This window comes from Ramlibacter aurantiacus (assembly GCF_016722895.1).
GTDB lineage: Bacteria > Pseudomonadota > Gammaproteobacteria > Burkholderiales > Burkholderiaceae_C > Ramlibacter > Ramlibacter aurantiacus.
Genome location: NZ_JAEQNA010000011.1, coordinates 48,991 through 106,661, shown reverse-complemented (window position 1 = coordinate 106,661; position 57,671 = coordinate 48,991). Strand labels below are relative to the sequence as shown.

The following is a 57,671-nucleotide window of genomic DNA, read 5'->3' as shown; positions in this document are numbered from 1 at the left end:
ATGGAAAGCCGACCATGCACCTGCCGCTGATGCGCCGCAAGGACCTGCTGCGGGAGCTGATCGCACTGATCGATGACCCCAAGCCAGCGCTGCTGTTCGTCCAGGACCTGCCTGCGGACGCCGGGCTCTTCCGTTCCTGGGTTCTCCCCCAGGACCAGGGCGGCGCCGGCCCCCGGATCGAAGGCGTCATGGCCAAGCGGCGTGACAGTTTCTACCGCCCGGGCGTGCGCTCCGACGACTGGCGCAAGATCAAGCGCCCGGGCTGGCAGGACGGTCGGCTCTGGTGCCCGTGATCATGGCGAAGATCGCGCATCACCGTGGCGTCACCCTGGCGGCCCTCATGCTGGTGCTCGGTTCGGGCGCGCGGGCCGGATCGCCGCCGCCCCCGCCATTCGAGCAGGCGTACCGTGCATGGGAGATCGTGACCGACCTCGCACGGCGCAACGGCGACCCCGGCATCAGCGGCGAATGCGGCAAGACCTTCCAGGCCGCGGTCGTCCCCGCGCTGCGCAGGCAGACCCGGCAGGAACAGGACCGGGCCGCGGCGGCCTGCGTCGCGGCGGCCCGAGCCGCCTGCGCCAACGGGCAGCTGAAGACGACGCCCGAGACCGCGCGCAACTGCCAGGCCTTCCGATAGCCGCCGGTGCGGCTGCCCCAGCGCTCATGGGCGCATGCAGCCCGTGCTCCAGAAACAGAAACGGCCGCTCGCGGCGGCCGTCTGGTCGTCAGCGCCCGGAACTCAGAGCGCGGCGTCCTTCAGCTTCTTGAGCGGGCGCACCTTGAGCTTGACCGTGGCCGGCTTGGCCTTGAAGACGGTCTCCTCCTTGGTGAAGGGGTTGATGCCCTTGCGCGCCTTCTTGGCCGGCACCGAGACGGCCGTCACCTTCAGCAGGCCAGGCAGCACGAACGCGCCAGCGCCCTTCTTGTTGATGGAGGCGAGCACGGTCCCTTCCAGGGCCGACATCACCGCCTTCACCGACTTCGGCTCCACGCCCGACGCCTGCGCCAGGTGGTTCACCAGGCCGGTCTTGTTCAGGGATTCCTTGATCGGCTTCATCGTCCCGGCCGCGGGCTTCGCGGCGGGCTTCGCGGCAGCCTTGGGTGCTTTCGCGCTGGTGGCCTTGGTCGTCTTCTTCGGGGCGGCCGCCTTGGCCTTCTTTGCTGTTGCCATGTCTTCAGTCGTGGGTTGGATGCCCCGGATAACCCCAGGGTGCCGGCATTCTAGAGAGTCGGCCCTCGCATCCGCCCCCGCGCAGGCTGGGCAAGGCGATCGACCGGCCGTCGTCCGTTGCCACGCGCGAAGCTAGACCGCCCCACCGGGGTGCGTGGGATCGACCCACAGCACGGTCTGCGGCTTTTCCACCGGCTCGATGTCCAAATTCACGGCCACGGCCTCGCCGTCACTGCGGCACAGCACGCATTCGAGCACCTCGTCGGCACTGGCGTTGATCTCCTGGTGCGGCACCCAAGGCGGCACGTAGATGAAGTCGCCGGGACCGGCTTCGGCCGTGTACTCCAGGTGCTCCCCCCAGCGCATGCGGGCACGGCCGCGGATCACGTAGATCACGCTTTCCAGGTGGCCGTGGTGGTGCGCGCCGGTCTTCGCGTCGGGGTGGATGGTGACGGTGCCCGCCCACAGCTTTCGCGCCCCCACCCGGGCGAAGGTGATGGCGGCCTTGCGGTCCATGCCTGGCGTGGACGGCACATTGGGATCGAGCTGGTCACCGGGGATCACGCGCACGCCGTCGTGCTTCCAGCGCCCGTCGGGTTCCGCGGGGCGGCCAGGCCCGTCCGGGTGCTCATGCTCGTGGTCGTGATGGCTGTCGGCGGTCATGCGAAACCCTAGCAGCGATCGAGCTCCCGGGGGCTCATCGGCAGCGCGATCCGGCGATCGCCTCAAGCCAGCCGCTGCAGCCACGCGAGGCCGGTGCCGACCCAGTCCACCAGCACGTGGACGGTGGCCCCGGCGAAGCCGACCGCGCCGGTGCCGACCACGGCCGAGGACAGCAGGGCGATGCCGTCGCGGAACATCCATCCCAGGCTGAGAAGGATCAGGCTGAGGCTGGGAAGCACATTGCCGAATGGCAGCGGCAGCAGGATCAGCACCCCCATCAGGCCGATCCACAGGCCCCAACCCCAGTGCGTGCGGGGATGGCACAGCAGGGTCCAGCGAGCGCGCAGCACGCGGGCCGAGGTGCCATAGAGCCAGCACAGCGCATGCAGGCAGCGGCGCGACCAGGCGTCGCTCAGCGCCAGCCGTTCCAGGCGTTCGGGCAGGCGGGGCGCGACGTCCGGGCCGCGGTGCCAACGCCAGGCCAGCGCCAGGATGATGAAGGCGAGCACCGTGCCGGCGCCGGCGATGGGCATGCCGCTGAACAAGGCCAGCAGCAGCAGCAGGACGGCCGCCGAATCGCTGCCATGCAGGTGCAGCAGGCCCGGCAGGGTGAGCTGCAGCCCGGCCGCTTGCGGGCTCGCGTGTTCCCGTGCCGCCCGCCGCATCGTCGCGGCCAATCGTTTGGACATGGGTGGCGATCAGTGCGGGCGAACGCGACCGCGCAGGCGGCGCAGGACCAGATGGCTGCCGCCCGCCGCCACCAGCAGCGCGACGAGGCCGACGGCCCACAGGACCCAGACCAGGGCGACCAGCCAGCCGGCGGCCGAACCGAGCATCGGCACGGCCTCGCGGGCCGCATCGAGCGTCCACAGCACCACGGACTGGGCCGCCTGCACCAGGGCGGGATCGACCCACAGCGCGATCCACTGCGGCACCGGGAGCGTCGCCAGGCCCCGGGCCGTGTCGACGGCACCGCCGGATGCCAGCGCCTGCGCACCCCATTGCACCAGCTCGGCAAATGCGAACGCGCCGCCGGTCCACAGCAGGGCCAGCAGACCGAACAGGAGCCCACTCAGGATCACCATGCGAGGGCCCTCGTGCGTTCGAGGGTGCGGCCGGTGCGCCGCGGCAGGACAGGACACATCATGGGCGGCGACTTTAGTGGCCCGCGGTGATCCGAAAAACCAGAGATTCACTGAACCGCACGAAGCTTTTTACGAAGCTCATCTGCCTTCCCCAAGCCGGAACTCCACGCTCCGGATCGGCCCGTCAGTGGGCCACCCGAGGCACGTCGTCGAGATCAGCCCTTTCCCAAGGGCGGCCGCCCGAACAGGGTCGACGCGCTGCTGATCGGCCCCAGTTCAGCCGCCGCTTCCAGCAGGGCAGGCGCCAGCTGGTGCATCCGGCTCGTGGTCAGCCGCGCACGAGGGCCGGCGATGCTGATGACGCCGATGCATTCCTTGCGCCGCAGGACGGGGGCGGCCATGGCGGTCATTCCCGGGGCGAACACCTCGTCGATGAGGGCGTAGCCGCGCACGCGGGCGGCATGCAGGAAACCCAGCAAGGCCTTGATGGTGGTCGGCGCCTTGGGGCCGTATTCGGCGGGCGTGCCGAATCCCTGCCGCGAAACGAGCTCCAGCGCCCGCTCGTCGGACAGCGACATCAGCCACCCGTGTCCGGACGCCGTGCATGACAGGCGCGCTTCCATGCCCATGTCGGGGTCGTAGCGCAGCCCCAGTTGCCGCGTGCCCTGGGAGCGCGCCACCCAGGTGAGCCGGCTGTCGTCCACGATCGACAGGCGGACCAGTTCTCCGGAGGCCTGGGCCAGGCGCTCCAGCAGCGGCTGCGCCACTTCGACGATGCCGGCGCTGCTCAGGAACCCGAGCCCGAGGGACACGACCTTGGTCGTGAGCACGTAGTCCCCCTGGCTGCGCGCCTGGCGCACATAGCCGCGCCGCTGCAAGTCCGCCAGCACCCGATGGCAGGCGCTCAAGGGGATGTCGAGTTCCGAAGCCAGCAAGGACATGGGCAGCCCCTCCGGAAAGCGGGCGAGGTGCTCCAGCACCGAGAGGCCACGGTCGAGCGCAATGTTCATCTTGTATGGTGAAAAAGGTTTCCAGACCGGAAAGTCTTTCTGATGGCAGCCCAAGAATCTTCCCATCGACGAGCCAGCAGCTCAATACGCCACAGGAAAACAGCCCATGTTCGCGCAAGCCCTTTCTCCGGATCGCCAGCAGCAGGCCACCGGGACCTTGTACGTCCTGAACGGCCCCAACCTCAACCTGCTGGGCGTGCGCGAGCCGCACCTGTACGGCAGCACGACGCTCGCGCAAGTGGAGGCCTCGTGCCGCAAGCTGGCCGCGGACCTGGGCCTGGCCTGCGAATTCCGGCAGACCAACCACGAGGGCGTGCTGGTGGATTGGGTGCAGGAGGCGCGCGAGCGGGCCGCCGCGATCGTCATCAACCCCGCGGGACTGTCGTTCCGCTCGATCCCCCTGCTGGACGCGCTCAAGACGGTGGACCAGCCCATCGCCGAGGTCCACCTCACCAACATCCACCGGCGCGATCCGCTCTACCAGCACTCGCTGATGTCGCTGGCGGCCACCGGCGTCATCTGCGGCTTCGGGGCCATGGGCTACGAACTGGCGATCCGCGCGGTGGCCCAGCGCATCGCGGCCGCAGCGGCCTGATCATTCCGACGACCACCCCAAGGAGACGACCATGCACCATCCCATCGACCGGCGTACGCTTCTCGGCGCGGGCATCGCCCTGTCCGCCGGCACCCTGCTGCCGGCCCACGCGCAGTCGCAGCCCACGCTGCGATTCGCCGCCGTGTTCTCGGACAAGGACATCCGCGCGGACATGATGAAGATGCTCGCCAAGGACATCGAGTCCGACTACAAGCTGGAGACGCACCTGAACTCCACGCTGTTCCGGCAGGGCACCGAACTGGTGGCCCTGCAGCGCGACAACCTGGAGATGGGCAACATCGCGCCGCAGGACTTCGCCAAGCAGGTGCCGGCCTGGTCGCTGCTGACTGCCGCCTACGTCTTCCGCGATGCCGACCACCTCAACGCCTTCTTCGCGAGCGACCTGGGCGCGCAGATGAAGAAGATGGTGGAGGACCAGGTCAAGGTGAAGATCCTCGGCCCCACCTTCTTCGGCACCCGGCACGTCGGCCTCAAGCCGAAGAAGAAGGTCAACGTGCCGGCCGACCTGGCCGGCGTGAAGCTGCGCATGCCGCCGGGCGACGCATGGCAGCTGCTGGGGCGCTCCATCGGGGCCAATCCCACGCCGATGGCCTATGCGGAGACGTACACGGGCCTGCAGACCGGCGCGGTCGACGGCCAGGACAACCCGCTGCCGAACGTGCAGAACATGAAGTTCCACGAGGTCATGTCGCAGATCGTGCTGACTTCGCACCTGGTGGCCTTCGACCTGCTCACCATCAACATGAAGACCTGGAACGCGATGGCCCCCGCGAAGCAGCGCGCCTTCCAGGCGGCGGCCGACAAGGCCATCGCCTGGAGCACGGCGGAACACCAGAAGCGCGAGGCGGAACTGGCGGACACCTTCCGCAAGGCCGGCCTGGACGTCTACGTGCCCAACCTCAACGCCTTCCGCGAGCACGCGCAGAAGGTGTACCTGGCATCGGACGAGGCCAGGCACTGGCCGGCCGGCATGCTCGGCAAGATCAACGCCATGAAGTGAGCGGCCGGGCCATGCTGGGCCGCGCGCTGGCGCCGCTGCACCGCTTCGCCGAGGCGGTGGCGGCGCTCCTGCTGGCGGTGATCTTCATCGCCTTCATCGTGCAGATCGTCCTGCGCTACGTGTTCAACTGGCCCGTGGGCTGGACCACGGAGCTGTCGCTGGCCGCCTGGCTGTGGCTGGTGCTGTGGGGCGCGGCCTTCGTGCTCAAGGACGACGAAGAGATCCGCATCGAACTGATCGCCGATCGCGCCGGGCCGGCGCGCCGGCGTGTCATGACCGCCGTGGGCGCCCTGGGCGTCCTGGTGCTGTTCGGCATGTCGCTGCCCGCCGCCTACGACTACGTGACGTTCATGAAGGTCGAGAAGAGTTCGTACCTCGGCGTGCGCATGGACATCACCTACTCCATCTACATCGTCTTCGTGGTGGCGGTGCTCGTGCGCTCCTTGCGCCGGCTGGTCCGCGCGGTCCGCGGCACGCTGCCGGCACCGGGCACGCCGGGCGTCACTTCGTCCAGCCCGTGAACCTGACCAGCCCCTTCCCCCTCGCACTCGGCGCGATCGTCGGCCTGAGCCTGCTCGGCGTGCCGATCGGCCACGCCATGATCGGCGGCTCCGTCCTGTACCTGTACCTGCGGGGGATGGACATGGGCGCCGCGGCGGAGCAGCTGCTCAACGGCACCTACTCCAGCTTCCTGCTGCTGGCGATCCCGCTGTTCATCCTGGCGGCGGCCATCATGAGCAGCGGCAGCATCCTCGATCGACTGCTTCGCTTCTGCAATGCGATCGTCGGCCGCTTTCCCGGCGGGCTGGCGCAGGTCAACGTGCTGCAGAGCGTGGTGTTCGCCAGCATGTCCGGCAGCGCGCTGGCCGACGCGGCCGGCTCGGGCAAGCTGATGCAGGAGATGATGACCCGCGGCAAGCGCTACACGCCCGAGTTCGCCGCCGCCCTCAGCGCGGTCTCCTCGGTGATCGGCCCGATCCTGCCGCCCTCCATCCCGCTGGTGCTGTATGCGCTGGTGTCCGGCACCTCCATCGGCTACCTGTTCATCGCCGGCGTGCTGCCGGGCCTGCTGCTCGGCGCCGTGCAGATGGTCCTGATCTGGTGGCTGGCCAAGCGTCGCAACTTCCCGCTCGAGCCGAAGGTGCCGCTGCGCGACATGCCGCGCGTCACCCGCCAGGCGTTCCCGGCCCTGATGCTGCCGGTGGTCCTGCTCGGATGCCTGTATTCCGGCGTCACCACGCCGACCGAGGCCGCCGGCGTGGCGGCCGCCTATGCGCTCGTGATCTCGGTGCTGCTCTACAAGCTGCGCTGGAGCGACTTCTACGATTGCCTGCTCGATAGCGCCCGCATGAGTGTCTCCATCGGCATGCTGATCGCCGGGGCGCTGGTCTTCAACTACGTGATCACCTCGGAGAACATCCCGGCCAGCCTGAGCCGCGTGCTGAGCGGGCTCGACCTGTCGCCGCTCGGTTTCCTGCTCCTGGTCAACCTGCTGCTGCTCGTCCTCGGTGCGTTCCTCGAAGGCTCGACCATCATCCTGGTCATCCTGCCCGTGCTGCTGCCCACGGCCAAGGCGCTGGGCATCGACCCGGTGCACTTCGGCGTGATCGCGGTGCTCAACATCATGATCGGGCTGGTCACGCCGCCCTACGGGCTGCTCCTGTTCATGATGATGAAGGTCGCCAACGTGCCGATGGCCGCGCTGCTGCGCGAGACTTGGCCCTTCCTGGCGGTGATGGCCGGTGCGCTCGCGCTGGTCGTGGCCTGGCCCGACTTCGTTCTGCTGCTGCCGCGCCTGGCGGGCTACACCGGGTAAACCGTGGCCGCCGACAAGTTCCTGTGCGGCCTGGTCGGCGCCGGCATCCAGCAGTCGCTCACGCCGGCGATGCAGGAGGAGGAGGCGCGACAGCAGGGACTGCGGCTGCACTACCAGCTGATCGACCTGGACCGCACGCCCGGCTCGCTGGCGCAGCTGCCCATGCTGCTGGAGGCCGCGCGCACCATCGGCTTCGACGGCCTGAACGTCACGTTTCCGTGCAAGCAGGCGGTGGTGCCGCTGCTCGACGAACTCTCAGCCCCGGCGCGGGAAATGGGCGCCGTCAACACCGTGGTGCTGCACGACGGCCGGCTCGTCGGACACAACACCGACGGGTCGGGCTGGGCCTGGGGCCTGCGCCGCGCACTGCCGGGCGCGGATCTCGGCCGGGTCGTCCTGCTGGGCGCCGGTGGAGCCGGCTGCGCGATCGCCGACGCCCTGTGCCGGATGGGCGTGGGCGAATTGCGGATCGTCGATGCGGACGCGGCGCGCGCGCAGGCGCTGGCCCAGGCGCTGCTCGATCGCTTCGGGCCCCGGGCCGTCGCGCTGGCCGATGCGGCGCAGGCCCTGCATGGCGCCACGGGCCTTGTCCACGCCACGCCGACCGGCATGGCCAAGCTGCCTGGCCTGGCCATTCCTGCAAGTCTGCTGCGGCCGTCGATGTGGGTGTCGGAGATCGTGTACTTCCCGATCGAGACCGATCTGCTGCGTACCGCGCGCGCCCTCGGCTGCCGCGTCATGGACGGTGGCGCGATGGCCGTGGGCCAGGCCGTGGGCGCGTTCGAGCTGTTCACGGGGCGGCAGGCCGACGCGGCGCGTGTCGAGCGCCATTTCCGCAGCCTGGTGCCAAGCCGCTGATCGCGCCCCGGACCGCGGCAAGGTCCAGGCCCTCACCCCACGTCGACGGTCACCTTCAGGAAGTTGGCCGCCACCAGCGTGGTGTGGGGGTACTGGCTCTGGTTCTGCGCCTCGAACAGCGTCACCAGCTCGCTGCGCAGGGCCTGCTCGCGGCCGTCCCGCGCCGCCGCCTCGAAGGCGTTCATCGTGGGTCCGTAGAACGAGCGGAACAGATCCACGAACGCCTCGGGCGATCCCTTGAAGTCGAAGATGAAAGGCTCGCGCGTCCACGCGATCGCCTCCGATGCGACGCCGGCCGCACCGAAACGCTCGATCACCTGCGGCGTCGATCCCCAGGTCATGGGGCTGATGAAGCCTTCGGGCGGCGGCGGCGCGTAGGCGCTGCTGATCCTGAGGATCTGCGCCACCAGTGTCGGATCGTTGGGGATCCAGTTGCCCATCACGATGCGCCCGCCGTGGCGCGTCACGCGCACCATCTCACGGGCGACGTCGAACGGCCGCGGCGCGAACATCGCCCCGAAGATGCTGATCACCAGGTCGAAGCTCTGGTTCTCGATGAACGACAGGTCGCACGCGTCGCCTTCGATGAAGGTGCAGTGGTCGGCCACGCCGGCCTGCGCGGCGCGCTGGTTGCCGGCGGCCACCAGGTTGCGCGCGATGTCCACCCCGGTCACCCGCGCCCCCAGCCGGGCCGCCGGGATGGCCGTGGTGCCGTCCCCGCAACCCAGGTCCAGCACCTGCATGCCGGGGGTGATGCCGGCCTGCCGCACCAGGGCCTCGCCGCTGTCGCGCATGGTCTGCGCGATGCGGGTGAAGTCCCCCTTCTCCCACAGAGCCTGGTTCGGGTTCATGCGCCCACCTTCGCTTTCATGTGGTCGATGACGTGCAGGTGCTCGTGTTGCGGGCTGAACATGACGAAGTCCGCGTCTTCCTCGACCGCGACGTTGTGCCCAGGCGGCCAGTAGAACAGGTCGCCGGTCTTGACGGTCTCGCGCTCGCCCGCCTCGTTGGTGGTGGTGATGCGGCCGTTGAGCACGTAGCCCCAGTGCGGGCACTGGCACGCGTTGCCCTGCAGCCCGACGAAGATCGGCGTGGTGTCCACGCCCGCGGCCAGGCTGAAGTATTCGGCGCTGATGCGCCCGTAACCGGCGACGTCGCCGAAGTCGGTCTGCAGGCGCGCGGTGGCACCGGGGATCTGCAGCTTGACGTCGACGTTTTCCTTGGCGATGTGCATGGTGGGAGCCTCCTGATGGGTTCGGTGGATGCGCGGTTTCGGGACCGCCTTGCATCCGGAAGGGTTTGGCGGCCTGGTGGTCATCGTGCGCACCCGGCGTTCCCGAAACGTTCCTGGGCGCGAAGCCGTCCCGCTAATCAGGTGGAGCAGAAATTCCCGCTCCCGTTCGGGCTGAGCCCGTCGAACGAACAGCCCTCGCGCGCACCACACATCCCGTTCTGGCTGAGCCCGTCGAAGCCCCGCGCGCCCTTCGACGGGCTCAGGGTGAACGGGTCGGTAGGAACCTCAACGAACAGCCCTCGCGCGCACCACAAATCCCGTTCTGGCTGAGCCCGTCGAAGCCCTCGCGCGCCCTTCGACGGGCTCAGGGTGAACGGGTCGGTTGGAACCTCAACAAACAGCCCTCGCGCGCACCACAAATCCCGTTCTGGCTGAGCCCGTCGAAGCCCTCGCGCGCCCTTCGACGGGCTCAGGGTGAACGGGTCGGTAGGAACCTCAACGAACAGCCCTCGCGCGCACCACAAATCCCGTTCTGGCTGAGCCCGTCGAAGCCCCGCGCGCCCTTCGACGGGCTCAGGGTGAACGGGTGGGCAGGAACGCCACCTGGTGGTTTCGGGAACGGAATCCCGCGCGGTCACCTTCGAGCCCGAGGCCGTCCAGGGCCTCGCAAGCCGCCGCACCCAGCGCCGCCCGACCCCGGGCCGGCCGCAGGAAGATCGCCTCCAGCCGGCCGGGGAAGGGGAACTCGCGCATCAGGGCGCGCAGGTCGTTCATGCCCGGGGGCTTCCCCGCGGCGAGGCGTCCACCGGAGCCACCGAGATGCCGTAGAGCGCCAGCATCCCGACCACGTGGCCGATCGCCACGCCGGGCTCGCCGCGCTCGATGCGGCCGATCGTCTGGACATGGACCCCCAGCCGGGCGGCGGCGGCAGCCTGCCCCTCGCCGGCCGCCAGTCGGGCCTCGCGGGCCGCTGCCGCCAGGGCCTCGATGGCCGCGAGGGCGGCCGGGGAGATGTCGACCGAGATGCGCTTTCCTTGTGCCATGGCGCGATTGTCGGGGGCGGTGCCCGTCACCTGCACCACGGCTGGCGCGGCGCTGCCCCAGCGAATCGCTGGCGCGTCAATCCCGGGGAGTGACGAGCACTTCGTGCCGCGCGCCATCGTCCACCAGACGCAGCGTCGGCTCCTGCAGCAGCCGGCCATCCAGCCTGATCTGTGCCCCGCGCTGGCGCAACTGCCCCGGCTGTCGAACCTCGATCGCGTAGACGGCGGCGCCGAAGCCATACTCGATGGAGAACTCCGGCCACTCGGCAGGCACATGGGGTTCGATGCGCAGCGTGTCTGCGCGCTTGGTGAAGCCGAGGATGGCCTCGAGGCCCACGCGGTACATCCAGCTGGCGGACCCGGTGTACCAGGTCCACCCTCCCCTGCCCAAGTGACCTGGCGCGGTGTAGACGTCGGCGGCCACCACGTAGGGCTCCACCTTGTAGGTGTCGACCTCGGCGGCGCTTCGCGCATGCAGGAGCGGGTTGATCATCTGGAACCACTCGAAGGCCCGCGAGCCGTCGCCCTGCATGGCGGCGGCCAGCACCGCCCACATCGCGGCATGGGTGTACTGCGCGCCGTTCTCGCGCACGCCGGGCAGGTAGCCCTTGATGTAGCCCGGGTCCTGGGCGGACTTGTCGAACGGGGGCGTCAACAGCACGAGCAGCCGCTCGTCCGGGCGAACCAGGTGTTCTTCCAGGGCGCGCAGCGCACGTGCCTGTCGCTCGGGCGGGGCCGCACCCGAGATCACGCTCCAGCTCTGCGCGATGGAGTCGATGCGGCACTCCGCGTTCGCGGCGGTCCCCAGCGGCGTGCCATCGTCGAAGTACGCACGGCGGTACCACTGGCCGTCCCATCCGTGCGCCTCCACCGCCGCCGCGTAGGCATCGGCACGCGCGCGGAAGTCCGACGCCACCTCGGCATCGCCGCGCGCCTGCACATGTTCCGAAAACCCGCGCAAGGTGGCCACCAGGAACCAGGCCAGCCAGACGCTCTCGCCGCGCCCCTCGGCCCCGACGCGGTTCATGCCGTCGTTCCAGTCCCCAATGCCGATCAGGGGCAGGCCATGCGGCCCGGTGGTGCACGCCTTGCGCAAGGCCCGCAGGCAATGCTCGTACACGCTGGCGTGCTCGTCGGTGACCTGCGGCAGGTCATAGACCTCGTGCTCGTGCGGCTCCAGGGGACGCATGGCCAGGAACGGGACGTACTCGTCGAGCACCGACGCGTCGCCCGTCACCCGGACGTACTGGTCGACCACGTAGGGAAGCCACGCCAGGTCGTCGGAGAAGCGCGTGCGAACACCGCGCCCGCTCTGCGGGTGCCACCAGTGCTGCACGTCCCCCTCCAGGAACTGGCGCGCCGCCGCCCGCAGGATGTGCTCGCGCGCGATGCCGGGCTCGGCATAGACGAAGGCCAGCACGTCCTGGAGCTGGTCGCGAAAGCCGTACGCGCCGCCGCTCTGGTACACGGCCGAACGTGCCCACATCCGGCAGGAGAGCGCCTGGTAGAGGGTCCACCGGTTGATCATCGCGTCGAACGATGGCTCAGGCGTGCGCACACGGACCACCGACAGACGCTTCGCCCACAGCGCCCTGCTCCGGGTACTCGCTGCCGCGACGGCCCCCGGCACGAGATACCGGGTCACGACTTGGCGCGCCTCGTCCTCGGTGGCGGCCGCCCCCAGCACCACGGAGAGCTCCCGGGTTTCACCCGGGGCCAGCTCCAGCACGCACTGCATCGCGGCGCAGGGGTCGAAGCCATGGCCGGTGGTCCTGGCGAGCGGCCCCTGGCGCAAGGCGGCAGGACTCTCAAGGGTTCCATTGCGGCCCAGAAACTCGCGCCGGTCGGCCGTGTGCCCGGTGACCGGTTCGCTCAGCCCGCAGATCGCCACCCAGTCCGCGAACTGGGGGTCGAACCGGTTGCTGGCGAGCATGGCGCGCAGTTCAGGCTCGAACCGCGTGCGCACCTGGTGCTGCGTGTGTTCGCGATTGACGCCGAGCGACCACTCCACGTAGGCGGTGACGCAGATGCGGCGCGGGCGCTCGCCCCGGTTGGTCAGCTCGAGCACCGAGAGCTTGACCGCTTCGCCGTCCGCCAGGCTCATGGTGAGGCGGCTGGCGATCCCGCCGTGCACGGCCTCGAACACCGAAGCGCCGGCGCCGTGCCGCACGGTGTACGTGGCATCGCGCCCGGCCGGCGCCGGCGTGGCGCTCCACAGCCGGCCCGTCTCCTCGTCATGCAGGTAGAGCACCTCGGTGGCGGGGTCGCTCACCGGATCGTTGTGCCAGGGCGTGAGCCGATAGAAGTAGCTGTTCTCAGCCCAGGTGAAACCGGTCCCCCGCTCACTCACCACGAAGCCGCCGTGCGGGTTGGCGATCACGTTGGACCAGGGCGCGGGCGGCACCCGATCGCCGCGGATGCGCATCTCGTACTCGCCGGCCGCATTCAACCCGCCGATGCCGTTGTCGAACAGCAGCTCGCCGGACCCGGCCTCGGGCCTCGACACGGCTCCCAGCCCACGCGCGTCGCGCAGCACGGGCGGCAGGACGGCCCCCGGATCGGAACTGCTCGTGTCACCCAGGCGCGCGCGGACGCTGCTCGCGGTCGCCGGGACAACCGCACCCTGCTTGTCGCTGCGGCGCGGCTGCGATTCGAGCGGAGGCGCTTCCCCTGTCCTGGTCTCGCCCCGGACCCCCCCGATGACCGACTCGACGAGGGAGCGTGCGCCGCAGCGCAGGCTCAGGCTTGCGGTGGCCACGAGCATCTGCAGCGCGTCCGCACCGATTTGGTCGCGCCGCCGGATGAACACGCCGCCTGGCCGGTCCATCTCGGTATCGCCCGACGTGAACATCACTTCGAGGATCCTGTTGTGGAGCTCCTGGAGGTACGAGGCCGGCTGCGTGTTGAGCACCACCACGTCCACCATCATTCCGCGACGGCGCCAGTAGTGGTGGGCGGCGAACAGCTGCCGCAGGGTGGGCAGGCCGTCCGGCGAGTCGATGGACGCCAGCACCACCGGCCAGTCGCCCGACACGCCCAGCTCCCATAGCAGCGGTTGCGAACCGCGGTTGCGCAGCAGCTCGTCCTGCGGCGCCCGCAGTTCCGGGCGTGGGAAGAACAGGTAGCCGGCGAGTTCCTGGAAGTCGGCGACATGGGCCGGCGTCAAACCGAGCTCGCGCAGCTCCAGCTGCTGGGAGGTCCACGCCAGGTCGAGCGCGCGCTCCGACGCCGACGGATGGTGGTAGCGGTCGGCCAGCTCGAAGGCACGCGCCCGGCTGGTGGCCACCAGGGTGGTGAAGGTGACGCATGCCATCTGGCCGGGCGCCAGCCGCACCCGGGTGCGCAGCGAGAAGATCGGGTCGAGCACCGCGCCGGTGCTGCCCGACAGCGGCCCATCGCCGGACAGGGCGACCGGGTCCCGGGTGCTGAGTCCCCGCCCGATGAAGCGTGCGCGATCCGTCTCGTAGCTCACGGCGCCCACCTGATCGGGACAGCTGCTGACCACGTGCACGCACCACAGCGGCTCCTCCTTGCCGGTGCGCGGCCGCCGCGTGGCAGTGAGCGCCGTGCACCACTCGTGCCACTCCGTCTCCACGAACAGCTTGGCGAAGGCCGGGTGGGCGCGATCGGCCTCGATGCCGCCCAGCACCACCTCGCCATAGCTGGTCAGTTCGATCTCCACTGCCTTTTCGCCGTGGTTGCGAACGGTGACCCGGCGGACCTCCGCCGCGTCCTCGGGAACGACCACGATGTCGGTGCGGGTCTCGATCGCCCCGTCTGAGCGTTCGAAGGTGACCCGGTCGGTGGCCAGCAGCGCCCGGTACGAATCGGCCGGCGCGCAGGTGGGCTGGTGCGCCACGGACCACACACGCCCATGGCCAAGCTCCTTGACGTAGCAGAACTGCCCGGTGGTGTCGGTGGTCGCGTCGGCGCGCCAGCGCGTGACGGCCACATCGTTGTAGCGGCTGTAGCCCGACCCGCAGTGACTCACCATCAGCTTGTAGGGCAGGCGCCCCAGCATGGCGATGTGCGGGTGGGGCGTGTCCGGCTGGTCGAATTCGCGCACCACGGGGTTTTCCAGCTCGGGAGCGGGGAGACCCTCGTCGGGGTCGCTCGCCTGCGGCTTGTCATAGACCAGCCGCCGCGGGATGCGCTCGTGCAGGAGCAGCTCCACGGACCGCACCAGCGGGTCGGCATGGAAGCGCTCCTGCCACACCTGGTCGCTCAACAGGTTGGTGAACGCCGCGAGGGACATGCCGATGTGGTGCGCCATGTAGTTCTCGACCAGCGCGAAAGGCTTGCCTGGAAGCGGCCGGGTGTAGTCGAGCGCGTCGCGGAATCCGTACGGCCCCAGCGCGCCCAGTTGTTCAAGCGTGGCGAGGTTGCTCAACGCACTCGAAGGGTTCACCTGCAGGGCGAGCACCGCCGCGTAGGGCGCGATCACCACATCGCGGCCGAGGCCGCGCTTGAGGGCGAGGTCGGGCACGCCGAAGGCCCGGTACTGGTAGGTGAGATGGCGGTCACGCAGGTTGTAGGCGCTTTCGCTCACGCCCCAGGGCACGCCGAGCTGCGTGCCGTAAGCCATCTGTCGCCGCACGGCCCCCTGGTACGTCTGGTCGAGCAGCGTGAAGGGGTAGGCGCGCATCACCAGGGCCGGCATCAGGTACTCGAACATGCTCCCGCTCCACGAGATCAACGCCGGGTTGCCGCCGGCATGGGTGAGCGTGCGGCCCAGCCGGAACCAGTGATCGACGAGGACGTCGTCCTTGGCGATGGCGATGAAGCTGGCCAGCCGCGCTTCGGAGGCGAACAGGTCGTAGTACGACGGATCGAGGGTTTGCGTCGCGTGCTGGTAGCCGATGGAGAACAGCTCGCGCTCCCGGTCGAACAGGAACCCGAACTGCATGCCGGTCGCGACGCCGTGAGCCCGCTCGGCGAGCGCCTCCAGACGCGCGCTCAGGCCAGCCGCCGCGTCGGTCGCCCTGCGTTCGTCGAAATGCTGCTCGATCCGACGCAGGCTCCAGTCGATCCACTCCTGCAGCGGCTCCTCCGATGGCTGCGGCAGCTTCACCTGCTCCAGCGGGCCAGCGGATTGGCGCAGCAGCGTGGCGATCGCCACGAGGTCCTCGACCCCGCAACCCGCCGCGCCCGTCGCGGCAAGGCGTTCCCGCGCCGCCAGCACATGACGCTGGGCCGCGCCAAGTGCCAGGCTGGCGCCTGGCGACGCCTGCGACAGGGCGGGTGCGGCCTGGTGCAGCCGCTCCTCCGCGAGCGCGAGCGCGGTCCGCAGCGCCGGCCGCACGAGCGGGTCGGTCGGCTGCTCCTGCGCGACCGCCAGGCACGCCTGCCTCACCGCCAGCAGGTGCCCGGCCAGGTTCCCGCTGTCCACCGTCGATACGTAGGCCGGCTCCAGCACCCGCAGCTCATGCAGGTCGTACCAGTTGAAGAAATGGCCCTTGAAGCGGCTCAGGCGCTCCATCGAGCCGAAGGCGAGTTCCAGGCGCCGCGTCATGTCGGCGGTGGTGATGAACCCCAGGTCCCGCGCGCTGACGATCGCCAGCAGTTGCAGGCCGATGTTGGTGGGCGACGTGCGCATCGCCAGCACCGGCGTCGGGTCCTGCTGGAAGTTGTCGGGCACGAGCCAGTGGGTATCGGCACCGGTGAAGCGCTCGTAGAAGTGCCAGTGCAGCAGTGCCAGCCGCTCGACGCGGGCCCGATCGGCCGCCGGCAGCTGCCGCCGCGGCCGCACCGGCGGCGCGCTGAGCGCGTGTGCGATGGCCGGAGAGACCCCCCACAGCAACAGCAGCGGCGCGGCCGCGAGCAACAGATGCCAAAGCGGCGAAGGCCCCGCCCCGCCTGCCGCCAGGCCAACCAGCCCGAGCCCGGTGCCTGCCGCGATCGCCACGGCCGCCCCCATGGCCCACCACACGCCGACTGCCTCGCCCGACACACTGCGCTCGCTGCTCGATGCGGTCTTCCATTCGAGCAGGTGGCGCCTGGACACGAACAGGCGCCAGAGCGTGCGCACGATCGCGTCGACCGAGAGCCACGACTGGTGCGCCAGGAACGTGACGGCAAGCGCGACCTGCTGCGCCGCGGTGACGGCATCGCGCGCCATGCCGGCGTAGTAGGCACGCCAGGATCGGTCCACCGGCGGCCTCAGCGCGCCGAGCGCGAGCGCGACGATCCACGGGCCGGCGATCGCCGCCAGGCCCAGCGCCGTCCAGCGCAGGGGCGAGCCGGGCAGGATGGTCCACCCGGCGAGCAAAAAGCCCAGTTGCCCGGCCTCTACCGTGCTGCGCCTGAGGTTGTCGATGATCTTCCAGCGTGACAGGACACCGAGCCGGTTCGGCTCCGCTCCGAACGGCCCGGGAACCCGGGGTGTGAGCCAGCGCAGCAACTGCCAGTCGCCACGGATCCAGCGGTGCTTGCGCCGTGCGTGGACCAGGTAACGCGACGGATAGTCGTCGTAGACCATCACCTCCGTCATCAGGCCGGCGCGGGCATAGCTGCCCTCGACGAGGTCATGCGACAACAAGGTGTTCTCCGGAAACCGCCCATGCGTGGCCTGCTCGAAGGCATCGACCTCGTAGATCCCCTTGCCGGTGTAACTGCCCTCCCCGTACAGGTCCTGGTAGACGTCCGAGACGGCGGTGGTGTACGGGTCCACGCCGGGATGCCCCGAGTGGATGGCGGCGAACCGGGTGCGGTGCGCGCTGGGCAGCGACACGCCCACCCGGGGCTGCAGGATTCCGTAGCCGCGCACGACGCGCCCCGAGGCCTCGTCGTAGACCGCGCGGTTGAGCGGGTGAGCCAGCGCGCCAATGAGATCGGGAGCGGCGTCCGGCGGCAGCACGGTGTCGGCGTCCAGCGTGATGACGTAGCGAACCGACCGCAGCGGCTCCACCGCGCCCACGATCACGCTGAAGGCATCACCTGCGTCGCCGCGCAGGAAGCGGTTGAACTGCGCCAGCTTGCCCCGCTTGCGCTCCCACCCCATGAAGACGCCCTCGCGCGGGTTCCAGCGGCGCGGCCGGTGGAAGAAATAGAAGGCGTCGCCCGTCGCGTGCGCATAGCGGGCATTGAGCGCCTGCACGCCCTGCACGCCCGCCGCGACGATGGCCACGTCGCCTTCGACCGTCTCGGTGGGTGCATCGGTGAAGTCGCTCAGCAGGGCGAAATGGAGGTGCGCGCCGCGATTGGCGAGGAATTGCACCTCGAGGTTCGCCAGGGCCTCCTGCACGGCCTCCACGCTGTCGAACAGCGTCGGCGCCACCACCGCGGTGCGGAACTCCGCGGGTACGCCTTCCTTGCCGTGCAAGTCGAGCTTGGGCAGGGTCCGCGGCGGCAGCCATGCCGTGATGACCTGGTTCACCGTGCTGATCGCCAGGTCGGCGGCGGGAATCAGCGCCAGCAGCAGCACCAGCCCCCAGGCGGGCTGCGCAGCCGGCCCGGCGAGCCAGAACAACGCGCCGAGGGCCGCACCGGTGCCGGCGACGATGCCGCCCCCGAACACGAGGTTGGGGTGCCGCAGCAACCAGCGATGAACGGTCTCGCCGGGAAACTGGCGGTACCCGGTGGCCGCTTCCAGCCGGGGCAGCCCTTGGTCAACCAGGTAATAGCCGACGTGCGCATGCAGCGACGGCTCGGGGCCGTCGGTCACCCCCTCCCGCGCGAGGTCCACGGCGGCGCGGGCCACCGCTTCTTCCCTGAGCCCGGTGCGGCGGGCGATGCGCTCGACCACGTGCCGGTACCGGTCGCGCGTGTCGAAGGTCGACCTCGCATAAAACCCGGCGGGGTCCTCCCGCAGCACCGGCTCCATGGCGCTCTGCCCGTCGACGAAGGCGGGCCAGTCCAGGTGCGCGATGGTGCGCAGGCTGGTGATGCTGTGCGCCATGATCATCTGCGTCAGCGCCAGGTGCTGCGTGGCACGCGCGATCGCATCCTCGCCTCCCAGCGAGCGGTCCGAGATCCACTGCTCGATATGGGCGAGGATCGGGTACGACCCGACGATCAACCGGAGCTGATGCATCAGGCGCGAGACGAACGCCGGGGTCAGTTGCGGGCTGGACCGCACGAACACGTCCAGGACGCTGCCGAGCGAGCCCTCGCCTTCATCGGCCGCGGCGGCGATGCGGGCCGCCCAGGCGTCGGCCTGCTCGATGTGGTCCATCCGCTGCACGGTGCGCAGCGTCATGCGCCGCACGCTCTCGATCAGCCCCAGGCGGAGCATGGCCGACACGGCCCACAGCTCGCCGATCCTCAGGGGAGTGACCGACTGGTAGGCCCGCACGAACCCGTCGAGGTTTTGCCGATCCACCCGCCCCTCGGTGTGGGAGATCATGGTGATCGTCAGTTCATAGACACGCGGGTACCCCGCGAGCGCGCCACGGGTCAACTCTGGCAGCTCGCGGTAATAGCCACGCGGCAGGCTCTCGTGGATCTCGCGGATGTGCTCGCGCACCACGTGGAAGTTGTCGAGCAGCCACTCGCCGGCGGGCCCGACGTCCACGCCCCGCGCCGCGCCCGCTGCCAGCTTCTCGTGCGCCTCGTCCAGGATCTTTCGACTTTGCTCGAGGCGGGTGAGCAGGGGCGCCTGCCTCCACGCGGTGGCCTTCGCGCTCGATCGCTGCTCGCGCGCGAGTGCGCGCGCCCTCTCCGCGAGCTGGTCAGGGCCCAGCAGGTCGCCCCGCAATGGCCCCGACAGCAGCTCCTCGCGCCCGGATGCGGGCCTCGCCGAAAACCATCGGGCGAACAATCGGTGTGGCGCTATCGCGCGGGGCTCATCGCTCAAGATCGGTTCCTCGGGGGAGACTCGATGAACAGGACACGCCAGCCCGGCATGCCCCTGGGGAGGTTCTTCGATGAGTTGACAGGCCAGGAAGCCGCAGTATGGACGGTCTTCGCGAAGTTGCTCGTGGGCCCAGGACGCGAATCCGGCTGTGCCGGGATATCACCCCCCCTCGGCGCGCCGCAGCGCCACCGCAACCTCAACCCGCGCGGGCTTCGCCGCGGTGGCGACGGAAGCAATCGCTACAGTTTTTCCCGGGTGGCGACGCAGCGAACGCAGTTCTCATGGCGGCGCGCGCGCATACTGCGGGTTGAGGTACACCACGATGGCACACATGGCGCGAGCAGGTCGACAAAGCGGGCTCCGGCGTTTGAAGCCGTGCCTTTGACCGCGCCAAGCCCTGGCTTGACCATCGTGGCCCTCGGCGCATCGGCCGGCGGACTGGAGGCGCTGCAGGGTTTCTTCGGCTCCATGCCCGCCGACTCGCGACTGGCGTTCGTGGTGATCAGCCACCTGGCGCCGCACCACGACAGCATGATGGCCGAGCTGCTCGGCCGGGCCAGCACCATGCCGGTGACCGAGGCGAAGGACGGCGAGGCGGTTGAACCGGGCCGCATCTATGTGATCCCCCCCGGGTGTCTGATGGACATACGCGGTGGGTCGCTCCGGCTGGGGCCGGCGGCCCCGCGGCCATCCATCCTGCGCTCGATCGACCACTTCATGTGCTCGCTGGCCGCGGACCAGCAGGAGCGCTCCGCGGGAATCGTCCTGAGCGGTGCGGATCACGATGGCACCGCGGGCCTGAAGGAAATCAAGGCCGCCGGCGGGCTGACCCTGGTCCAGGACCCCGAGACGGCGAAGTTCCCCAGCATGCCTCGCGCTGCGATCGAGGCGGGCGTTCCGGACCGCGTCCTGCCGGTCCAACGCATGGGACAGGCGCTGATCGACTACCTGACGCACGCGCCGACCGTCACCCTGCCCGACGAGTCCCCGGCGCTGGCGAACCCCGCACCCGACGACCTTCCTGGCATGAAGGCGCGGCTGCAAGACATCCTCGACCTCGTACAGGCGCGCACGGGCCACGACTTCCGCTGGTACCGGTCGGCCATGCTCCTGCGCCGCCTGCGCCGCCTGCGCCGGCGCATGGGTCTGAACCGCGTCGGCGATGTCTCGGCCTATCTCGATCTGCTACAGCAGTCGGACGAGGAACTCACGGCCCTCGTCAAGGACTTCCTGATCAGCGTGACGGACTTCTTCCGCGAGCCGCAAGCCTGGCAGGTGCTGGAGGAAAACGTGGTGCCCGACCTGATCCGCAACGCGGCCGCCGACGCGTCGATCCGGGTATGGACGCCCGGCTGCGCCACCGGGGAGGAGAGCTATTCCATCGCCATGGTGCTGCTCGAGCACCTCGGCGCACGTGGACGCGCCGGAAGCGTGTGTGTCTTTGCCAGCGACCTCGATAGCGACGCCCTGACCATCGCGCGCGCTGGCGTCTATCCGGAGACGATCTGCGACAAAGTTTCGGCAGCGCGGCTGGCTCGCTTTTTCGAGAAGCAGGGCCAGGGGTATGCGGTGAACAAGCTGCTGCGCGAATCGGTGGTGTTCGCCCCGCAGAACCTGGTGCGCGACCCGCCGTATTCGAAGCTCGACCTCATCGCCTGTCGCAACCTGCTGATCTACTTCGAGCCTGCCCAGCAGGCCCGGATCCTGGAGCTGTTCCACTTCGCGCTCAAGCCCGGTGGCGTTCTATTTCTGGGTAAATCGGAGAGTCTGGGCACCCAGGCCGCCCTGTTCGAGCCCGTGTCGCGAGAGCACCGCATCTTCCGTCGCACCGGCCTGGCGGCGCGCCTGCCGCATGGCTTTCCGGGCAAATGGAGCGGGCCGGGTGGATTTCTCACGCCGGCCAAGCCGCCCGGCAGGGTGATCCGAGGCGGCGCCGAACTCACGCGCGAGCATCTGGGCGAGCGTCAGGTCACCGCTGCGGTGCTGATCAACCGCGACGGCCGTGCCTTGTATTTCCAGGGCGAGACCGGGCGTTACCTGCAGCCGGCGGGTGAGCCGACGTGGGACCTGCTCGCACTGGCGCGCGAGGGCCTTCGCCTGCGCCTTCGCACCGGAGTCAGGCGGGCAATCGCCCAGGGCAAGGCCGTCGGCCTGGAAGCACGAGTGACCCGCGACGATCCCTTCGCCGCGACTGGCTTGCGCATCGAGCCCTTGGCGGATTTCGACGAAAGCGGTCTGCTCCTGGTGTGCTACGTCGAACCCGGCGATCCCACGGCGCCAGCCGAGGGGCAGGCGTCGGCTGCATTCGAAGAATCACAGGCGCTGCGCGAGCTGGAGGATGAGCTGCGCAGCACGCGCAGCGAACTGCTCACCGCGCTGCAAGAGGAAGACAACGCCAACGCGGAGCTGCGCGTCGCCCACGAAGAGGCGATGTCGATGAACGAGGAGCTGCAGTCCTCGAACGAGGAACTCGAGAGCTCCAAGGAAGAACTGCAGTCGCTCAACGAAGAGTTGTCCACGGTCAACAGCGAGCTCGAAGGCAAACTCGCGGAGCTGCAGCGGGCCCTGGACGACCTGCGCAACCTGATGGACAGCACCCGCGTGGCGACCCTGTTCCTGGACCAGGAGCTGCGCATCCGCCGCTTCACCCAACCCGCGGTCCAGCTGTTTCACCTGCTCGCCTCCGATCAGGGCCGCCCCTTGCGGGACATCGCCAGCGAGGTCGTGGACCCCGGCCTGCTCGAGCAGGCGCGCGGCGTGCTGGAGCTCGGTGAGCCGGTCGAGCTCGAAGTGCACACGGCGAAGAATGACTGGTTTCTGCGCCGAATCCAGCCCTTCCGCACCGGGGAGGGGAGCGTCGAAGGTGTGGTCGTGACCTACGTCGACATCACGGCCTTGCGCCATGCAGCGCAGGAAGCACGCCGACTGGCCGCTGTCCTGCGCGACTCCAACGACGCGGTGATCGCACACGGTTTCGACGGGCGCATCCTGTACTGGAACCGGGGAGCGCAAAGAGCCTACGGCCACGCCGGGGAAGAGGCACTCGCGCTCAGCATGTCGAGCCTGGTGCCGGCCTCGCACCGCGAACAGATCCGCACGTTCGAGGAGCGGGTGCGGCAGGACGGCTGCGCCGGTCCCGAGACCACCCGGCGCATCACCCGCGATGGACGCACCCTCGACGTATCGATCACCGCGTCCGTGCTGCGCGACGACGCCGGCAATCCCGACGCCGTGCTGTCCACCGAGCGCGACATCACCGAGCAGCTGCGCCTGGCCAGCGATGCGCGTTTTCGGGCCATGGCCGATGACATTCCGATCTTGCTGCGAATCGAGAATGAAGACGGGCGGACGCTCTATCTCAATCGCGCCTGGCTCGAATTCACCGGCGAGCGCCACCGGGATTTGCTGCTGGCCGAAGGCTGGCTGAGGTACATCCACCCGGACGATCTGCCGACCTACGTACGGGGCGCGCAGGAAGCCCGCGGAAAGTCTCGGCGCTTCGATGTGGATGTGCGACTTCGCCGCGTCGACGGGAGCTATCAATGGATGCGATCGATCGAGATCGCGCGACGCGGCGATGACGGGCAGCTCATGGGCTATGTCAGCGTGACGCTGGACAGCGAAGAGCGCAAGCTCGCCGAGCAGGAGCTGGCGCAGGCGAGCGCGCGCAAGGACGAGTTCCTGGCCATGCTCGCGCACGAGCTGAGGAACCCGCTGGCGCCGATCCGAAACGCCGTCGCCGTGATCGAGAGGTCAGGTTCCGCGGAGCCGAGGATTCGCTGGGCCACGGGGATCATCGACCGCCAGATACAGCAGCTCGCTCGCTTGGTCGACGACTTGATGGACACGGCGCGAATCTCCAGCGGCAAGGTCGTGCTGACCCGGGAGCCGATCGACATCGCGGTGCTGGTCGAACGCGCCCGCGACACCAGCGCACCCCTGGTCGAAGCGCGCAAGCAACGGCTCACGATCGTTCTGCCGCCTGGCGCCCTTTTCGTCGAGGGCGACCTGGTTCGCCTGACCCAGGTGATCAGCAACCTCTTGAACAACGCCTCGAAGTACACGGGCGATGGCGGCGCGATCCAACTCGAGGTGCACGCCTCAGAAACCCAGGTCGTCATCAGCGTGACCGACGACGGCATCGGCATCTCCCCGGAAATGCTGCCCCGCGTCTTCGATCTGTTTGTCCAGGCGGACAGGACGCTGGATCGAGCTCAAGGGGGACTGGGCCTCGGACTCACCCTGGTGCGCAGCCTGGTCGAGCTGCACGGCGGCAGCGTCGAGGCGCGCAGCGCCGGGCACGGACTCGGCAGCCGGTTCGTGGTGCGCCTGCCGCTGCTGCATCTGCCACCCACGAAGCCGCCGGTCGATGAGCCAGGCGCAAGCGTCCAGGCGGATCACTCGCGCCGCGTGCTGGTCATCGATGACAACGTGGACAACGCGGAAAGCCTGGCGGTGATCCTGGGCCTCGACGGACACGAGGTGCGCGTGGCTTACGCGGGCGAAGGAGCGCTCGAGATGGCCGCGCAGTTTCTTCCGGACGTGGTGGTGCTCGACATCGGCCTGCCCGGCATGAGCGGCTACGAGGTGGCCCGCCATTTGCGGGGGCGCCGCGAGAGCGCCCAGGTGCTGCTCATCGCGCTGACCGGCTACGGCGGCCCGGAGGACGCTGTCCGCGTCAAGGCCGCCGGATTCGACCACCACCTGGTGAAGCCGGCCGTGCCGGCCCAACTCAAGGCATTGGTCGCCCAGCACGTCAGGCCGTAGGGCTCCAGCCCACGCAGCCTCTGCCTTGGCCCCGTTGCTTCGTGCGGGCTCTCTCAGACGCCGGACGCGAGCCGTGCGACTGCGTGAGCAGGCGATGGCAGAGTTCTTCAATACTCTCCCTGCAAGCGGGCCAGTTGCTCGCGCAGCTGCAGGTTCTCCGCCGCCAGCGCGGCCACGCGCCGACGCAGCGACTCGAGGGTGTCCTCGCCCTCGTCGGCACCTTCGTCCTGCCGGGTTGCCGGCGACGGCTCGACAGCCACCTTCTTGCGCGATTCGCGCACCCGCTTGGCCGCCTGCTTGAGTTCGTCCTTGCCACCGGTGGCCGCGGCCACCTGCTCGGCGTGGGGCAGGCTGGCCACGGTGGCCGCCGCGTTGATGGAAATCTCGCCAGCTCTGACGGCAGCCACCACCTCGGGCGCGGCCTGCTTCTGGATCTTCTCGATCTGCATCACCTGGCTGCTGCTCAGGCGGGCCACGCGGGCCAGCGCCTCCCGCGTGGTCTCACGCGCCTCGCCGGCGGGCTCGGTCGCGGCGGGCTCGGCGGTGGCGGCCTCGACCGGGCCCGCGTCGGTTGGCTGCGGCGCGCGCATGAGCCGGGCGGCGACGATCTCGCGCTTGCGCAAGGCCAGCACACCGCGCTGGAAGTCCGACAGGCTGCGGCGGCCCAGGTGCTGGTCGATCATCCACAGGTGCACGTCCTCGATCGACCGGAAGCGCGTGCTCTGCACGGTCTGGAAAGGCAGGCCGTGCTGGCGGCAGATGGCGTAGCGGTTGTGGCCGTCCACCAGCATGTGGCCCCACAGCACCAGGGCGTCGCGGCAGCCCTCCGCCAGGATGCTGCGCTCGAGGGCCCGGTACTCCTCGGGCGTCAGCGGATCGATGTAGGCCTTGAGCTCTTCGTTGACTTCGATGTCCATTCGGGAATGCGCCGGATCGGGAAATGCGGGGCCGCGCATTGTAGGCAGCACGATCGGGCCCGGTCGCTCCCTCTCGGACCCTTCGTGTGCCGGCCCGCACTCAGGCGTGCGCTGCTCGCCACGACGGCCGGGGCCACCCGTCAATGACGCCGCGGATTGCGCGGCGCGCGGTCGTACCGGTTGGGCACGCCGTCGCGATCGAAGTCACCCCAGGCACCGTGGCGAGGCACGTGCCGTGCGCCGTAGAAACGGGGATCGAAGCGCGAATCGCCACGCGAGTAACGGTGATGGTCATACCGGTCGCGGGCATCGCGCTGGGGGCGCGGGGCGGCCCATCCGTGCTGCGGGTGCACCGGCAGCGCGTGCGGCTTGAGCACGGGGCGGTGCTGGATCACCACCGTGGTCGAGCGCGCCGCGCGATGGGGATCGGCGCCGCCGGCGAACTCGCCGCGCGCGTGGGCCGCGGACCCCACTGCCAACGCACCGAGGGCGATGGTGCAAGCGACCAGGTTCTTCAGGGGAAAGCGGGTCATGGACAGCTCCTTGGGTTGTGGTGCAGCCATGATCCGCAGCGCGCCGTGAACCCGGGCTGAACACGCGGGCCGTGCGTGTATCCCGCGCGTAAAGCCTGGGCTGCCGCGGCGCTCCGGGTCAACCGCCGGCGATGCGGCGGGCCAGGTAGGCGAGCGCCTCGTCCACCTGGTCGACCAGCACCAGGCACAGGTCGCCGGGCTGCAGGCGCGCGAGCGCCGCGTCGATGGCGGCGAACTCGCCCCGGATTTCCTCGACATGCGTGGTGCGGCTCGCGCCTTGCAGGCCCTGGCGCAGCAGCCCCATCACCTCGCCGTCGGCCCGCCCGCGCTGGGCGGCGTCCTGGTACAGCAGCACGTCGTCGAAGGCGGCGCCCAGGATCATGGTCTGCTCGCGGATGTCCTCGTCGCGGCGGTCGCCGGCGGCACTGATCACCACCGTGCGGCGCTTCGACGGCATGGCGTCGACCGCGGCCACCAGGGCGCGCATCGCATCGGGGTTGTGCCCGTAGTCGGCGATGACGGTCGCGCCCCGCCAGTCCATGATGTTGAAGCGGCCGGGCACGGTGCGCGCGTCGTTCACGAAGGTCGCCAGCCCGCTGCGGATCGCGTCCCAGGCCAAGCCCGCGCCCCAGGCGGCGCCGACGGCGGCCATCACGTTCTCGACCTGGAAACCGATGGTGCCGTTGCGGGTGACCGGGATGTCGGCCAGGCGCACGTGCCGCCGCCAGCTGCCTTCGGCCGCGACCACCGAGCCGCCATCGAGCGTGCGGTCGACGTAGACCGTGCGCCCGCCCAGCGCGCGGTGCGCCGTCATCTCGGCGTGGTGCCGGTCGGCGGCGAAGTAGATCACCTTGCCGGGGCAGGTGCGGGCCATCGCGGCGACATGGGGGTCGGCGGCGTTGAGCACGGCCCAGCCCTCCTTGGGCGTCACGTTCTGCACGACCACGCGCTTGAGGACGGCGAGATCTTCCACCGTGGTGATGTAGTGCAGCCCCAGGTGGTCGCCGGCGCCGACGTTGGTGACCACCGCCACCTGGCAGTGGTCGAAGCCCAGGCCTTCGCGCAGGATGCCGCCACGCGCGGTCTCGAACACCGCCGCCTCGACCTCGGGGTGCATGAGCACGCTGCGCGCGCTCTTGGGGCCGCTGCAGTCGCCCGAGTCGATCTGCCGGCCGTCGACGTAGACGCCGTCGGTGTTGGTCATGCCCACCGTCAGGCCGCTGCCGGCGAACACGTGCGCGATCAGCCGCGCGGTGGTTGTCTTGCCGTTGGTGCCGGTGACCGCGACCACCGGGATGCGGCCGTCGTGGCCCGGCTCGAACAGGTGGTCGACGATGGCCGCGCCCACGTTGCGCGGCTTGCCGTACGAGGGCGACAGGTGCATGCGCAGCCCTGGCGCGGCGTTCACCTCGACGATGCCGCCGCCCTGCTCCTCCAGCGGCTTGAGCACGCTCTCGCAGACCATGTCGACGCCGCACACGTGCAGGCCCACCATCTGCGCCGCCGCGATGGCGCGCTCGGCCACTTCGGGATGGACGTCGTCGGTGACGTCGGTGGCGGTGCCGCCGGTGGACAGGTTGGCGTTGTGCCGCATCCGCACGCGCTGGCCACGCGCCGGCACGCAGTCGATGGTGAGGCCCTGCTCGGCGAGCAGCGCGACGGCGATGTCGTCGATGCGGATCTTGGTCAAGGGCGTGGCGTGGCCGTCACCGCGACGCGGATCGGCATTGACCTTGGCGACCAGGTCGGCGACGGTGTGCTCGCCGTCCCCCACCACCGTGGGCGGCTCGCGCCGGGCGGCGGCGACCAATTGGTCGCCCACCACCAGCAGCCGGAAATCGCTGCCGGGAAGGTACCTCTCGACCATCACCTCGCCGATCCCGGCGGCCGCGTGGTACGCCAGCGCCATGCCTTCGCGCGTGGTCACGTTGACGGTGATGCCCTTGCCCTGGTTGCCGTCGCGGGGCTTGACCACCACCGGCAGGCCCACGTCGAGCGCGGCGGCCCAGGCGTCGGCCTCGTCGGCCACCGGCCGCCCCATCGGCACCGGCACGCCGACGGAACGCAGCAGCTGCTTGCTCAGCTCCTTGTCCTGCGCGATGGATTCGGACACGGCGCTGGTCTGGTCCACCTCGGCGGCCCAGATGCGGCGCTGGTGCCTGCCCCAGCCGAACTGCACCAGGCTGCCGTCGGTCAGGCGCCGGCACGGGATGCCGCGTGCCGCCGCGGCCTGCACGATCGACCCCGTGCTGGGGCCCAGGCGGACGTCCTCGTCGGTTTCGCACAGGCGGGCGAGCGCGGCGTCGATGTCGAAGGCGGCCTGCGGATCGAGCGTGGCCGCCACCAGTTGTTGCGCGAGCTCGAAGGCGAGGCGGCCGACCGCCTCTTCGCTGTATTCGACGACGACCTGGAACACGCCGGGTTCGACCGTGGGTTGGGTGCGGCTGAAGCTCACCGGGCAGCCGGCTTCTTCCTGCAGCGCCAGCGCGGCGGCCTCGAGCACGTGCGCCAGCGACACCGGCCCGCCCGCGTGCAGGGCGCCGATGTTCGGAAAGAGCTTGCGCAGGCGGATCTCGAATCCGGGGCGGTCGGTGACCGCGAGTTCGTCTTCGGCGCAGCTCACGACGGCCTCGATGGACGTGTGGCGGCTCCACAGGTTGGGCCCGCGCAGCGCGCGGATGCGGGAGATTTCCATGGGGGACTTCAGGCTGCGGCGTGATGGGCGTCGAAGGTCTCGATGCCGGCGATGATCAGGTCGGACGGGATGTCCAGCGCCCAGGCGGTGGCGACCGCGGCGAGCAGGACGTCGTCGTCCAGGTTGCCGCGCGCCGAGGGTGACAGCGGCGCCAGCCGCGTCTCGCTGCTGCCGGTGGCCAGCACCACGCGCCCGTTGTTCAGGGTAACGGCACGGCCGCCGCGCGCGCCGCTGGCGCGATGCGCCTGCAGCGCCGGCGTGCGCGGATCGGCCGCGTAGAGGATGGCCTCGCCGTCGCACAGGTCGGCCAGGGCGGCCACGCGTTCGTCGGCCGCGTTCAGCACGGCCACGCCGTCGTCCAGCACCACGTCGACCTGCGTGCGCAGCACCTTGACCATCTGCTCGGGCGACTGCACGTCGAACTCGGCCAGCGCCTCGGCGCCGTCGATGTCGGTGACCACGCCGATGGTGCAGCGGTCGTAGGCCAGGCCATCGCGCAGCACGCTGCGGGCATCGTTCTCGAAGACCGCGGCCTGCACGTTGCGGTTGACCAGCAGCCGGTGCGACAGGTCGAAGCAGCGCGCATCGCCGCTCGCCAGGCAGCGCCGGTCGAGGTACAGGCCGTCGGCGCAGGCCAGGCCCACCCGCAGGCCACGCAACTGGCCGAGCCAGGCGACCAGCCGCGCGATGCGGGTGGTGCCGCGCGTGCCGGCGACGCCGACGATGGGGATGCGGCCCACCTGCGCGGTGTCGGCGTCCTCGGGGAACAGCGCGTCGACGATGGCGCGGCCCACCGGGCGCGGCTTGCCGGCCGCGGGCTTCAGGTGGGGCAGCAGGCCGGGGCCGGCGTTGACCTCGACGATGGCGCCGCCCTGCTGGTGCAGCGGGCGGCCGATGTCCTGCGCCACCAGGTCGATGCCGGCGATGTCCAGGCCGACGATGCGCGCGGCCAGGGTGGCCACGTGCTCGACCTCGGGATGGACCTGGTCGGTGCAGTCGATCGCCAGGTTGCCGTTGCGCAGGATCAGCACCCTGCGCCCGGCCTCGGGCACGGCGTCGGGCGTGAGCCCCTGGCGGGTCACCTCGCCCAGCATCACGTCGTCTTCCTCGAACACCAGGCGGTTCAGCGGGTGGTCTTCGCTCTCGCCCCGGCGCGGGTCGCTATTGAGCTGGGCGTCGACCAGCTGGCGCACGGTCGAACGGCCATCGGCCACGACCGAGGCGGTCTCGCCGCGCACGGCCGCCACCACCTGCCCGCCGACCACCAGCAGACGGTGCTCGTCGCCGGGGATGTAGCGTTCGACCAGGACCTCGCTGCCCTGCTGCGCCGCAACAGGAAAGGCCGCCTCGACGTCGGCCTGCGAGCGCAGGTCGAGCATGACGCCGCGGCCGTGGTTGGCATCGGTGGGCTTGACGACCACCGGCAGGCCGATGTCCTGCGCGGCTTCCCAGGCTTCGGCCGGCGTCGCGACGACGCGCCCTTCGGGCACGGGCACGCCGCAGCCGGCGATGAGGCGCTTGGTCAGGTCCTTGTCGCCGGCGATGCCCTGGGCGACGGCGCTGGTGCGGTCGGTCTGGGCCGTCCAGATGCGCCGCTGGCGGGCCCCGTGGCCCAGTTGCACCAGGTTGCCTTCGTTCAGGCGGATATGCGGGATGTGCCGGTCCGTCGCGGCCCCGACGATGGCCGCGGTGCTGGGGCCGAGGTAGCACCGGTCGACCTGCTCGCGGATGTCCGCCACGGCGGCGGCCACTTCGAACGGGGTGTCGTTGATGGCCGCCATCAGCAGCCGGTGGCCATGCGCCAGCGCGCAGCGCGCGACTTTCTCATCCCGGGCGCGGAACACCATGCGGTACACGCCGCGCTGCGTGGTGCTGCGGGTCTGGCCGAAGGCGGTGGGCATGCCGGCCAGGTTCAGCAGTTCGATCACCACGTGCTCCAGGACGTGGCCGGCCCAGGTGCCCTCCTCGAGCCGCTGCAGGAAACCGCCGCGTTCGCCCACCCCGCAGTGGTGCTCGATCAGCGCCGGCAGCAGCTTGTCCAGCCGATGGTTGAAGCCGGGCAGACGGTTCGACGGCCAGTCTTCCAGCTCGCCGAGGTCCAGCCAGGTCTCCAGCACCGGCCGGTACGTCCACATGTTGGGGCCGCGCAGGTAATTGACGCGCAGCAGTCGAATGTCGTTCTTGATGCTCATGGATTGGAGCCCGCTTGGGCGAAAATCTGCGTCTCAACCAGGGCACGGGCCCAGCGTTTTCTCAACACCCGCCACATGCAATCTACTTCTCCGGCAGCCGCAGAGCCGGGCCCGGACTGGCGCAACGCGCTCCAAAACAGGCTCGACCACGACGAGAACGTTCTGGCCACCCTGGAGGTTGACATCGGTCCGGCGATGCAATTTGCAACCGGTGCGCTGGCCCTGACCGATCGCCGCCTGCTCGGTTGGCAGGGCGGCCACTGGTCCGACTGGCGACTGTGCGAAGGCATGGTCCTGCGCCACGCCGACCACGCCGGCATCGGCACGCTGGAACTCTGCGACCACCAACGGCGGCTGGCCCTGTGGCGCTTCACGCTGGCCCAGCAGGGCGCGGTGCTGGCCTTCATCGCCCGCTTCGAACGGCTGCAGGCCGGCGCGCCGGAGCCGGTCGAGGCCGCCAACGACGACGCCGAGCCCGACGAGGACGACGACGACAGCCGCCCGACGTCCACCTGGATCCTGCTGCGCCTGGGCCGCTTCGCCCGCCCCTACCGCAAGCAGCTCGCGGTCGGCTTCGTGCTCACCCTCGCTTCCACGGCGGCGACGCTGGTGCCGCCCTACCTCACCATTCCGCTCATGGACGAGGTGCTGATCCCGTTCCAGAACGGCCAGCGCATCGATCCGGGTTTCGTGGGGCTGCTGCTCGCCGGCCTGCTGGGCTCGGCGCTGCTGGCGTGGGGCCTGGGCTGGGCGCGCACCTGGCTGCTGGCGCTGGTATCCGAGCGCATCGCGGCCGACCTGCGCACCGCGGCCTTCGAGCACCTGCTGCAGCTGTCGCTCGACTATTTCGGCAGCAAGCGCACCGGCGACCTGGTGGCGCGCATCGGCTCCGAGACCGACCGCATCTCGGTCTTCCTGTCGCTGCACGCCCTCGACTTCGCCACCGACGTCCTGATGTTCGCCATGACGGCGGCCATCCTGTTCTCCATCGACCCCTCGCTGGCCCTGGCGACGCTGCTGCCGCTGCCCTTCATCGCCTGGATGATCCATGCCGTGCGCGACCGGCTGCGCACCGGCTTCGAGAAGATCGACCGGGTCTGGGGCGACGTGACCAGCGTGCTGGCCGACACCATCCCCGGCATCCGCGTGGTCAAGGCCTTCGCCCAGGAGCGGCGCGAGGCGCAGCGCTTCCGCGAGGCCAACCAGACCAACCTGGCCGTCAACGACCGCCTGAACAAGACCTGGAGCGTGTTCTCGCCCACCGTCTCGCTGCTGACCGACATCGGCCTGCTGGTGGTCTGGGCCTTCGGCATCTGGCTGGTGAGCCGCGGCCAGATCACGGTGGGCGTGCTCACCGCCTTCATCGCCTACATCGGGCGCTTCTACACGCGGCTCGACTCGATGAGCCGCATCGTCTCGGTCACGCAGAAGGCGGCCGCCGGCGCCAAGCGCATCTTCGACATCCTGGACCACGTCTCCAACGTGCCCGAACCGGCGCAGCCCGTGAAGATCACGGCCCTGCAGGGCGCCATCGAGATGCAGGGGCTGGGCTTTCGCTACGGCAACCGCAGCGTGATCCGCGACCTGAACCTGTCCATCCGCCCAGGCGAGATGATCGGCCTGGTGGGCCACAGCGGCTCGGGCAAGAGCACGCTGGTCAACCTGATCTGCCGCTTCTACGACGTGAGCGAGGGCTCGATCAGGGTGGACGGCACCGACATCCGCCGCTTCGCCGTGGCCGACTACCGGCGCCACATCGGCCTGGTGCTGCAGGAGCCGTTTCTCTTCTTCGGCACCATCGCCGAGAACATCGCCTACGGCCGCCCCGATGCGAGCCGCGCCGAAATCGTGGCCGCCGCGCGCGCCGCGCACGCGCACGAATTCATCCTGCGCCTGCCGCTGGGCTACGACTCGATGGTGGGCGAACGAGGCCAGGGCCTCTCGGGCGGCGAACGCCAGCGCATCTCCATCGCCCGCGCGCTGCTGATCGACCCGCGCATCCTGATCCTGGACGAGGCCACCTCCAGCGTCGACACCGAGACGGAAAAAGAGATCCAGAAGGCGCTGGACAACCTGGTGCAGGGGCGAACCACCATCGCCATCGCGCACCGCCTGTCCACCCTGCGCCGCGCCGACCGGCTGGTGGTGATGGACCGCGGCCGCGTGGTCGAGGTCGGCCCGCACGACGAGCTGATGGCCCGGCAGGGTTCGTACTGGCGGCTGTACGAGGCGCAGGCCCGCCGGGTCGAGGACGACGGCAGCGGCGGCGACGACGTGCAGTTGCCGGGGCCGGCGCACGCGGCGCATCCGGCGGGGCAATGAGCATGTTCGAGATCGAACGTAATTCCTTCGGGCGGCTGGTGCTCACGCTGCCGGACGGCACGGTGCACGAAGGCGTGTGCCCGGTGCGCGCGTTTCCGCTGGCCGCGCCGGACGAGGGGTTGTCGCTGGTGAGCGCCGAGGGGCGTGAGGTGGCTTGGGTGCCGCAGCTCGGGGACCTGCCGGCCGAAGGCCGGGCGCTGATCGAGGAGGAGCTCGCAGGGCGCGAGTTCATGCCGACGGTGCTGCGCATCGAGGGGGTGTCGAGTTTCTCGACACCCAGTACGTGGGAAGTGGTGACGGACCGGGGGGCGACGCGGTTCGTACTGAAGGGCGAGGAAGATATCCGGCGACTGGAAGGTGGCGCGCTGCTGATCGCGAGTGCGGAGGGGATCAACTACCGGATCGCGGATCGGAGGGCGTTGGACCGGAAGTCGCGAGGGGTGTTGGAGAGGTTTTTGTAGGGCGACGGCTGCTTCTGTCCGGGAGAAGACTTCCGCTTGGTTGCAACTGAGGCAGCAACGGCCTCTGACTACCGCTCAGAGCGGCCCGGAAGAACGACTGCTTTGCAGCGGTTGCAGACTACCGTGGCCGACGACCGTACTTGCGAGAACCGACCTGGAGCGGCCATTGCTGCTGATGGCAAAGCTGGGCGCGCCACTCCGGCTCCTGTGTCGAGCCAGATCTGCCAATGCCAATCTGCCAGAGTTACCACCCGCAGGTCGGTTCTATCGATCAGAGCTGCTTCGTCTTTGAAGCAGCTCTGCGTACAATCTGCTGGATGGCGGGACTTCAATACCAGGCGGTGCACATCCGGGAACTCCTCACGGTCAGCCGGACCGATGTTCAACGGCTGCTCAGCACTCTGCCTCCCTTCAGCGCGGCGCCGACACAGGCTCGGACCGCCCGCACGTTCACGATCAGCGACCTGGCCTTCTTTAGCATTGTCTCGATGCTGCACAAGCAACTCGCGATGCCGCTGCGCGTCATCGCAGGCTTCTCCGGCGAACTACACGCGATGCTCAGCCAGCCGGCCGCCTCGAACAGCATGCCGGAGCGCTACTTCCTGAACCAGGGTGACGACGGCAAGTGGCTGGTCGGCATCGACGCCGGCGGAGTGCTGTCCCTGGCCATCGACCCGGTTCCGATCTGGCGCTCGGTCTACGGGTTCGTCGGGCTGGAACCCAGCCCCCAAGCCGATCTTCAGTTCGGATTGATGGCCTTGCCAATGCCGTCGGCCGTGAAAGCGTCCAATGCCCGCCGCGCTCGATAGCGCCCTACGCCGACTGGGTGTTCCGGACGAGGGCTTCGTCGACTTCGGCAAGTCGCCGACGGCCCGGCACCTGCGGTACATGGACCTGCTGCCAAGTGCCGGCCGCCGTGTGCCTGCCACCGATGTGGCGCTGCCGGAGGGCGTGATCGAGGTTTCAGGCAAGGCAGCGCTATATGTGATCCGTCAGGAGCTGCTGGCGGGCCCGCTGGAGCGCCAGGGGCTCGCCCAGTTGATGCGCACGGTCGCCTGCCGCGCCGACGCTGCTTACCTGGCGGTCGTCAATCCTGCCTCCTGCTGCGTCTACCGCGTCGGCTTCTATGCCGACGGTGCGTTGCCCGCGGTCGATTCGATCGTCGAGGGAGACAACGCGATCGGACTGCGCGACCTGCTCAACAGCCCCGACGAATCCACCCGGCAAGGCGATGCCAACCGCACATGGCTCGACGATCTCCTGTTCAAGCTGCTGACGAACTCCGCGCAGGCACTGCGCCACGCCTGCACACCCGAGCAGCTGTCCAACGACGAGGTGCTGTCGCTGGTTGGGCGCGCGCTCTTCACGCGCTTCTTGGTCGACCGGGACATCCTGCGTGCAGCCGACCTGCCATCCATCTTCCCTGGCGCAAGGCAACCGGAACAGCTGTTCGAAAGCCCTTGGGCACTGATGCGGACCTTTGCCTGGCTGGACGAGGTCTTCAACGGCAATCTTCTGGAGCTGCACACGCAGAATTACGCGGAACTTATGGCCGCGCTCGGTCCCGCTGCCGACGCGGTCTGCCGGGTGTTGTCCAACATTATGGTCCGCTCCGACGATGGGCAGCTCTCGCTTGACTGGGAGGGCCTCCGGTTCCAGCACATCCCTGTGGACGTCCTGAGCCAGGTCTATGAGCACTTCGCTCACCGGTACATGCCGGCGACGGCAAAGAAGACCAGCATCCACTACACCCCACGAGCCATCGCGGAGATGCTCGTCGACGGCGTCTTCAGCGCCACGCCGCAGGAGAAGCGCCACTCCGCAACCGTGCTCGACCCGGCCGTCGGCGCGGGTGTTTTCCTGGTCCTCGCCTACCGACGCCTGGTCGCCGAGCACTGGCTGTACACCGGCAAGCGGCCCAGGCGCGCCGCGATCCGGCGCATCCTGCTGACGCAGTTGTGCGGGCTGGACATCAATCCCATCTCCATCAAGGTGGCCGCGCTGAGCCTGTACTTGGCGGCGCTGGAACTCGACCCGGAACCGCAGCCCCTGAGCGACTTGCGCTTCGAACGCCTGTTCGACGCGACGCTTCGCTGCGTCGACCGCGAGCATCTCGGTGGCGCATCCGACGGGGAACTGGGCAGCCTTAGCGAGGCACTGCGCTCCCTTGGCCCGTTTGACATCGTGCTGGCCAATCCCCCCTGGACCCGGCTGGCAGGGCGGCTCAAGAAGCTCCTGGACAAGACCGCTTACGGGACTGATGAGAAGGTACCCCGAGGCGCTACGAGTCTTGTACCCAACCAATGGCCCGATCTGGCCTTCCTGTGGCGAGCCAACCAATGGTGTCGACCTAACGGGGTCATCGGCCTGCTGGTCCACGCCAGGCTTCTGTTCAGCGAGGAGACTGCACAGGTCCGGGCGCGATGGTTCTCGATCACCCGTGCAACCGGCATCCTGAACGGTATGCATGTGCGCCAGGATCCGAGGATCTGGCCGTCCAACTCCCAACCGTTCTGCGCGCTGGTCTCCATCAATACGCCATCGCAGGCAGGTGACTCGTTCCACTTCCTGACACCGCGCAATGAGCCGGCGCTCGGAAGGCGCCGCGAGTTCCGCCTCGATCCCAAGGCGGCCATTGCGGTGCCCATGGAGCGGGCCACCCACGATCCGCACGCCTTCAAGGCGCTTTCCAGAGGATCGGCCTTGGACCTCGAGTTGATCGGGCGTGTTCGGCGCAAGCCCCGAGTCCCGATCGCCGACTACATGCTTGAGCTGGACCTGCACATCTGGCAGGGCTTCATCTCGGGCGAAAACGAGCTCCAGGACGCCAGTGAACTTCGGGGCATGCGTTTGCTGGAGGCGAGTGCAAAGCCGCAGTTCGTGGTGCATCCTGACCATTTGCCGCTAATCGAAGAGAAGTATCCCGGGCTGGAATTCCAGTGGCCCCGCGATCCAGCGATCTACCGCGGACCGATGCTGCTGTTCAGGGAGGCCCCTAAGCAGGCCGCTGCCCACCGAGGCGCCCTGTACTGCGGCGGCGACTTGGCGTTCAGCCGCTCGTTCCATGGCGTCACCATTCCTTCGAGCCGGATCGCCGAGGCCGACTACCTCTTTGTGCTCTCGTACGCGGACCTGCTGGCGTACTGGACCTTGATGACTAGCTCCAAGTTTGGCGTTGAGCGCGACATCTACAACCAGGCCGACTTTCTGAACTTCCCGGTGCTGCCGCTCGCCAGCCTGAGCAGCTCGCAGAAGGCGCGGGTGGAGGACCTGGCCGAGAGTTTCAAGAAGGGCGAGCCTCGCTGGGCCCAGCTCAACGACCTTGTCGCGGACATCTACGGACTGTCCCGGTATGACCGGGACCTGATAGCCGACGCGCTCGAGTTGGAGAACCCTTATTACTCGTCAAAGGTCCGTGCGCTCGAGCCGGTCCGCGCCAACGACGCCGCCGTCCAGACCTTCGCACACAAGTTGGCCGCCATCGTTTCCGAAGTCGAAGACGCCTCGATCTCGGGCGCGCCCTACTCCGTCAATGCCAACGGCGACGGCGCATGGCAATTCGTCCGGCTCACCGCCGGCGAGCAGAGGCCTCTCAACGGCGATCACGTCCGCGCGCTTCTGCAGCGCGTGTCAGACGCCTTGATGTCCTCGGAGATCAGGCTTCAGCTGGGGGCGGGCGACTGGCTGATCGGCCGGCTGCGACAGCGCCGGTACTGGTCCGGCAGCCAGGCTCGCCTGCTCGCGCTCGATCTGATCGAGCACGGCCTGTTTGCCCCATCGGACCGTTGATCGAAGCGCTGCATGTCCTTCGATCTCGGAAAGCCCCCAGAAGGACCGCCGCCTTATCAGCCCTGGACTTCACGGCACCTGAAGATCGTCGAGCGTGCGATCGTCGTTGCGTGGCAGCAGCTCCTGGCGTCCTCGGAGTTCGTGACGTGGGCGGCGTCCGCGGTCGAACGGGACATCACGGTCAAGCTGCAGGCGCGGCTGATCCAACTGCTCAACACCGGTGAGGTCCATGGCTTCACCGCCGCGGCGTTTTCCCCACCGATCCGAGGACAGGAGGTCGACGACTATTCGGGAAAAGACAAAGAGAAGCGGCCCGACCTGACCTTCCTGCGACTGGCGGCAAGGCCCGTGTCTAACCATCACGCCCAGTTCTACGAGTGCAAGGTTATCGGCCGCGGGCGCACGGTCGACGACTATCACAACGACGGCATCATGCGCTTTGTGGACGGTCGCTACGCATGGGGCATGGCTCACGCCGGGATGATTGCCTATGTGTCGCCGCCTCCACCCTTGATGGCGTCCACCGCATTGGAGAGCTGCTGGACCAAGGCCCGCCAGAAGTTGCGTCTCGCCGGCCTTCCGGCAAGCCCCCTGAAGCTGGACCAGACCGCAAGCCACCCGATTGCGATCAGCGTGCATTCAAGAGGCTTCAGGCTGTCCAATCTAAGGCCGCCTGGCGACATCACGCTTCGGCATCTTTGGCTTCCGACGCTGCCATAGGGCGGTATCGCGAACTTCGCCCGTGGCAGAGCGCTCGTTTTCAACGACGCAAGCCTCAAAGACCGCTTTTCTCGAAGCCGGCCACTGGCTTCCCGGACATGAAGGACCCCACCCAGTCTGAAGCGGTCACCCACCGACGCTGCATCCGGCCTAAAAGGATCCACCGGTGCAGTACCAGCGGGATGACGCTTCCGGACCGGAAGCAGCCGCGCGCAGTGGTTAGCTGAGGGAGCCCAATCGGCTGCTCCGCTCTGAAACCGCGCTGCTCAGGTCGCAGGTGGTTCGCACGCATGCACGGCTGCTCAGCACTGCTGGCGGCTACGTTCCCACCAGGGGACACACAATCGCTCGACGTCAACTAAGCGACCCGCGCCGCCAGGCCACCCGCTCGCCCGTGCCCCAGATCATCTCAACTGCCTTCGTCGAGCGTGCCAGCGAACAGCTGCCCTGGTTCGCCGTGGTGCTGCTGGTTTCAATAGCCATCACGTCCCTGGTTTCCGGCGAGCGCCGCCGCCGGCTTGGCCTCGCCAGGTTCCTGCTCGGCTACCTGTGCATCGCGGCCTTGCCGCTGTTCAGCGTGATCGTGCTGCGGTCGGCGCTGCGCGAGGGACTGGAACAAGCCGGCCACGGTTGGTGGGCCGCGTTGTGGCTCAGCCTGTTCGGGATGGTGACCTTCATCGTCGTCGCGCAATGGGTCGTGCGCCGCATGCCACCGACCCGCGGGTGGCTGCGAGACTATCGCCAGGCTGGCCGCGACATCTGGCGCGATCGGCTGGCACGCTGGTTCGGCATCCGCTCGCGCGATCGATGACGCGTTCTGACCACCGACGCGGCGAGTTGGCAAGCCGCACAGCAGCCGCGGTTCCGTCGCAGATCGGCGGGCGTTGGATCGGAAGTCGCGGGCGGCGTATGCTTGCCACCGTCTTGGCTTCAAGGAAGTGCTGTGCACGATCATCTCTGGCGAGACAACTGGATCGAGTTCAAGGCGCGCGTGATGGCGCAATGGGAACACCTCACCCACCACGAGCTGGACGCCGCAGCGGATAAGCGCGAACACGTTCTCAGGCACATCGAGCTTCACGAGGGTGTTGATCGGCCGGAGGCGGAACGGCGTTTGCGGGACATCGAATCGAAGGGCTGACAGCGCGAGCACGCAACGTCAGTCGCACGGCCTGCAGGCAACACGGGTGGAGTTGCTCGGTGCGGCTTCATCGACATGCACATCACTGCCGGTCGACTTGGGCGGCAAGAAATCGGTCACCCTGGCCGGGAGCGGCCGTCGTTCCAGGAACCCACCTCAACGGTCGAGAACGTGTCCGCGTACAGACGCCCGGTCACTCGAGCGTAAAGCCGACTTTCAGCGTCACCTGCCAATGGGCCACCTTGCCGTTGTGAATGTGGCCGCGCGTTTCGACCACCTCGAACCACTGCATGTTGCGGACGGTCTCGTTGGCTTTCGCGATGGCCGTGTTGACGGTGTCCTCGATCCCGGACGTGGACGATCCGGTGAGTTCCAGCGTTTTGTAGACGTGATTGGACATGGCACCTCCTGAGCGCCCCAACGCGGCCTTGTCGTGGACGGACTGGCGATTTCGCTGGCGGCAGGCACAGTATGTCCGCTACCAATCCAGAGCTGCCCGTCAATGCTCACTGCGCCACGGGGCTTACGAATAGAAGCATCGGCATTGGAGCCGCTCCGTCCCGAAGTGCAGAATCGCTGGCACGAGGGCTCCTTGCTCCGAGTGGAGACCGTATGAACATCGAACAGCGACTGGAGTCCATGGGCCTCGAGTTGCCCGCCCCCCTGCAGGCACCCACCGGCGTGTCGGTACCGTTTGCATGGGCTCGGCAGTACGGCGACCGGGTCTACCTCTCGGGTCACGGGCCGCTTGCGACTGACGGCACGCTGCTCGGACCCATGGGTCGGGTAGGTGCAGAGATTTCGGCTGAACAGGCTTGCATCGCAGCGAAGGCGGCGACGCTTGCACTGCTTGCGAGCCTGCGCAGAACCATCGGCGACCTCGATCGTGTCGCCGCCTGGCTGACGCTCTCCGGGATGATCAACGTCGCCCCCGGATTCACTCAGACGACCGGCGTGATCAATCCAAGCTCCGAGCTGTTGCTGGAGTTGTTCGGTTCCGAGATCGGTACCCATGCCCGCACCGCCATCGGCATGGCGCAACTTCCGATGGACCTTCCCGTCGTCTTAGCTGCGGAGGTGGCGATTCGGACGTGAGCTTTTCCACTCCTCGATGACTGGCTCGGCGACGTCTTCGGCCACCCGTGACCGCCTGGAGGCATGTCTGCTCATGGCCGGAAACAGACATGCGCAACCCAACGCTTCCGACGCGACACCGGCCGGCATGCAACGACATGGCCCGCCTGAACGATAAAGGGTAAGGGAATTTATTTTTTCGTGCTCTTGCGAGCGGTGTCGCGCCATCGTTGATCTGGTGAACGACGGAGCTCGCCTGCAATTCTCTCGCCGACGCGCAGGACGCTTGTGTGAAATAGCGGTCGTCGCGGCCGCAGGCGAATCAGGAATGCCTGCTGGCGACGTCGTCGCGGCTCGGCGAGAGTACGCAGCACACCTCGGAGTCGAACTCTCGGGTAACACGCAGAACGGCGAGCGTCCTGGGCACATCGAGTGGGCCGTCGCAAACAACAATCACGTTCCGGACCCCGTTCAGCCAGTCAACCTGGGTTCAGCTGTGCCGCTGCAAGTCGATGGCCGCTTCTTTATCGTCAGGCGTCCTGATGGTGCGACGCTGATGGAAGGCGCATTGCAGCGGGTCATGGGCTCTGAATACGAGCGTAACGCCGCGGCGCGTACTGCGTGTATTGCGGCGCACGGGTGCGAGTGCGCAGTTTGCCGCTTCTCTTTCGAGAAGGCCTACGGTGCCATGGGAGCTGGGTTCATTCACGTGCACCACCTGACACCGCTGGCCTCGCAGGGCGAGAACCATGCGGTCGATCCCGTTCGCGACTTGATTCCTGTGTGTCCGAACTGTCATGCCATGCTGCATCGCCAGGATCCGCCACTGGAGCCACAGAAACTGCGCGAGCTGATGCACGGATGATCCCTTGCGATCCGGCGGGCGGCTGAAGTGGAACGGCAGGGCTCCGTAGAGGCGTTCGACGTCCGCTTCCGACCCGAAGCAGCCGTATCGAAGGGCGCCGGCACCGTTCGTCTTCCGCCGAATTCAGGCGCTGCAGCTCGCCGCATCATGAGCCATCGAGCTCGAAGGGCGGGACCGTGCGGCCGTCGATGTCCGTGAAGCCATACTCCAGGGCCAGGTCCCCCACGCGAAGGACGCGGCCTGTCTTTTCGAGGACGCGCGGATCGGCCGCCAACGCGGCGATGGCACGGCCTACGTAACGAGGCGATTCGGTACCCGCCAATTCGGGACGCTCTCGCCAGCCTGCCTCATCGGTGTGGTGGCCCGCGAGAACGAACTCGGTGCGCATCCAACCCGGCGATACGGCCACCGAGGCTACGTTGTGCGGCTTGAGTTCCTGCGCCATGCCGAAGGCGAGCCTCGTCATGGAGGCTTTGGCCAAGTCATAGAACAGATTTCCAGCGAGATAACGATCGCGGTCCCAGAAGGTGGTGGTGACGATCAGTCCCTGCCGCTGGCGCACCAGAATGGGAGCCGCCAGGCGGCTGGCCAGCAGATGATTCCGCACCCCACGGTCGAACATCGCATCCCAGAGTTCCATCGGCCGCTGCCAGAAGGGTGCTTGGAAGATGCCGTCGAACTTCTCGTGCCCGCCCCACGCGTTATTGACCAGAACGTCCAGGCGGCCCTGCTCGCGTTCAACCTGCCGAAACAGGTCTGCCACCTGCTCCTCGCTGGTATGGTCGCATCGGACCGCGATGCCGTGACCGCCGGCACGCGTCACCTCTTCGGCCGTCTCGTCGACGCTGCCTGGCACCTGCTGCATCCCCGAGAGGCTCACGATCTCGCCGTAGCTTCGCGCCGGCGCGCCGCGCGTGCTGCGCCCGGTAACGTAGACCGTGGCGCCGGCTGCGCCCAACTCAATGGCGACTCCGCGCCCGGCCCCGCGACTCGCGCCAGTGACCAGGGCCACGCAGTTCTTCAATGCGGCCATGCCTTGCTCCTTTTCGAATGCATGTGCCAAATGGTGGTCGCGCTTTAGGTAGGCGTCTTGGAAAAACCCGAAACGGAACGCTGCAAGAACTGGCCGGGGGTTAGCCCGCAGAGCGCTTGAAACTCGTTGATCAAGTGCGACTGATCGTAGAAGCCGGTCTCCAGGGCAAGTTCGGTCCATTGCTTGGGACCTGGCAGACGCAGTAGCCTCAGGCATTCGTGCACCCGCATGAGCCTGCGCCAAGCGGCCGGCGACAAGCCGAGCTGGGAGCGGAAGATCTGCTGCAGGCGGCGCTCACTGATGCCGACCGCGGCGGCCACGACGCGCATCGACCGTGCATGACCGTACGACCGAAGCAGGGCCGCCGCGCGCGTGGCCTTGCGTCGCTCCTCGCCGCCGGTGTCCCTTGTCATGCGCTGCAAGGCCGCGCATAGGATGCGCGCGCGCTCGTCGTCGCCGCTCGGTTCACGCACTAGGCCGCACAAGCCGCGATGGGCTGCAGCCACCAAATCGTCCCAGGCGACCACCTTCTCGGCGAGTTCGTGGGCCGGGATGCCGAAAAGCATGAACGCCGCCCCAGGCTGCAACGTGACGGACAGGCCCGACAGGTTTCCGGTCATCGACAGCAAAACGGGGCGTGCACTCGGACCGACAACCTGCGCCCGGCCGGAGCCAAAATCAAGGATGAGGCGCAATGCGCCATCAGGCACCACGCGCTCGCTGACCACTGCACCGGCGGGCAGGCGCTCGTCATAGGCGATCAAATGCGCCACCTGCCCGCGCAACGCCGCCGGTACTGCAAGTTCGCGCATGACGCCGGCCGGGACCGTCGTCTCCGGCGCGTACAGCGGGTCGCCGTCGAGTCGCAGGTAGAGCCGCTCATGGTGCATCGCGGAAAGGATAGCAAGGCGCTCGCTCCCATCGAAAGGGGCTGCACGGCCCAGGCGAGCAACCGGTCCCGGCAGGACGGCTGCAACTGGCCGCAAGCGGCCGTTGTTGCCTTCATGGAAGACAGGCACTTCCCCGGTGGCGTTACACCGAGCCGCGGGGGGCCGGTGATACTGTGCCTCATGAAACACGTGACGCTTCCCAGTGGCGACCTCGTCGCGGCTCTCGGCCAGGGTACGTGGCACATCGGCGACGAACCGGCCCGCCGCCGGGAAGAAATCGACTGCTTGCGCCGCGGCATCGACCTGGGTCTGACGCTAATCGATACCGCCGAGATGTATGGGGACGGCCGTTCGGAGGCACTTGTTGGAGAGGCCATCGAAGGCCGTCGCCATGAAGTCTTCATCGTGAGCAAGGTCTATCCGCACAACGCGTCGCGCCGCTCGATGCACATCTCCTGCGACAACAGCCTGAAGCGTTTGCGGATCGACGCAATCGACCTGTACCTGCTGCACTGGCAAGGCAACGTGCCGCTGGCGGAGTCGGTGGAGGCCTTCGAAGCGTTGCGGCGCGCCGGCAAGATACGGCACTGGGGTGTGAGTAATCTCGACACTGCGCTCATGCGCGAGCTGCACGATCTGCCTGCCGGCGCGGCGGTGCAGACCGATCAGGTTCTCTACAACCTCGGGCGGCGCGGTATCGAATGGGACCTGCTTCCATGGCTTCGTGAGCGCCGCATTCCCGTGATGGCTTACTCGCCACTCGAAGAGGGCCGGCTTGTGCGGCGGCGCGGGCTGGCGGAGTTCGCGAAGCGCCATGGGATGACACCAGCGCAAGTGGCAATCGCGTGGCTGCTGGCCTGTGACGACGTGATCGCGATCCCCAAGACTGCTAGCCGCAAGCGGCTTGAGGAGAATGCCCTGGCGCTGGAACACCCGCTGACGACAGCGCAGCTGCACGAACTCGACGGGCACTTCCCCCCGCCGACGCGGCCTTCCCCACTCGAGATGATCTGAGTCGCGAGTTTTTCAAGCGGGCAACGACGACAGCGACTTATAGAAGTCTGCTTCTGGCCGGAAGCGGCCGCGCACAGTGGTTCGCTGAGGGAACCCAATCGGTTGTTCCCCATGCGAGTGCTGCCCTCCGTTCGAATGCGAAAGAAAGATTCAAAAACCCGCTGCTCAGTTCGCAGGTGGTTCGCTCGCATGCACGGCCGCTCAGCACTGCTGGCGGCTACGTTCCCACCAGGGGACACACAATCGCTCTACGTCAACGACGCGACCCCGACCCGCGGGTGGCTGCGGGACTATCGTCAGGTCGGCCGCGACATCTGGCGCGATCGGCTGGCACGCTGGTTTGGCATCCGCTCGCGCGATCGATGACGTTCTGAACACAACGCGGCGGGTTGGCAAGGCGAGCACCGTACAGCAGCCGCGGTCCCGTCTCGCGCGTTCTCGGGGCGACAGTCGTGAGCCAGCAGGCAGCGCCTGTCATAGGCCTCGCCTAGCGCGTACGCGCGTGAATCGCAAGCGGCACACACCAGAGCGCTTGCCGTGTGGAACGCGGCGTGTGCAGGTGTGCCAGTTGGAGAGCCGCAGGGCCGAGCCTTCAGTGGGGCAAGCCCAGCGAATCAGCGCACTTGAGCAGTTGCTCGAGGCGACCTTCGACCCGCAAATCCGGTACCAACTGCTGCACCGCACCGCGTCCGCACTGCTGACCGCAGCGGATTTTCATGCGCCCACCGCCGTGATGGTCGTGCATGCCTGGAACGCCACACCCCAGCAGCGCGTCGACTTGGAGCGCTTCTGCACGGCCATGGAAGCCGACGCCCTCGCGCCCGGCGTCTGGCGAACGCGACGCGCAGGTCGCACGCTGTTCATGGCTTGGTGCGATGGAGATCCGCGGCACACACGAACGATCCTGCCGGATGACGACGGTGCGCTCTGCACCGCGGGGTGATCGATCGCTCTCTCACCCGTTCACGCCGCGAGCCGCCCGCCTTGGTCCAGCTCAGCGGGCGTGGGCGCATCCGGCATCGCCGCAGGCCCGTGCTGCATCCCGTGCCGCAGCGGTTCCGCCGCAGGAGCGAGGTAGCGTGCATCGAGCTCGGCCAGCGTGCGGGCGCCGAGCAGGGCCTGCCCTCGGTCGATTTCGGCGTGCATGATCTCCAGCGCACGCTCCACCCCACGCTGCCCCGCCGCGGCGGCGGCGAACAGCATGGGACGGCCGCTGAAGGTGCAAGCGGCGCCAAGCGCCAGCGCCTTGAGCACGTCCGTGCCCCGGCGGATACCTCCATCGAGCAGCAGGGGGAGATCGCGCACCGCCTCGCGCACCGCCGGGAGCGCATCGAGGGGGGCCACGGTCCCATCGAGCTGGCGGCCCCCATGGTTGGAGAGAACCACGCCATCGGCGCCGAGCGCGCCATACTGCGCCGCGTCCTCGGGGCTGATCACGCCTTTCACGACCAGTGTCCGGCTCCAGCGGCTGCGGATGAAGCGGAAGTCGTCCCAGGACAGGGGCGGGTGCGCGGGCCCCGTGGGTAGTTCGGTCACGCGGTTGAGCGGCACGGCGTCCTGGTTCTCCATGCGCGGGATGCCGCCGGCGAAGAAGGTGCGCGCGGCCGTGCCAAGCAGCCAGCGCGGGTGCGTGAGTGCATCGACCACGAGCCGCGGCCCCGGGCGCACGGGAATGGAGAACCCGTGGCGCAGGCTGAGCTCGCGGCTCGGCGCCACCGGCGTGTCGACCGTCAGCACCAGCACCTGGCAGGCCGTGCGTTGCAGCCGGTCCAGCAGCCGGCCGACGCGCATGCGGTCGCCGTCGACATAGGCCTGGAACCAGGCCTGCGGCCAGGCCTCGAAGATGCGCTCCATCGGGGTCAGCGACGCACCGCTCAGGATGTACGGCACGCGCGCCGCGGCTGCCGCGCGCGCCATCGCGACGTCGGCATCGAAGGAGAACAGCGCGCTCACGCCAAGCGGCGGGATGCCGCAAGGCGAGGCGAAGGGCTGGCCGAACAGCGTGAGGTCCTGCCGGCGCACCGGCCCGGCGGACAGCGTGCGCGGCACCAGCGACCAGCGGTCGAATGCCGCGCGGTTGTTGGCGACGGACCATCCGTCGGCCGAGCCGCCGGCCACGAAGCCGTACAGCCCACCGGGCAGCCTCGCCCGCGCGGCCGTCTCGAAGTCGTGCAGGCTGAGGAAGCGCTCGGACAGGTTCATGGCGCGCGATGATACGCAGGCGTGCCCCGGGATAATCCGCCGATGACCGAACGCCTGGACCTCCTCACGCTGCGGGTGGTGGTCGCCGTGGCCGAGTCGGGATCGATCAGCGCCGGCAGCGACCGGCTGCAGCTCGCAGTGGCGGCGGCCAGCGCGCGCATCTCCTCCCTGGAAGCGGCGCTGGGCGTGCGCATCTTCGAGCGCTCCCCGCGCGGCGTGAAGCTCACGCCGGCGGGGCACATGCTGGTGCAGCGCGGCCGCGAACTGCTGGGCGACGCCGACCGGCTGGCCACCGACCTGCGCGACTGGAGCCTGGGCCTGGCGGGCCACGTGCGCATGCTGGCCAACGCGTCGGCGCTGCTGGAGGTGCTGCCGCCGCGGCTGGAGGCGTTCATGCGCAGCCACCCGCGCATCCACGTCGAGGTCGAGGAGCGCATCAGCCCGGAGATCGTCGTCGCCCTGCTCGACGGGCGTGCCGACATCGGCGTGGTGGACGCCGCCATGCCCACGCAGGGACTCGAGTTCCTTCCCTTCTTCCAGGACGACCTGTGCGTGGTGCTGCCGGCCGCGCACCCGCTCGCCGGCGAGCGCGCGGTGCACCTCGACCAGCTGGTGTCGGAGAACTTCATCGTGCTGGCCGGGGCCAACGCGGTCACGACGCGGCTCTTCAAGGCCGCCGCTTCCCTGCGCACGCCGATCAACGTGCGCATGCAGATGCGCAGCTTCGACGCCGCATGCCGCATGGTCGCGGCCGGCCTCGGGGCGGCCGTGCTGCCGATGCAGGCGATCGCACCGCAGCTCGCCCACCTGCCTTTGAAGGCGGTGCCGGTGGTGGAGGACTGGGCGCGCCGCACCCATTTCCTGGCGCTGCGCGCCGACCGGCAGGCCTCGGCCGTGGTGCGCACGCTGGCCGAGGCGCTGCGCGCTTCACCCGGGTAAACCCAGGGATTTCGCCGATCGCGAAAGGCACTTTCGCCGCGGGCCGCTTGCCGGAGGCTGGGCACGCCCGCAGACTGGGCGGATGAAGATCGCCGCCGTCCGCGCCACCCCGCTCAACCTCCCCGTCACCATGGGCCAGGGCGCCCGCGCCAAATCCACATCGCTGTCCCTGTGCCTGGTGGATGTCGAACTCGACGACGGCCGCATCGGCACCGGCATGACCGCCATCACCGAGGAAGAGGTCGTCGCCTCCATCGTCAACGAGGTCGCGAGCCACGCCCTGGTGGGGATGGATCCGCTGCGGCACGAGCAGCTCTGGGACAGGCTGTACTGGCTGTTGACGCCGCGCGGCCAGTCCGGCTACGCGAGCCACGCCATCGCGGCCATCGACCTGGCGCTGTGGGACCTGAAGGGCCAGGTCCTGGGACAGCCGGTGTGGCGCCTGTTCGGCGGCGCGCGCGCGCAGGTTCCCGTCTACGCGACCTTCGGCTTCGCCTTCTTCGACCGCGAGGAGCTCGCGGCGGCGGCGCGGGACTGGGTGGGGCGCGGCTTCAAGCGCCTGAAGATGACGGTGGGCCATCATGCGCTGCAGCGGCGCGACGAGCCGAGGCCGCTGGCGGAGGTCATCGCCGAGGACGTCAAGCGCATCGAGGCGGTGCGTTCCGCCGTCGGCCCGGACGTGCAGATCTTCATCGACGCCAACTGCAGCCTGGACTATTTCCACGCCTCGGCGCTGGCGCAGCGCATCGAGGACCTGGGCATCGCGTTCTTCGAGGAACCGGTGTCGCAGAACGACATCCCCAACATGGCGAAGCTGCGCGCGAAGACGCGTATCCCGCTGGCCGCCGGCCAGAACGAGGGACTCGCCAGCCGCTTCCGCGACATGCTGGTGGCGCAGGCCGTGGACGTGGTGCAGCCCAATGCCTGCATCACCGGCGGCTACACGCAATGCCTGCGCATCGCCGGCATGGCCCAGGCCTTCAACGCGCAGTTCGCCAATGGCGGCGCCTGGCCGCACCACAACATGCACCTGCACGCGGGCCTGGCCAACGGCTCGCTGGTGGAATACCACTCGGTGGCCGTCGAGGTCTGCAAGCAGGTGTTCGACGGCCTGCCCGAACCCACGCAGGGCATGCTGGCCTTGCCCGAGACGCCGGGCCTGGGTTTCCGGCCCAACCGCGAGCGCGTGGCCGAACTCGCCAAGCGCCCGGGATCGCGCGGCGTCGGCAAGGCTTGATGACCAACCCCCGGCTTTATAGAGGAGACAAGAGATGACCCTTTCCCTGACCCGCCGCGTGGTGATCGCGGCCGCCTTGGCATCGGCCGCCCCGCTGGCGCTCGCCCAGGCCTTCCCCAGCAAACCGGTGCGCATCCTCGTCGGCTACTCCGCCGGTGGCGGCGTCGACGCGCTCGCCCGCCTGCTGGCCCAGAGCCTGTCCACCAGCCTGGGGCAGCAGGTGATCGTCGAGAACCGCGCCGGCGCGGCCGGCCTGATCGCCGCCGAGGTCGCCTCGACGGCGCCGGCCGACGGCCACACCCTGCTGATGGGCGAGAGCGGCCTGCTGATCGCGCCGCACCTGAAGGAGAAGGTGACCCTCGATCCGCTGAAGGCGTTCACGCCGGTGGCGGGCGCCTTCCTGGCGCCGCTGATGATCGTGGCCAACAACGACCTGCCCGCGGGCGACCCGAAGGCATTCATCCAGCTGCTGAAGTCCAACCCGGGCAAGTACTCCTACGCCACCTCGGGCGTCGGCACCGTGCACCACCTGGGCTTCGAGCTGATGAAGAACCGCACCGGCGCCTTCGCCGTGCACATCCCGTATCGCGGCGCCGCGCAGATCGTGCCGGACGTGATGAGCAACCAGGTGCCGATCGGCGTCGTGAGCGCGACCGCCGGCATGGCGCAGGCGCGCGCGGGCAAGCTGAAGGCGATCGCCCTCATGAGCAAGGCCAAGCTGCCCGGCGCCGAAGACGTGCCGACGCTGGCCGAAGCCATTCCCGAATTCGATGCCGCGCCGCGCCTCATGCTGCTGGCGCCCGCGGGAACCCCGGCCGCCATCGTGCAGCAGCTGTCGGAAGCCACCCGCAACGCGCTGGCCCGGCCCGAAATGACCCAGGCGCTGGCCAAGCAGGGCGCCATCCCCGCCTACATGCCGCCGCCCGAGCTGGCCCGCGACATGGCGCGCGAATCGGCCGAATGGCTGAAGGTCATCAAGGCCCAGAAGATTTCGGCGGAATGATGGCCGCTGCTCCAGTCATCGGACTGGTGGTGCCGCCCGCGCAGGGCCAGGTCCCACAGGACGGCCCCACCCTGTATGGCGAGCGCTACCGCTTCGTCGCGCGCGGCCTCGGGATCGGCGGCGTGTCGCCGGAAGGCTTCGCGCCGGTGGTCGACCGCATCGTCGAGCGCGCCGTCGAACTGCGCGAGGCGGGCGCCGAGGTCATCTCGATGATGGGCACCTCGATCAGCTTCTACCGCGGCCCCGACTTCACCGAGTCGCTGCGGCGCGCCATGGAGGAAGCCACCGGCGTGCCCTGCACGACGATGAGCCATGGAGTCGTGCGGGCCCTGCGGCATCTGGGCGTGACGCGGGTGGCGGTGGCCACCTCCTACATCGACGAATTGAACGCCAAGCTCGCGGCTCACCTCGCGCACGCGGGCATCACCGTGACCGCGATCGAGGGCCTGTCCATCACGGCCGTGAAGGAAGTCGGCGAGGTCAGCACGCAGGCGCTGGTCGAGTTGGGCCGCAGGGTGTTCACGCAGGACCGGTCCGCCGAGGGCATCTTCATCTCCTGCGGCGGCCTGCTCACGCTCGACGCGATCCGGCAGCTGGAAGACGAACTGGGCGTGCCGGCAACCGCCAGTTCGCCGGCGGGGTTCTGGGACGTGGTCCGCCTGGCCGGCGGCGACCCGTCCAGCCCTGGCTTCGGGCGCCTGTTCGAGGCTGGGTAAGTTCTGCGTCTCGCGAGAGAAAGGCAGACCCCCGCACCATGCGTCCCGCATTCGATCTCTATTGGTCCTTCCGATCGCCGTACTCGTATCTCGTCACCGATCGCGTGTTCGCTCTGGAGCGCCAGTACGACGTGCAGGTCAACGTGCGGATCGTGATGCCACTGGCGGTGCGGGATCCGGACTTCTTCAAGCGGGCAGACCCGCTGCTGACCCGGTACGTCGCACTCGATGCGCCGCGCGTTGCCGAGTTCATCGGTGTCCCCTTCCGGTGGCCGCGACCCGATCCGGTCACCATCGACCCCGTCACGCTCGAATTCGCGGCGCATCAGCCGTACATCGGGCGGCTCTCCCGCCTCGGGGTCGAAGCCGTGCGACAGGGGCGAGGCCTTCCGTTCATCCGCGAAACGTCCCGGCTCATTTGGGGCGGACAAGTCCGCGACTGGCACCAGGGCGATCATCTCGCGTCGGCTTCGCGGGCGGCCGGATTGACCCTGCAGGCGCTCGAGGCCGCCATCGCTGCGCCGGACGCAGACCACGACTCGGAGATCCAGCGCAACCAGATCGCCCTGCGCGAGGTGGGCCACTGGGGCGTGCCGACGATGGTGCTCGGCGGCGAACCGTTCTTCGGCCAGGACCGCTTCTCCATGCTCGTCGATCGGCTGAAGCGCGCAGGCATGCGCGAGAGAGCTTCACCCACCGTCTGATCGGCTGGTGACGTTCCAGCCCTCCATGGAGTGCGCAGGCGTCGCCCGCCTTCGACGGGCCCCGGTCCGTTCGTGGCCTGCGAGGACGAACTCGGTGCGCATCCAACCCGGCGATATGGCCACCGAGGCCACGTTGTGCGGCCTGAGTTCCTGCGCCATGCCGAAGGCGAGCCTCGTCATGGAGGCTTTCGCCAGGTCATGGAACAGGTTGCCAGCGAGGGAGCGGTCGCGGTCCCCGCAGGTGGTGGTGACGATCGGTCTTCTCCTCGCCGAGGCGTCTTCAAGGATGAGGCGCAGTGCGCCATCTGCCCGTCGAGGTACACCTTGTTCGCCACAAGCCCGCACAGAACGGGAAGGAGGGGCGGCGGCAAGCCGCCCGGTTCATTCGTCGCGCCCGCGGGTGTCCACACGGGGAATCGCCAGCAGCATCTTCACCAGGTCGGTCTGCCGGGTGACGCCGGTCTTATGCAGGATCTCCCGGATCTGCGCGCGCACCGTGTTGATCGAGACCGCGCGCGAGAACGCGATCTCTTTCGCGCTCAGGCCGTCGATCAGCATCAAGGCCACCGCCGATTCGGCCGGACTGAAGCCGAACAACTGCGCCAAAGTCTGCGCGGGAACGGACTCGTTGTTGGCACGATTGGCGTAGACCAAACTGGCTCCGGCAAACCCCGGCAGCGGAACCACCCGGATCAACCAGAATCCCGCCGGCGTTCGCACGGAGAAGGCGCAGCCGCTGCCCCCCATCGAAGCGCCTGCCGCCGCCGCGAACCGTTCGACGGTGCCGACATCGCGCGAGGACAGGTGGCCATGGTGCAGCGTGAACGGTTCCTGGGACCGCAGCGCCCGCTCCGCAGCCGCATTGGCCATCAGCAGCTTGCCTCGATGGTTGATCGCGAACACCGGTGCGTCCAGCCGGTCCAGCGCCGCCAGTGACAGCACGCCGTTGATCTGCGATGCACGAAGCTCGGCCGACAGCGCAGCGGCGCGGCCGACGTGGGACGACAGGCGCCGGAACAGCTCAGCACTGGCCTGGTCGAAGGGACGGTGGTCGCCCGGACGCTGCACGCCCAGCAAGGTCACGCTCGTGCCGTCGGCGTGCACCTTGCCCCCGGCGACATGGCGGATGCCGTTGCGGATGGCGAAGTCCATGTACTCCGGCTCCGGCGTGGTGGCCGGATCGAACAACTCGGGCCGGTCGAGCCAGCTTCCCACCGCGGCCTGGCGCGTCAGCCGGTGCGAAGGGTCCAGGGCCCAGTAGTACTCGTTGTAGCGACGCTGGGCATCGGGGTCGTGGTTCAGCGCCCTCAGCTCGATCAGGCCATCCATGCGCGGAGGCTGGCGCAGGATGGCCACGCGCGGACTGTCGAAGGCCGTTGCAATGGCGCCCAAGGCGTCCGGCCAGCGTGATTCGTCCGCGACGGCTTCATACAGGCGGTCGATGGCTTCGTGCGCCGCCTGCTCCTGGGCCTGATTCATGCGTCACCTCACCGGATGGATCGGCGCATTCTGGAGCGGTGGTGCTGCAACAGGCAAGCACTGTTCCTGCTCAGTTGCGGGCCTGGCACGGGGCAAGATAGTTGGAACAGCTATGAAAGCTGGTACGAACCACCTGCACCCGGATCATTCATCTTGATGATGCGCGGGCGGGAAGACCGCACGTACTCTGCGCCTTCTTCTTCGCCCTGCAGCCTCATCGATATGCGACCGATCCTCCGGCACCTGCGCCAGCCCGTGGTCCATGCGGCGGTCTTCTCCCTGTTCATGAACCTGCTGATGCTGATCCCGGCGGTGTTCATGCTGCAGGTGTTCGACCGGGTGCTCGTCTCACGCAGCACGGACACGCTGCTCGTGCTCGGAGTGGGCGCCGCCCTGGGCCTGGCCATGCTGCTGCTGCTGGACTACGTGCGGGCCAGGCTGCAAGGTCTGGCCGGGGCGATGCTGTCCGAATCCTTGACGCCGACGGTCGCGGCGATCGCCGTGGCCCGCCGGGCCCGGTCGAGCGGTCCGTCCGGCATCGAGTCGCTGCGCGACATCGGCACCTTGCGGGCGGCGTTCTCCGCACAGGGGCTGCTCGCGCTGCTCGATGCGCCGTGGATGGCGGTCTACGTGGCCCTGATCTGGCTGGCCCATCCGTACCTGGGGATGATCGCGCTGGCCTCTTCGCTCCTGCTCATCGCGCTGGCCCTGGTCGCCGACCTGTCCACCCGCAGCCGGATCGAGGCGCTGGCTCGGTGCCAGGCCTCGGCCAGCCGCTACCTGGAGTCCTCGCTGGCCAACGCCGAAGTGATCCACACGCTGGGGATGACCGGTGCGCTCGTCACGCGGTGGCGGCGGATGATGGACGAGGCCGGGCGGATCCAGCCGTCCGCATCGCACCGCACCGTGGCCATCGCCGCGCTGACCCGGACGCTGCGGCAAGGCGTGCAGATCCTGATGCTGGCGGTGGGCGCGTGGCTGGTCATCAGCGGCCGGGCCTCGCCCGGGGTGACCATCGCCTGCACCATCCTGCTCGGTCGCGCGCTCGCCCCGGTCGAGCAACTGACCGGCAGCTGGAAGCTGCTCACCGAGGCGCGCGCGGCCTGGCGGCGGATCACCGCCCTGCTCGACGGCGCGCGGGCCGAAGCGCCGGCCATGCCGCTGCCGGCGCCCACGGGACGGCTGTCCGCGCAACAGCTCACCTTCCGCGCGCCCGGGCAGGACCGGCTGCTGGTCGCTGGCGTCTCGTTCCAGCTGGAGCCCGGCGAATCGATGGCCATCCTCGGGCCCAGCGGCGCGGGCAAGTCATCCCTGCTGCGGCTGCTGAGCGGCGTCTGGCAGCCCTGCGCCGGCATCGTGCGCCTGGACGGCTCCGACCTGGCGCAGTGGTCCCGCGCGGACGTCGGGCCCTGGCTCGGCTACGTGCCACAGGACGTCGAGCTGTTCGCCGGCACGGTGGCCGAGAACATCGCCCGCCTGGGCGAGGTCGATGGCGACATGGTGGTTCAGGCCGCCACCCGTGCCCATGTGCACGAGATGATCCAGGGCCTGCCGAATGGCTACAACACGGTGATCGATCCGCTGGGCCCCACCTTGTCGCCGGGGCAGCGCCAGCGCATCGCCCTGGCGCGCGCCTTGTATGGCGACCCCCGCGTGCTGATCCTGGACGAGCCCAACTCCAACCTCGACGGCGCCGGCGAGCAGGCCCTGGCGCAGTGCCTGAGGAGCCTGAAGGGCCGGGTGACCACGCTGGTGGTCACGCACCGCACCGCGCTGCTGCAGCAGGTCGACAAGATGCTGGTGATCGAGGGCGGCCGGCCGCTGCACTGCGGGCCGGTCGCGCAGGTCCTCAAGGCCATGCAGGCGCAGCAGGCATCCGGGGCCAAGGTGGTGACCATGCCGATGCCGGCCGTCTCGCCGGGACTGGCCGCGGGGGGCGCGCAATGACCGCCGCCCTCCACCTCCCGGCCGGCCCCCAGGCGGATTCCGTGACGGCCCACCAGCGGGCCGCTGCCCGCTTCGCGCGCGTGGGCATGCTGGTGCTCCTGCTCGGTGCGTGCCCGGCGGCCGCGTGGCTGGCGCTGGCGCCGCTCGCGTCGGCCGTGGTGGCCCAGGCCCATGTGAAGGTCGACCTGGACCGGCGCCCGGTGCAGCATGCCGAAGGCGGCATCGTGCGCGAGGTGAAGGTGCGCGACGGCCAGCGTGTGCGCCGGGGCGAGGCCCTCATCGTGCTGGGCGACGTGGGGGTGGCCGCCGACGTCGACCGGCTCGCCTACCGCGAGCTCGCCGAGCGCATCGGCGCCGTGCGGCTCGCGGCCGAGCAGGCCGGCCTGGAGCGGCTCGCGATTCCGCCGGACCTGCTCGCGGCCGCCGGCAGGGATGCACGGCTGGCCGACCAGCTCACCAAGGAGCGGGCGCTGTTCAAGGCCAGGCGTGAGGCCCTCACCGGCCAGGTGCAGTTGTTGCGCAGCCAGCGCGAGAAGATCCAGGCCGAGACCGCTTCCTTGCGCGCGCAGATCGGCCAGGCCTTGACCTCGCTGTCGCACCAGCAGGCCGAACTGGAGCGGCACCAGAAGCTGCTGGCGGACGGCTTCATCGCGCACGCCCGCATCGCGCAACTGGAGGCGGCGGTCGCCGACTACGGCATCAAGCTGGAAGAGCGGCGGTCGGAGCTGGCGCGCGCCGGCCAGCGCATGGACGACACCGACCTGAAGATCAAGGCGCTGGAGACCGATTACCGCCACCAGGCGAGCGACCAGCTCAAGATCGCGCTGGTGCGCCTGTCGGAGATCCAGCAGGAGCTGCGCAAGTCCAGTGACGCCTCCGCCCGCCAGGTGATCGCCGCGCCGGCCGACGGCGAGGTGATGAACCTGCGCTACAGCAGCCCCGGCAGCGTGGTCGGCCCGCGCGAAACCGTGGCCGACATCGTGCCGGCCGATCCACGGCTGGTGATCGAGGCCCAGATCCGGCCCGAGGACATCAGCCGCGTCGGGGTGGGGCAGAACGCGCACATCCGCTTCACGGCGTTCAACGCACTGACCACCCCGGTGGTCGAGGGCCGGGTGTTCTACGTCTCGGCCGACCGATCCGTCCACCGCGAGACGCAGCAGCCGTACTACCTGGTGCAGGTTGAGGCCGACGCCGGATCCCTGCGCGCATCGGGCATCCCGCAGCTGCAGGCGGGAATGCCCGCGGAGGTGTTCATCCAGGGTCCCGAGCGCACCGCGCTCGAGTACCTCGTCGAGCCCGTGACGCTGGTGATGCGGCGGGCTGGGCGAGAGCGCTGACCACCCGAGCCCCATCCGTTCGCACCGCCTCCAACCAACCGCAAGTCGAGGTCACACATGCCCAATCGCGCCCCCAGGTTCTCCACCGGGACCAGCTTCTCCATCCGGGAGAACGAGACCGCCGTCACGACCGTAGTCGCCAAGGACCCCGATCGTGGCGACACGGTGACCTACTCGATCACCGGTGGCGCGGACGCGTCGCTGTTCGCGATCGACCCGGCTACCGGGGTGCTCAGGTTCCTGGCCGCGCCCGACTACGAGGCGCCGCTGGACCAGGGCCGCAACAACGTGTACGACGTGACGGTCACCGCCACCGACGGACAGGCGGCGGCCTCGCAGGCGCTGCAGATCACGGTGCTGGACGTGGCGGACACCACCGGCAACCGAGCGCCCGTCATCACCTCCGGCGGCGGTGGCGACAGCGCCCAGGTGTCGATGCCGGAAAACTCGACCGCGGTGACGACCGTCGCGGCGCAGGATGCGGACCCGGGCACCACCCTCGCCTTCTCGATCACGGGCGGCGCGGACGCGGCTCTCTTCACGATCGACGCGCGCACCGGCGCCTTGTCCTTCCGCACGGCGCCTGATTACGAGTTGCCCACGGACAGCGGCCAGAACAATGTGTACGACGTGGTGGTGCAGGTCTCCGATGGCAGCTTGACGGACCAGCAGGCGATCGCCGTCACCGTCACGGACGTGAAGGAGACCGGCAGCCCGTCCAAGACCAATGCGCCCGTGATCCGCTCGGATGGCGGCGGCGACACGGCATCGCTCATCCGGGACGAGAACACGACCGCAGTGACCACGGTCAATGCGACGGTCCAGGGCAAGGGCACGATCACCTACTCCATCAGCGGCGGCGCCGACGCCGCCCTGTTCCAGATCCAGCCCTCGACGGGCGTGCTGACCTTCGTCGCGGCACCGGATTACGAGCGCCCGACCGATGCGGACGGAAACAACATCTACGAGGTCACGGTCCAAGCCTCGGACGGAAGCCGCACGGACACCCAGGCGCTGTCGGTGCAGGTGCGGGACGTGGCCGAGAACGCAGCGCCGGTCATCACCTCGTCGGGCGGCTCGGACGCGGCGAGCTTCTCGGTGGCCGAGAACACCCAGGCCGTCACCACCATCACCGCGACCGATCCGGACGGCGACACGCCGACATTCCGGCTGACCGGGGCCGATGCGGCGCTGTTCGCGATCAGCGCGAGCGGCGAGCTGAGCTTCCTCGCCGCACCGGACTTCGAGAACCCGGCCGACGCGGGCGGGGACAACCTCTATGAGGTCACCGTCGTCGTCGAGGACGGCAAGGGCGGCAGCGACCAGCAGGCGCTGTCGATCACGGTGACGGACGCGGCGGAGAACCGGGCTCCGGTGATCACCTCCTTGGCTGGGGCGGAGACGGCGAACGTGTCGCTCGCCGAGAACACGCAGACCGTCACCACCGTCACCGTCGATGACCCGGATGGGGACACGCCGACGTTCCGCCTGACCGGGGCCGATGCGGCGCTGTTCGCGATCAGCACCACGGGCGAGCTGAGCTTCCTCGCCGCACCCGACTTCGAGAACCCCGCCGACGCGGGCGGGGTCAACCTCTATGAGGTCGCCGTCGTCGTCGAGGACGGCAAGGGTGGCAGCGACGAGCAGGCGCTGTCGATCACGGTGACGGACGCGGCGGAGAACCGGGCTCCGGTGATCACCTCTTTAGCGGGCGCGGAGACGGCGAGCCTTTCCGTCGCCGAGAACACGCAGACCGTCACCACCGTCACCGTCGACGACCCGGATGGGGACACGCCGACGTTCCGCCTGACCGGGGCCGATGCGGCGCTGTTTGCAATCAGCACCACGGGCGAGCTGAGCTTCCTCGCCGCACCCGACTTCGAGAACCCCGCCGACGCGGGCGGGGACAACATCTATGAGGTCGCCGTCGTCGTCGAGGACGGCAAGGGTGGCAGCGACGAGCAGGCGCTGTCGGTCACGGTGACGGACGCGGCGGAGAACCGGGCTCCGGTGATCACCTCTTTGGCGGGCGCGGAGACGGCGAGCCTTTCCGTCGCCGAGAACACGCAGACCGTCACCACCGTTACCGTCGATGACCCGGATGGGGACACGCCGACGTTCCGCCTGACCGGGGCCGATGCGGCGCTGTTTGCAATCAGCACCACGGGCGAACTGAGCTTTCTCGCCGCACCCGACTTCGAGAACCCCGCCGACGCGGACGGGGACAACATCTATGAGGTCGCCGTCGTCGTCGAGGACGGCAAGGGCGGCAGCGACCAGCAGGCGCTGTCGGTCACGGTGACGGACGCGGCGGAGAACCGGGCTCCGGTGATCACCTCTTTGGCGGGCGCGGAGACGGCGAGCCTTTCCGTCGCCGAGAACACGCAGACCGTCACCACCG

The 57,671-nt window shown here is 69.0% G+C and carries 46 protein-coding genes (1 of these 46 running past the window's edge); 27 read left to right on the top strand and 19 right to left on the bottom strand.

Going from position 1 to position 57,671, the window contains the following annotated elements; translation table 11 throughout:
- Together JI739_RS22375 and JI739_RS22370 are read left to right on the top strand one after the other, a co-directional pair.
- On the top strand, nt 1–293 hold the 3' end of the coding sequence (locus JI739_RS22375; protein ID WP_201686236.1) for an ATP-dependent DNA ligase. It extends 397 nt beyond the left edge of the window; 293 of the gene's 690 nt are visible here — the last part of the coding sequence; its start codon lies beyond the left edge, outside the window; its stop codon occupies nt 291–293.
- 2 nt (nt 294–295) lie between these two features.
- On the top strand, nt 296–637 hold the full coding sequence (locus JI739_RS22370; protein WP_201686235.1) for a hypothetical protein: 342 nt from the start codon (nt 296–298) through the stop codon (nt 635–637).
- A 102-nt stretch (nt 638–739) separates the two neighbouring features.
- On the opposite strand, the gene JI739_RS22365 is transcribed toward JI739_RS22370, so the two are convergent.
- The 5 genes from JI739_RS22365 to JI739_RS22345 form a co-directional block, all read right to left on the bottom strand.
- Nucleotides 740–1,171 carry an HU family DNA-binding protein gene (locus JI739_RS22365; RefSeq protein WP_201686234.1) on the bottom strand — a complete coding sequence of 144 codons (432 nt, stop codon included), beginning with the start codon at nt 1,169–1,171 and terminating at the stop codon, nt 740–742.
- 132 nt (nt 1,172–1,303) lie between these two features.
- Complete coding sequence (locus JI739_RS22360; RefSeq protein ID WP_201686233.1) at nt 1,304–1,834, bottom strand: cupin domain-containing protein; 531 nt, start codon at nt 1,832–1,834, stop codon at nt 1,304–1,306.
- A gap of 62 nt (nt 1,835–1,896) precedes the next feature.
- Nucleotides 1,897–2,523, bottom strand: coding sequence for an exopolysaccharide biosynthesis protein (locus tag JI739_RS22355; RefSeq protein ID WP_201686232.1), 627 nt, complete (start codon nt 2,521–2,523; stop codon nt 1,897–1,899).
- A gap of 9 nt (nt 2,524–2,532) precedes the next feature.
- Complete coding sequence (locus tag JI739_RS22350; protein ID WP_201686231.1) at nt 2,533–2,919, bottom strand: hypothetical protein; 387 nt, start codon at nt 2,917–2,919, stop codon at nt 2,533–2,535.
- Nucleotides 2,920–3,134: 215 nt separating this feature from the next.
- Complete coding sequence (locus JI739_RS22345) at nt 3,135–3,929, bottom strand: IclR family transcriptional regulator (protein ID WP_201686230.1); 795 nt, start codon at nt 3,927–3,929, stop codon at nt 3,135–3,137.
- A 106-nt stretch (nt 3,930–4,035) separates the two neighbouring features.
- On the opposite strand from JI739_RS22345, the gene JI739_RS22340 reads away from it, so the two are divergent.
- The 5 genes from JI739_RS22340 to JI739_RS22320 are packed head-to-tail and all read left to right on the top strand — an operon-like array spanning nt 4,036 to nt 8,219.
- Nucleotides 4,036–4,524, top strand: a complete 489-nt coding sequence (locus JI739_RS22340; RefSeq protein WP_201686229.1) for a type II 3-dehydroquinate dehydratase — start codon at nt 4,036–4,038, stop codon at nt 4,522–4,524.
- A 31-nt stretch (nt 4,525–4,555) separates the two neighbouring features.
- On the top strand, nt 4,556–5,545 hold the full coding sequence (gene dctP, locus JI739_RS22335; protein ID WP_201686228.1) for a TRAP transporter substrate-binding protein DctP: 990 nt from the start codon (nt 4,556–4,558) through the stop codon (nt 5,543–5,545).
- Nucleotides 5,542–6,066 carry a TRAP transporter small permease gene (locus JI739_RS22330; protein ID WP_354003782.1) on the top strand — a complete coding sequence of 175 codons (525 nt, stop codon included), beginning with the start codon at nt 5,542–5,544 and terminating at the stop codon, nt 6,064–6,066. The genes dctP and JI739_RS22330 overlap by 4 nt, the downstream gene beginning before the upstream one ends.
- Nucleotides 6,063–7,361, top strand: coding sequence for a TRAP transporter large permease (locus JI739_RS22325; RefSeq protein WP_201686227.1), 1,299 nt, complete (start codon nt 6,063–6,065; stop codon nt 7,359–7,361). Before JI739_RS22330 ends, JI739_RS22325 begins: the two co-directional genes overlap by 4 nt.
- A gap of 3 nt (nt 7,362–7,364) precedes the next feature.
- The gene (locus JI739_RS22320) at nt 7,365–8,219 is read left to right on the top strand and encodes a shikimate dehydrogenase (RefSeq protein ID WP_201686226.1); all 855 of its coding nucleotides are present in this window, start codon (nt 7,365–7,367) and stop codon (nt 8,217–8,219) included.
- A 32-nt stretch (nt 8,220–8,251) separates the two neighbouring features.
- Here the strand turns inward: JI739_RS22320 and JI739_RS22315 are convergent, their stop codons facing one another.
- From JI739_RS22315 to JI739_RS24905, 5 genes are all read right to left on the bottom strand, one after another.
- The gene (locus JI739_RS22315; RefSeq protein ID WP_201686225.1) at nt 8,252–9,070 is read right to left on the bottom strand and encodes a class I SAM-dependent methyltransferase; all 819 of its coding nucleotides are present in this window, start codon (nt 9,068–9,070) and stop codon (nt 8,252–8,254) included.
- On the bottom strand, nt 9,067–9,453 hold the full coding sequence (locus tag JI739_RS22310; RefSeq protein WP_201686224.1) for a cupin domain-containing protein: 387 nt from the start codon (nt 9,451–9,453) through the stop codon (nt 9,067–9,069). The genes JI739_RS22315 and JI739_RS22310 overlap by 4 nt, the downstream gene beginning before the upstream one ends.
- Before the next feature lie 573 nt (nt 9,454–10,026).
- A complete protein-coding gene (locus JI739_RS22305; RefSeq protein ID WP_201686223.1) occupies nt 10,027–10,227 on the bottom strand; it encodes a hypothetical protein in 201 nt (66 codons plus the stop codon).
- Nucleotides 10,224–10,496, bottom strand: coding sequence for a helix-turn-helix domain-containing protein (locus tag JI739_RS22300; RefSeq protein WP_201686222.1), 273 nt, complete (start codon nt 10,494–10,496; stop codon nt 10,224–10,226). Before JI739_RS22300 ends, JI739_RS22305 begins: the two co-directional genes overlap by 4 nt.
- A 76-nt stretch (nt 10,497–10,572) precedes the next feature.
- Nucleotides 10,573–19,008, bottom strand: coding sequence for a glycoside hydrolase family 94 protein (locus JI739_RS24905; protein WP_201686221.1), 8,436 nt, complete (start codon nt 19,006–19,008; stop codon nt 10,573–10,575).
- 306 nt (nt 19,009–19,314) lie between these two features.
- Between JI739_RS24905 and JI739_RS24635 the strand changes: the two genes are divergently transcribed.
- Nucleotides 19,315–24,057, top strand: coding sequence for a chemotaxis protein CheB (locus JI739_RS24635; protein ID WP_354003786.1), 4,743 nt, complete (start codon nt 19,315–19,317; stop codon nt 24,055–24,057).
- 107 nt (nt 24,058–24,164) lie between these two features.
- Here the strand turns inward: JI739_RS24635 and JI739_RS22270 are convergent, their stop codons facing one another.
- The 4 genes from JI739_RS22270 to JI739_RS22255 form a co-directional block, all read right to left on the bottom strand.
- Entirely contained in the window at nt 24,165–24,974 is an 810-nt protein-coding gene (locus tag JI739_RS22270) for a ParB N-terminal domain-containing protein (protein ID WP_201686220.1), read from the bottom strand.
- A gap of 140 nt (nt 24,975–25,114) precedes the next feature.
- Nucleotides 25,115–25,507: a hypothetical protein gene (locus JI739_RS22265; RefSeq protein WP_201686219.1), complete on the bottom strand. Its 393-nt coding sequence runs from the start codon at nt 25,505–25,507 to the stop codon at nt 25,115–25,117.
- Nucleotides 25,508–25,625: 118 nt separating this feature from the next.
- Nucleotides 25,626–28,202, bottom strand: a complete 2,577-nt coding sequence (cphA, locus tag JI739_RS22260) for a cyanophycin synthetase (RefSeq protein WP_201686218.1) — start codon at nt 28,200–28,202, stop codon at nt 25,626–25,628.
- Nucleotides 28,203–28,210: 8 nt separating this feature from the next.
- Nucleotides 28,211–30,394 (bottom strand): cyanophycin synthetase, encoded by a 2,184-nt coding sequence (locus JI739_RS22255; protein ID WP_201686217.1) that lies wholly within the window; start codon nt 30,392–30,394, stop codon nt 28,211–28,213.
- A gap of 75 nt (nt 30,395–30,469) precedes the next feature.
- Between JI739_RS22255 and JI739_RS22250 the strand changes: the two genes are divergently transcribed.
- The 7 genes from JI739_RS22250 to JI739_RS22220 all read left to right on the top strand — a co-directional run bounded on the left by JI739_RS22250 (nt 30,470) and on the right by JI739_RS22220 (nt 38,827).
- Nucleotides 30,470–32,716: a cyanophycin metabolism-associated ABC transporter gene (locus JI739_RS22250; protein WP_201686216.1), complete on the top strand. Its 2,247-nt coding sequence runs from the start codon at nt 30,470–30,472 to the stop codon at nt 32,714–32,716.
- A complete protein-coding gene (locus JI739_RS22245; protein ID WP_201686215.1) occupies nt 32,713–33,177 on the top strand; it encodes a cyanophycin metabolism-associated DUF1854 family protein in 465 nt (154 codons plus the stop codon). Before JI739_RS22250 ends, JI739_RS22245 begins: the two co-directional genes overlap by 4 nt.
- 317 nt (nt 33,178–33,494) lie before the next feature.
- Nucleotides 33,495–33,986: a hypothetical protein gene (locus JI739_RS22240; protein ID WP_236589978.1), complete on the top strand. Its 492-nt coding sequence runs from the start codon at nt 33,495–33,497 to the stop codon at nt 33,984–33,986.
- Nucleotides 33,967–36,966, top strand: coding sequence for an HsdM family class I SAM-dependent methyltransferase (locus JI739_RS22235; protein WP_201686213.1), 3,000 nt, complete (start codon nt 33,967–33,969; stop codon nt 36,964–36,966). Before JI739_RS22240 ends, JI739_RS22235 begins: the two co-directional genes overlap by 20 nt.
- A 12-nt stretch (nt 36,967–36,978) precedes the next feature.
- Complete coding sequence (locus JI739_RS22230) at nt 36,979–37,686, top strand: hypothetical protein (protein ID WP_201686212.1); 708 nt, start codon at nt 36,979–36,981, stop codon at nt 37,684–37,686.
- A gap of 394 nt (nt 37,687–38,080) precedes the next feature.
- Nucleotides 38,081–38,497, top strand: a complete 417-nt coding sequence (locus JI739_RS22225) for a hypothetical protein (RefSeq protein WP_201686211.1) — start codon at nt 38,081–38,083, stop codon at nt 38,495–38,497.
- 132 nt (nt 38,498–38,629) lie between these two features.
- A complete protein-coding gene (locus JI739_RS22220) occupies nt 38,630–38,827 on the top strand; it encodes a CsbD family protein (protein WP_201686210.1) in 198 nt (65 codons plus the stop codon).
- Between the two features lie 193 nt (nt 38,828–39,020).
- On the opposite strand, the gene JI739_RS22215 is transcribed toward JI739_RS22220, so the two are convergent.
- Nucleotides 39,021–39,227 (bottom strand): dodecin, encoded by a 207-nt coding sequence (locus JI739_RS22215; protein ID WP_201686209.1) that lies wholly within the window; start codon nt 39,225–39,227, stop codon nt 39,021–39,023.
- Between the two features lie 212 nt (nt 39,228–39,439).
- Between JI739_RS22215 and JI739_RS22210 the strand changes: the two genes are divergently transcribed.
- Nucleotides 39,440–39,922, top strand: coding sequence for a RidA family protein (locus JI739_RS22210; RefSeq protein WP_201686208.1), 483 nt, complete (start codon nt 39,440–39,442; stop codon nt 39,920–39,922).
- A gap of 307 nt (nt 39,923–40,229) precedes the next feature.
- Complete coding sequence (locus tag JI739_RS22205; protein ID WP_236589977.1) at nt 40,230–40,766, top strand: HNH endonuclease; 537 nt, start codon at nt 40,230–40,232, stop codon at nt 40,764–40,766.
- 145 nt (nt 40,767–40,911) lie between these two features.
- Here the strand turns inward: JI739_RS22205 and JI739_RS22200 are convergent, their stop codons facing one another.
- Nucleotides 40,912–41,799, bottom strand: coding sequence for an SDR family NAD(P)-dependent oxidoreductase (locus JI739_RS22200; RefSeq protein ID WP_201686206.1), 888 nt, complete (start codon nt 41,797–41,799; stop codon nt 40,912–40,914).
- Nucleotides 41,800–41,843: 44 nt separating this feature from the next.
- Nucleotides 41,844–42,689 (bottom strand): AraC family transcriptional regulator, encoded by an 846-nt coding sequence (locus JI739_RS22195; protein WP_201686205.1) that lies wholly within the window; start codon nt 42,687–42,689, stop codon nt 41,844–41,846.
- Nucleotides 42,690–42,869: 180 nt separating this feature from the next.
- Between JI739_RS22195 and JI739_RS22190 the strand changes: the two genes are divergently transcribed.
- Nucleotides 42,870–43,703, top strand: a complete 834-nt coding sequence (locus JI739_RS22190; protein ID WP_201686204.1) for an aldo/keto reductase — start codon at nt 42,870–42,872, stop codon at nt 43,701–43,703.
- Between the two features lie 502 nt (nt 43,704–44,205).
- Nucleotides 44,206–44,646, top strand: coding sequence for a DUF6946 family protein (locus JI739_RS22185; protein ID WP_435531635.1), 441 nt, complete (start codon nt 44,206–44,208; stop codon nt 44,644–44,646).
- Between the two features lie 20 nt (nt 44,647–44,666).
- Here JI739_RS22185 and JI739_RS22180 read toward each other — a convergent pair whose 3' ends face one another.
- Nucleotides 44,667–45,905, bottom strand: a complete 1,239-nt coding sequence (locus tag JI739_RS22180; protein WP_201686202.1) for an alpha-hydroxy acid oxidase — start codon at nt 45,903–45,905, stop codon at nt 44,667–44,669.
- Between the two features lie 42 nt (nt 45,906–45,947).
- Between JI739_RS22180 and JI739_RS22175 the strand changes: the two genes are divergently transcribed.
- The 5 genes from JI739_RS22175 to JI739_RS22155 all read left to right on the top strand — a co-directional run bounded on the left by JI739_RS22175 (nt 45,948) and on the right by JI739_RS22155 (nt 50,504).
- Entirely contained in the window at nt 45,948–46,844 is an 897-nt protein-coding gene (locus JI739_RS22175; protein WP_201686201.1) for a LysR substrate-binding domain-containing protein, read from the top strand.
- Nucleotides 46,845–46,926: 82 nt separating this feature from the next.
- Nucleotides 46,927–48,081 (top strand): mandelate racemase/muconate lactonizing enzyme family protein, encoded by a 1,155-nt coding sequence (locus JI739_RS22170; protein WP_201686200.1) that lies wholly within the window; start codon nt 46,927–46,929, stop codon nt 48,079–48,081.
- 34 nt (nt 48,082–48,115) lie between these two features.
- Nucleotides 48,116–49,084 (top strand): Bug family tripartite tricarboxylate transporter substrate binding protein, encoded by a 969-nt coding sequence (locus tag JI739_RS22165; RefSeq protein WP_201686199.1) that lies wholly within the window; start codon nt 48,116–48,118, stop codon nt 49,082–49,084.
- Complete coding sequence (locus tag JI739_RS22160; protein WP_201686198.1) at nt 49,084–49,800, top strand: arylmalonate decarboxylase; 717 nt, start codon at nt 49,084–49,086, stop codon at nt 49,798–49,800. Before JI739_RS22165 ends, JI739_RS22160 begins: the two co-directional genes overlap by 1 nt.
- 38 nt (nt 49,801–49,838) lie before the next feature.
- Nucleotides 49,839–50,504, top strand: coding sequence for a 2-hydroxychromene-2-carboxylate isomerase (locus JI739_RS22155; RefSeq protein WP_201686197.1), 666 nt, complete (start codon nt 49,839–49,841; stop codon nt 50,502–50,504).
- 381 nt (nt 50,505–50,885) lie between these two features.
- Here the strand turns inward: JI739_RS22155 and JI739_RS22150 are convergent, their stop codons facing one another.
- Nucleotides 50,886–51,983: a helix-turn-helix transcriptional regulator gene (locus JI739_RS22150; protein WP_201686196.1), complete on the bottom strand. Its 1,098-nt coding sequence runs from the start codon at nt 51,981–51,983 to the stop codon at nt 50,886–50,888.
- A 222-nt stretch (nt 51,984–52,205) separates the two neighbouring features.
- On the opposite strand from JI739_RS22150, the gene JI739_RS22145 reads away from it, so the two are divergent.
- The 3 genes from JI739_RS22145 to JI739_RS22135 form a co-directional block, all read left to right on the top strand.
- The gene (locus tag JI739_RS22145; protein ID WP_201686195.1) at nt 52,206–53,930 is read left to right on the top strand and encodes a type I secretion system permease/ATPase; all 1,725 of its coding nucleotides are present in this window, start codon (nt 52,206–52,208) and stop codon (nt 53,928–53,930) included.
- The gene (locus tag JI739_RS22140) at nt 53,927–55,270 is read left to right on the top strand and encodes an HlyD family type I secretion periplasmic adaptor subunit (RefSeq protein ID WP_201686194.1); all 1,344 of its coding nucleotides are present in this window, start codon (nt 53,927–53,929) and stop codon (nt 55,268–55,270) included. The genes JI739_RS22145 and JI739_RS22140 overlap by 4 nt, the downstream gene beginning before the upstream one ends.
- Nucleotides 55,271–55,327: 57 nt before the next feature.
- Nucleotides 55,328–57,671, top strand: a 2,344-nt coding sequence (locus tag JI739_RS22135) for a cadherin repeat domain-containing protein (protein WP_201686193.1), incomplete at its 3' end; no start/stop codon positions are given.

Coding starts and splice junctions, on each gene's coding strand:
- JI739_RS22370 (WP_201686235.1), top strand. CDS start 296: ATGGCGAAGATCGCGCATCACCGTGGCGTCACCCTGGCGGCCCTCATG.
- JI739_RS22365 (WP_201686234.1), bottom strand. CDS start 1,171: ATGGCAACAGCAAAGAAGGCCAAGGCGGCCGCCCCGAAGAAGACGACC.
- JI739_RS22360 (WP_201686233.1), bottom strand. CDS start 1,834: ATGACCGCCGACAGCCATCACGACCACGAGCATGAGCACCCGGACGGG.
- JI739_RS22355 (WP_201686232.1), bottom strand. CDS start 2,523: ATGTCCAAACGATTGGCCGCGACGATGCGGCGGGCGGCACGGGAACAC.
- JI739_RS22350 (WP_201686231.1), bottom strand. CDS start 2,919: ATGGTGATCCTGAGTGGGCTCCTGTTCGGTCTGCTGGCCCTGCTGTGG.
- JI739_RS22345 (WP_201686230.1), bottom strand. CDS start 3,929: ATGAACATTGCGCTCGACCGTGGCCTCTCGGTGCTGGAGCACCTCGCC.
- JI739_RS22340 (WP_201686229.1), top strand. CDS start 4,036: ATGTTCGCGCAAGCCCTTTCTCCGGATCGCCAGCAGCAGGCCACCGGG.
- dctP (WP_201686228.1), top strand. CDS start 4,556: ATGCACCATCCCATCGACCGGCGTACGCTTCTCGGCGCGGGCATCGCC.
- JI739_RS22315 (WP_201686225.1), bottom strand. CDS start 9,070: ATGAACCCGAACCAGGCTCTGTGGGAGAAGGGGGACTTCACCCGCATC.
- JI739_RS22310 (WP_201686224.1), bottom strand. CDS start 9,453: ATGCACATCGCCAAGGAAAACGTCGACGTCAAGCTGCAGATCCCCGGT.
- JI739_RS22305 (WP_201686223.1), bottom strand. CDS start 10,227: ATGAACGACCTGCGCGCCCTGATGCGCGAGTTCCCCTTCCCCGGCCGG.
- JI739_RS22300 (WP_201686222.1), bottom strand. CDS start 10,496: ATGGCACAAGGAAAGCGCATCTCGGTCGACATCTCCCCGGCCGCCCTC.
- JI739_RS24635 (WP_354003786.1), top strand. CDS start 19,315: ATGAACAGGACACGCCAGCCCGGCATGCCCCTGGGGAGGTTCTTCGAT.
- JI739_RS22270 (WP_201686220.1), bottom strand. CDS start 24,974: ATGGACATCGAAGTCAACGAAGAGCTCAAGGCCTACATCGATCCGCTG.
- JI739_RS22265 (WP_201686219.1), bottom strand. CDS start 25,507: ATGACCCGCTTTCCCCTGAAGAACCTGGTCGCTTGCACCATCGCCCTC.
- cphA (WP_201686218.1), bottom strand. CDS start 28,202: ATGGAAATCTCCCGCATCCGCGCGCTGCGCGGGCCCAACCTGTGGAGC.
- JI739_RS22255 (WP_201686217.1), bottom strand. CDS start 30,394: ATGAGCATCAAGAACGACATTCGACTGCTGCGCGTCAATTACCTGCGC.
- JI739_RS22250 (WP_201686216.1), top strand. CDS start 30,470: ATGCAATCTACTTCTCCGGCAGCCGCAGAGCCGGGCCCGGACTGGCGC.
- JI739_RS22245 (WP_201686215.1), top strand. CDS start 32,713: ATGAGCATGTTCGAGATCGAACGTAATTCCTTCGGGCGGCTGGTGCTC.
- JI739_RS22240 (WP_236589978.1), top strand. CDS start 33,495: ATGGCGGGACTTCAATACCAGGCGGTGCACATCCGGGAACTCCTCACG.
- JI739_RS22235 (WP_201686213.1), top strand. CDS start 33,967: ATGCCCGCCGCGCTCGATAGCGCCCTACGCCGACTGGGTGTTCCGGAC.
- JI739_RS22230 (WP_201686212.1), top strand. CDS start 36,979: ATGTCCTTCGATCTCGGAAAGCCCCCAGAAGGACCGCCGCCTTATCAG.
- JI739_RS22215 (WP_201686209.1), bottom strand. CDS start 39,227: ATGTCCAATCACGTCTACAAAACGCTGGAACTCACCGGATCGTCCACG.
- JI739_RS22210 (WP_201686208.1), top strand. CDS start 39,440: ATGAACATCGAACAGCGACTGGAGTCCATGGGCCTCGAGTTGCCCGCC.
- JI739_RS22205 (WP_236589977.1), top strand. CDS start 40,230: ATGCCTGCTGGCGACGTCGTCGCGGCTCGGCGAGAGTACGCAGCACAC.
- JI739_RS22200 (WP_201686206.1), bottom strand. CDS start 41,799: ATGGCCGCATTGAAGAACTGCGTGGCCCTGGTCACTGGCGCGAGTCGC.
- JI739_RS22195 (WP_201686205.1), bottom strand. CDS start 42,689: ATGCACCATGAGCGGCTCTACCTGCGACTCGACGGCGACCCGCTGTAC.
- JI739_RS22190 (WP_201686204.1), top strand. CDS start 42,870: ATGAAACACGTGACGCTTCCCAGTGGCGACCTCGTCGCGGCTCTCGGC.
- JI739_RS22180 (WP_201686202.1), bottom strand. CDS start 45,905: ATGAACCTGTCCGAGCGCTTCCTCAGCCTGCACGACTTCGAGACGGCC.
- JI739_RS22175 (WP_201686201.1), top strand. CDS start 45,948: ATGACCGAACGCCTGGACCTCCTCACGCTGCGGGTGGTGGTCGCCGTG.
- JI739_RS22170 (WP_201686200.1), top strand. CDS start 46,927: ATGAAGATCGCCGCCGTCCGCGCCACCCCGCTCAACCTCCCCGTCACC.
- JI739_RS22165 (WP_201686199.1), top strand. CDS start 48,116: ATGACCCTTTCCCTGACCCGCCGCGTGGTGATCGCGGCCGCCTTGGCA.
- JI739_RS22160 (WP_201686198.1), top strand. CDS start 49,084: ATGGCCGCTGCTCCAGTCATCGGACTGGTGGTGCCGCCCGCGCAGGGC.
- JI739_RS22155 (WP_201686197.1), top strand. CDS start 49,839: ATGCGTCCCGCATTCGATCTCTATTGGTCCTTCCGATCGCCGTACTCG.
- JI739_RS22150 (WP_201686196.1), bottom strand. CDS start 51,983: ATGAATCAGGCCCAGGAGCAGGCGGCGCACGAAGCCATCGACCGCCTG.
- JI739_RS22145 (WP_201686195.1), top strand. CDS start 52,206: ATGCGACCGATCCTCCGGCACCTGCGCCAGCCCGTGGTCCATGCGGCG.
- JI739_RS22140 (WP_201686194.1), top strand. CDS start 53,927: ATGACCGCCGCCCTCCACCTCCCGGCCGGCCCCCAGGCGGATTCCGTG.